Origin of the sequence: Alistipes sp. (assembly GCF_048465635.1) — a bacterium.
GTDB lineage: Bacteria > Bacteroidota > Bacteroidia > Bacteroidales > Rikenellaceae > Alistipes.
Map to the genome: position 1 here is coordinate 1 of NZ_DBFWLF010000009.1, position 56,334 is coordinate 56,334.

The following is a 56,334-nucleotide window of genomic DNA, read 5'->3' on the forward strand; positions in this document are numbered from 1 at the left end:
CCTGCTTAATTTTGGAGCCAGGAGCTTCAACCACCTTGTGGTTGGCTTTCACTGCGTTTCTAATTCTGGTCAGAAAGTCCGCAATAGGATCAGTCATAACGAATAGAAGTTAAAATTAAATGATTGAATTTGTTGTTCCTAAGCAGGCTGCATCATCGTAAGCATGTTTCCCGCACCGGATTGTTTTCTTTGTTTTCGCTTTTGTCACCCCTGCCGCACCGTTTCGGCTGTCACCGGGCCTTGTCCGTGCGAAGCGTCTCCGCCCGTCCGGCCTCAGCGGCCCCTGCCACTACCGGAGCGCAGCCTGTCGCTTGGCACGGGGTATAAAAGCGCGCAAATATACGCATTATTTCCCAATATACCAAGGTAAGACCTTATTTTTCAATTTTTTCGGCCCTGCCCCGGAACACGAACCATGTTAGCTCCTTCAGGCAGCTAACACGTATCCGTACTGAATTTCCCTTGCCCGCTTGCTCACCGAACAGCCCTTGCAACGCCATCCCGGGGCGTTAAAGGTCTTTCCCCGGTCGCCTTTCAGGTTCCCCCGGGATCGCGTTCCGCTCGTTCCCGGAGCTACCTACGAAGTCGTCCGCCAAATGCAGCGGAACAGCGTCCGGATCAGCTTCAGTCCCCCTCGGGTCGCTTCCATATGCTGGACAGCATCGGACCTCTTCAGCCCTCTCCGATGAGACGGACACAAAAAAATCCGACCCTCGCAGGCGGTCCCTCGCGGGACCCGTTCAGGAAATTCGTAACCAAATGCCGAATCTTTCGATCCGCCCCACATGCCGGGAAGTTACCGCTTGCGGCGGCACTTTCCCCGGCACTGTGACGTATCTACGCGGGTTCGACACCCTTATCGGCTTCACTTCCTTCCGACGCCGGAGGCGGGAGAACTCTTCGCCATGCGCTTCGTGACACCTTCGCATCGCTCCGCACGCTTTCTCCCCGCTCTTCGCGTCCGCAGGCTCGCACCTTCCGGAAGCTGAAACCTCTGTGCACGACCGCGGCGTCCTTCCCCTTGGAGGGAGGGACGCCGGGACGGTTTACCAACTGGCCTTCGTAACGCCCGGGATCAGCCCCTTGGAGGCCATCTCGCGGAACTGGATACGACTGATACCGAACAGGCGGATATAGCCCTTCGGACGGCCCGTGATCTTGCAGCGGTTGTGCTGGCGGATGGGGTTGGAGTTGCGGGGCAGCTTCGAAAGCGCCTGCCATGCCTCCTCGTGGTCCATCTCACCGCTCTTCACCTTGGCAGCGATCTCTTCGCGTTTGTGCGCGTAACGGTTTGCGAGTTTCACACGTTTGACCTCGCGGGCCTTCATCGACTCTTTTGCCATAGCTTATTGGTTCTTTTTAGCGTTCTTGAAAGGAAGGCCGAATTCGCGGAGCAGGGCGTACGCCTCCTCGTCGGTCGCGGCCGAAGTTACGAAGGTGATCTCCATGCCGAAGATCTTGGTGATCTTGTCGATGTCGATCTCCGGGAAGATGATCTGCTCGGTGATGCCGAGGGTGTAGTTGCCCTGGCCGTCGAACTTCTCGTTGATCCCTTTGAAGTCGCGGATACGGGGCAGCGCCACGGCGATCAGACGCTCCAGGAACTCGTACATCTTCGTGTCGCGCAGCGTCACGCGCACGCCGATAGGCATGCCCTTACGCAGCTTGAAGTTCGAAATGTCCTTGCGCGAACGGGTCTGAACGGCTTTCTGACCGGTGATCTGCGTCAGCTCGGCCTCGGCCACGTCGATGAGCTTCTTGTCCGAAACGGCATCGCCCATACCCTGGTTGATGACGATCTTCTGCAACTTGGGGCACTGCATGATGCTCGAGTACCCGAACTCCTTCATGAGGGCGGGAGCGATCTGCTCCTTGTACTGTGTCTTGAGTGTGGGAACGTATGCCATTATTTGATCTCCTCCCCTGATTTTTTAGCGTAACGTACTAATTTGCCGTCGGAGCCGACCTTGCGGCCTACCTTGGTGGGTTTGCCGCTCTTGGGATCCAGCACCTGCATGTTGGAGATGTGGATCGGGGCCTCCTTTTCGATGATGCCCCCCTGGGGGTTCTGGGCATTGGGTTTGGTAGCCTTCTTGGTGAGGTTGACACCCTCGACGATGGCGCGCTGCGCGTCGACATCGACCTTCAGGACCTTGCCCTGCTTGCCCTTGTTGTCGCCGGCGATGACCTGCACCATGTCCCCTTTCTTGATATGTAATTTCATAGACATTGCGATTTATAATTACAATACTTCGGGTGCGAGGGAGATGATCTTCATATACTGGTCGCGCAGCTCGCGGGCTACGGGGCCGAAGATACGGGTTCCGCGAATTTCACCCTGGTTGTTCAGCAGCACGACGGCGTTGTCGTCGAAGCGAATGTACGAACCGTTGGCGCGCCGGATCTCCTTGGTCGTGCGGACGACCACGGCTTTCGACACCGAGCCCTTCTTGACATCGCCCGAGGGAGTGGCGCTCTTGACCGATACCACGATCTTGTCGCCGATGGATGCGTAGCGGCGCTTCGTGCCGCCGAGCACGCGGATGCAAAGTACCTCCTTCGCACCGCTGTTATCAGCTACTACGAGTCTACTTTCCTGTTGTATCATAATTACTTAGCTCTTTCAATGATTTGTACTAATCTCCAACGCTTCGTCTTGCTCAGCGGGCGGGTCTCCATGATGCGGACCGTATCGCCCTCCTTGCACGTCTCGTCGAGCGACTCGGCGACGAACTTGGTCGTCTTGTTGACGAATTTGCCGTAGATCGGGTGCTTCACCTTACGCGCCACCGCAACCACAATGGTCTTCTCCATCTTGTTGCTGACAACCACTCCGATACGCTCTTTTCTCAGATTTCTTTCCATAGGTCGTAATTATTTAGCGTTTCTCTGACGCAGAATTGTCAGCATGCGGGCTATGTCTCTGCGGTTTTTCTTAATGATCGACGGGTTTTCGACGGGGGACACCGCGTGCTGCACCTTCAGCTTGGCAAGCTGCGCCTTCTCGGTCTCGATGCGCTCCTGGAGGTCCTTGATCGAAATATCCTTGATTTCTGCACTTTTCATCTTCGTGTTCCCTTAAATAGTGGTTTCGACGTAGTCACGCCGTACGATAAATTTGGTGGTGATGGGCAGTTTCTGAGCACCCAGGCGCAGCGCTTCCTGCGCTACTGCCAGGGGCACACCTTCCGCCTCGAAGAGAATACGTCCGGGCGTTACGGGCGCCACGAAGCCTTCGGGATTACCCTTACCCTTACCCATACGTACCTCGGCGGGCTTCTTGGTGATGGGTTTGTCGGGGAAGATGCGGATCCAGAGCTGACCTTCACGCTTCATGTAACGGGTGATGGCCTGACGGGCCGCCTCTATCTGACGACCCGTGATCCAGGTCGATTCAAGTGCCTTGATTGCGAACGATCCGTATGCAAGCTGGTTACCTCTTTGAGCGATACCTTTCATACGGCCTTTCTGCATTCTTCTAAATTTGGTCTTTTTCGGCTGTAACATGTTAGTTCTGCTTTAAAAAGGTCCTTACTTACTGATTGTTGTTGCGACGGTCGCCACCGCGATCGTTGCGGCGTCCGCCGCGACGGTCGCCGCCGCGACGCTCCCCGCGATCGCCGCGCGGACCGCGACGGTCGCCGCGCTCGCCGCGGTCGCCCGAGGGAGCCTGTGCCGAAGCGCCGGCGATTTCGAAGATGTCGCGCTTGCCGTAGACCGTGCCCTGGCAGATCCACACCTTCACGCCCAGGATACCCACCTTGGTGAGCGCCTCCGTGAGGCAGTAGTCGATGTCGGCACGGAACGTATGCAGCGGAATGCGGCCCTCCTTGATGGTCTCGGTACGCGCCATCTCGGCGCCGCCGACACGGCCTGCCACCTGAATCTTGATGCCCTCGGCGCCCATGCGCATGGTCGAAGCCACGGCCATCTTCACGGCGCGGCGGAACGATACGCGGCCCTCGAGCTGGCGGGCGATGTTCTGGCCCACGATGACGGCATCCACCTCGGGACGCTTCACCTCGAAGATGTTGATCTGAATCTCCTTGCCGGTGAGCTTCTTCAGCTCCTCCTTGAGCTTGTCGACCTCCTGGCCGCCCTTGCCGATGATGATGCCCGGACGTGCGGTGGAGATGGTCACCGTGACCAGCTTGAGCGTGCGCTCGATGATGATCTTGGAGATGCTGGCCTTCTGAAGACGGACGTTCAGATATTTGCGAATCTTGGCGTCCTCGACGAGCTTGTCGGAGAAGTCCTTGCCCCCGAACCAGTTGGAATCCCAGCCGCGGATGATGCCAAGACGATTTGCTATCGGATTAACTTTCTGTCCCATCTTGCTTTACTTGTTTTCTACGGTTACCATTTTGTCCACCACGATCGTCACGTGGTTCGAACGCTTGCGAATGCGGTGTGCACGGCCCTGCGGCGCTGCCTGAATGCGCTTCAGCATGCGGCCGCCGTCGACGAACACCTCCTTGACGCAGAGCGTGGCGTCTTCCAGACGCTCGCCCTCGTTCTTGGCCTCCCAGTTGGCGATGGCCGATTTGAGGAGTTTTTCCATGCGGATCGAGGCCTCCTTCTTCGAAAAACGGAGGATGCCCAGCGCCTTGTTGATCTCCACGCCGCGGATGATGTCGGCCACCAGGCGCATCTTACGGGGCGAGGTCGGGCAATCACGCATGATTGCGATCGCCTTCTGCTTCTTCTCAGCCTTCAGTTTCTCGGCTCTTATTGCTTTTCTTGCACCCATTTTCTACTATTTTTTGCGATTACCTGCATGGCCGCGGAAGTTGCGCGTCGGAGCGAACTCACCGAGTTTGTGCCCCACCATATTCTCAGTTACGTAGACCGGAATGAACTTGTTTCCGTTGTGGACAGCCACGGTCTGACCCACGAAGTCGGGCGAAATCATACTTGCCCGCGACCAGGTTTTGATGACCGTTTTCTTGTTGCCTTCGGCCTGAGCGACGACTTTCGCCTCGAGCTTGGGGTCGATGTACGGTCCTTTTTTTAATGAACGGCTCATTGAGTACTCTTATTTAATTATTTTTTCTTCTTGGAAATAATGAACTTCGAGGTCGTCTTCTTGGGATTACGCGTCTTGTAACCCTTCGCCAGCAGACCCTTGCGCGAACGGGGATGACCTCCCGACGCACGGCCTTCGCCACCACCCATCGGGTGATCGACGGGGTTCATCACCACGCCGCGGTTGCGCGGGCGGCGACCCAGCCAACGTTCACGACCCGCCTTGCCCGAGCTTTCGAGGCTGTGGTCGATATTCGACACGACGCCTACCGTTGCGCGGCAAGTTACGAGTACCATACGAGTCTCGCCCGAAGGCAGCTTGATGACGGCGAATTTGCCCTCACGTGCCAACAGTTGAGCATACGAGCCGGCCGAACGCGCCATCGCGGCGCCCTGGCCCGGGTAGAGTTCGATATTGTGGATGACCGTACCGAGCGGAATTTCGCTCAGGAAGAGCGTGTTGCCCACCTCGGGAGCGACGCCTGCGCCGCTCATCACCTTTTGGCCCACCTGCAGGCCGTTCGGAGCGATGATGTAGCTCTTCTGGCCGTCGGCATAGACCAGCAGCGCGATGCGCGCCGTGCGGTTGGGGTCGTACTCGATCGATTTGACAGTCGCGGCCACGCCGTCTTTCGTGCGCTTGAAGTCGACGTTACGATACATCTGCTTGTGACCGCCGCCGATGTAGCGAACCGTCATCTTGCCGTCGTTGTTACGTCCACCCGAGCTCTTCTTGGGGCTGAGCAGCGATTTCTCCGGCTTGTTCGTCGTGATCTCGTCGAACGTGCCGATAATCTTATGTCGCGTACCTGCGGTAACAGGCTTGAATTTTCTTACTGCCATCTTCCTTAGATATTACTGTAAAAATCGATCTTGTCTCCGTCCTTCAAGGTCACGATAGCCTTCTTGAAGTTGTTCGCGCGGCCCTCCAGAAGACCCGCCTTGGTGTAGCGGCTCTTGAGTTTGCCCATGTAGTTCACGGTGTTCACGTCCGTCACGACGACGTTGTACATCTGCTCCACAGCATTGCGGATCTGCAGCTTGTTAGCCCTCACGTCAACGATAAAACCGTAGCGATTCAACTTTTCGCCCTGAATCGTCATTTTCTCGGTCAAAACCGGCTTAATAATAATTTCCATCTGTGTCTTGCGTTTTTAAGCTAACATCGTATTCAAAACATGCTCCGCGCCCTCCACCAGTACGATGGCCGATGCGTTCATCACGTCATAGGTGCAGACGTTCTGAGCCAGCACGGGCTTCACGTAGGGCAGGTTGCGGCAGGAGAGCTGCAAGTTGACGTTCGACTCGGGAAGCACCAGCAGCACCTTCTTGTCGGCTACCTTCAGCGCCTCGGCCAGCGCCGCGACGCTGCGCGTCTTGGGGGCCTCGTAGCTGATCGGCTCCACCACGCTGATCGCACCGGCCTGGGCCTTGTACGTGAGCGCGCTGCGACGGGCCAGCTGCTTGAGCTTCTTGTTGAGCTTGAAGCTGTAATCGCGGGGCACGGGACCGAATACACGGCCGCCGCCCGGGAAGAGGGGCGAGAGGATGCTGCCCGCACGGGCGCCTCCGGTTCCCTTCTGACGCTTGAGCTTGCGGGTCGAACCGGCAACCTCGTTGCGCTGCTTCGACTTGTGCGTGCCCTGACGCTGGTCGGCCAGATACTGCTTCACGTCGAGATAGATAGCGTGGTCATTAGCCTCCACGCCGAAAACGGCATCCGAAAGGACTACCTTACGACCCGTTTCATTTCCTTGGGTGTTCAAAACAGCTAATTCCATACTACTTCTCAATGGTTAAATAAGCACCTTTCGCTCCCGGAATCGAACCCTTCACCAGGATCAGATTGCTCTCGGGAATCACTTTCAGAACACGCAGGTTCAACACCTTGACCTGCTCGCCGCCCATCTGGCCGGGCAGACGTTTGCCCTTGAAGACACGGGAAGGATAGGACGACGCACCCAGCGAACCGGGCTTGCGCTGCCGGTTGTGCTGGCCGTGGGTCTGACCGCCCACACCGCCGAAGCCGTGACGCTTCACGACGCCCTGGAAGCCTTTGCCTTTCGAAATCCCGGTCACGTCGACCCAGTCCTCTTCCGAGAAGAGATCTACGGTGAGCGTGTCGCCGAGAGCCACTTCGGGCATACCCTTGAACTCGGCCATCTTGCGACGGGGGGTAGTGCCGGCTTTCTTGAAGTGACCTAACAAACTGCTGCTGGTGTGCTTTTCACTCTTTTCGTCATAGGCAACCTGAACCGCTTCGTAGGCATCCTTCTCCACGGTCTTGATTTGCGTAACTACACACGGACCAGCCTCAATGACAGTGCATGGTATGTTCTTACCCTCGGCACTGTAAACGGAAGTCATTCCGATTTTCTTTCCAATAAGTCCTGACATTTGTTGTCGAATTACGTTTGTTATAGTTTGTAGTGAATCTCTTAGCTATGCTGCACGCACGGCGGATCACACTTTGATCTCGACCTCGACGCCCGAGGGGAGTTCCAGTTTCATCAGCGCGTCGATCGTCTTGGGCGTCGACGAGTAGATGTCCAGGATGCGCTTGAACGTGCAGAGCTGGAACTGCTCGCGGGCCTTCTTGTTGACGAAAGTCGAGCGGTTCACCGTAAAAATCTGCTTGTGCGTGGGAAGGGGCACGGGACCGCTCACCACGGCGCCCGTACTCTTCACGGTCTTCACAATCTTCTCGGCCGACTTGTCCACGAGATTGTGATCGAATGACTTTAACTTGATTCTGATTTTCTGGTTCATATGATTGCTTATTCTATATCCTTACGTTTACCGCTCGCCTTCTCGATGATCTCCTTGGCCAAGTTGGCGGGAACCTCCTCGAAGTGCGAGAACTCCATCGACGACGTGGCGCGGCCCGACGAAATCGTACGCAACACGGTCACATAGCCGAACATCTCCGACAGGGGAACCTTGGCCTTGACCACGCGGGCCGTACCCTTCGATTCCATGCCGGTGATCTGTCCGCGGCGCTTGTTCAGGTCGCCGATGATGTCGCCCATGTTCTCCTCGGGGGTCACGACCTCCACGGACATGATCGGCTCCATGATCACCGAGCCGGCCTTGGGAGCCGCGGCGCGGTAACCGTTGCGGGCCGCGATCTCGAACGACAGCTGGTCGGAGTCGACCGGGTGGAACGAACCGTCGAGCAGCGTGACCTTCATCGAATCCATCGTGTAGCCGGCCAGCGCTCCGTTGGCCATGGCGGCCTCGAAGCCCTTCTGCACCGAGGGGATGAACTCCTTGGGAATGTTGCCGCCCTTGACCTGGTCGACGAACGTAAGGCCCATCTTGCCCTCTTCGGCGGGTCCGATCTCGAAGATGATGTCGGCGAACTTACCGCGGCCGCCGGTCTGCTTCTTGAAGACCTCGCGGTGCTGAACGGTCTTGGTGAGCGCCTCCTTGTAGTTCACCTGCGGAGCACCCTGGTTGATCTCCACGCCGAACTCGCGGCGCAGACGGTCGACGATGATGTCCAGGTGCAGCTCGCCCATACCGCTGATGACGGTCTGGCCCGAATCCTCGTCGGTGTGCACCGTAAAGGTGGGGTCCTCCTCGGAGAGTTTCGCCAGCGCGATGCCCAGCTTGTCGAGGTCCTTCTGCGTCTTGGGCTCCACGGCCAGGCCGATCACCGGCTCGGGGAAGGTCATCTGCTCCAGTACGATGGGGGCATTCTCGGCGCAGAGCGTGTCGCCCGTGCGGATCTCCTTGAAGCCCACCGCAGCGCAGATGTCGCCCGCACCGACGGTCTCCATCGGGTTCTGCTTGTTGGCGTGCATCTGGTAGATGCGGCTGATGCGCTCGCGCTTGCCGCTGCGGGTGTTCAGCACGTAGGAACCGGCGTCGAGCTTGCCCGAGTAGATGCGCACGAAGGCCAGACGGCCTACGAAGGGGTCGGTGGCGATCTTGAACGCCAGGCCGCAGAACGGATCGTCCTCCGAGGCGTTGCGGACCTCCTCCTTCTCGGTCTTGGGGTTGATACCCGTCACGGCCGGAACGTCCAGCGGCGAGGGCAGGAACGCCATCACGTAGTCGAGCAGCTTCTGCACGCCCTTGTTGTGGAACGACGAGCCGCAGAGCATCGGCACGATCTGCATCGAGATGGTGGCCTTGCGGATGGCGACGAGCAGTTCGTCGGGAGTGATCGAATCGGGGTCCTCGAAGAACTTCTCCATCAGCGCATCGTCGGTCGAAGCGACCTCCTCGATGAGTTTGGCGCGCCACTCGGCGGCCTCCTCCTTCATCGAGTCGGGAATCTCCTTCAGCTCGAAGTTGTCGCGGACGGTCTTGTCGTCGTAGTAGTAGATCGCATTATTATATATAAGGTCTACCAGTCCCTCGAACTTGTCCTCCGCACCGATGGGCAGCACGACCGGCAGGGCCGTCGTTCCGAAGTGCTTCTTGATCTGGTTGCACACGGCCATGAAGTCGGCGCCCGTGCGGTCCATCTTGTTGACGTAACCGATGCGGGGAACGTTGTACTTGTCGGCCTGACGCCATACGGTCTCCGACTGAGGCTCCACGCCGCCCACGGCGCAGAAGGTGGCGATAGCGCCGTCCAGCACGCGCAGCGAACGCTCCACCTCGACAGTGAAGTCGACGTGTCCCGGGGTGTCGATCAGGTTGATCTGGTACTGGTTGCCCATGTAGTTCCAGAACGCGGTCGTTGCAGCCGAGGTGATGGTGATGCCGCGCTCCTGCTCCTGGACCATCCAGTCCATCACGGCAGCACCCTCGTGCGTCTCGCCGATCTTGTGGGTTTTGCCCGTGTAGAAGAGAATGCGCTCCGACGTGGTGGTCTTACCGGCATCGATGTGCGCCATGATACCGATGTTGCGCGTATAATGTAAATCTCTGGTTGCCATCTGTTCGGTTTCGATTAGAATCTGAAGTGTGCGAACGCCTTGTTGGCCTCGGCCATGCGGTGCATCTCCTCCTTGCGCTTGAAGGCTGCGCCCTGCTGGTTGTAGGCGTCCATGATCTCAGCCGAGAGCTTGTCTGCCATGGTCTTTCCGGCGCGCTTGCGGGAGTAGAGGACAAGGTTTTTCATGGAAATAGAAATCTTGCGCTCCGGACGAACCTCCATAGGAACCTGGAAGGTCGCGCCACCGATACGCTTCGACTTGACTTCGACTTGGGGCGTGATGTTCTCGAGGGCCTGTTTCCAGATTTCCAGCGGAGATTTATCAGCATCCTTCATCTTCTTGCCCACCACGTCCAACGCATCGTAGAAAATGGTGTAGGCAATACTCTTCTTACCATCCAGCATGAGGTTGTTCACGAAACGGGTCACGGCCACGTCTCCGAACTTCGGATCCGGAAGTAGAATTCGCTTTTTTGGCTTAGCTTTTCTCATTGCTATAAATAAATGTTGAATTGTTTCTTGTTTTCCGCGCCCGGTCCCGGGGACCGCCGGCGTGAATGCGCTTGTTAATCGTTTGTCAGACTACTTGCCTGCCTTGGGTCGTTTGGCTCCGTACTTCGAGCGACGCTGACGGCGTCCGTCCACACCGGCCGAGTCGAGTGCACCGCGCACCAGGTGATAACGTACACCGGGGAGGTCCTTCACACGGCCGCCGCGGACCAGCACGATCGAGTGCTCCTGCAGGTTGTGGCCCTCGCCGGGGATGTAGGCGTTGACCTCCTTGCCGTTGGTCAGACGAACACGTGCTACCTTACGCATGGCCGAGTTAGGCTTCTTCGGGGTCGTGGTGTACACGCGGGTACATACGCCTCGGCGCTGGGGACACGCGGCCAGCGCGGGAGACTTCGACTTGTCCTCGAGCGTCACGCGGCCGTTTCTCACTAACTGTTGAATAGTTGGCATTGCTAAAACTGTCCTTTAAGTTGTTAAAAATTCTATCTCCATTGTCCAAAATGGACTGCAAAGGTACGCAAATTTTCGGAATTACACTATATATGCGCATCTTTTTTCGCCATTTTACGGAGTTTTGACACGCTTGTCAATTCTTTTTATTTATAATTTTGTAAATATCATAGCATTCGTTTATCAACAAAAGCAAAACCCGTTTATCCGCAGCCCCTTACGCATGCCCCACACTCCCGCGAAGCGCTCCGATCACAGGGGAACGTCGTTCGAGCGGATACCCCTTTTTTCTGCATAACGTGCGGAAAGTGACCGCTTTTTCGTATATTTGCATGTCGCAACCTGCAAGGGTTGCCTCCATACGACGGAACAATGCGTTCGCTTGGACTTTTGTTTTTCGAAATCGCCAATTCAGTAAAAGCACTCGAAAGTCAGGTTGAATGCTCGTGCATAGTGCGCGAGCTTAATCTTGATTGAGTGCCGGGTGTTTGGCGATACCTGAAAAACGATCGGGATTTTGCTCGCTTTTTTTTGCCTATAATCTCCAAACACTATGCTTTATGATTAGAAAACTCTTTTTTACCGGACTGCTCGCCCATCTGCTCTTCCTGCAGACGGGTTGCAGCGACTCCTACGACGACAGTCGCCTCAACCAACGCGTCGACGGACTCGAGCAGCGCATTGCGGCGCTCGAAGAGCTTTGCCGGAAGATGAACACCAACATCGCCTCGCTGCAGACGCTCGTCTCGGCCCTCGAAAGCAACGATTGCATCACGGCCGTAGTACCCATCGACCGCGATGGAAAAACAGTCGGCTACACGATCTCGTTCAAGTACGCACCGAGCATCACCATCTACCACGGAACCGACGGCAGCGACGGCGAGGACGGTCACACGCCCGTCATCGGCGTCGCTCCGTGGGAGGGGTCCTACTACTGGACAATCGACGGAGCGTGGCTCACCGGCCCGGACGGGGAGAAGATCCGCGCCCAGGCCATGGACGGCAAGCCAGGCCAGGACGGCAAGGATGGCACGACGCCCGCTCTGAAGATCGACGGAGGATTCTGGTATCTCTCGACCGACGGAGGGCTTACCTGGGAGAAGCTGGGCCAGGCGACCGGGGACAAGGGCGAACCGGGCGCCGATGCCGAGAACCCGATCTTCCGCGAGGTGACGCAGGACGAGCAGCAGGTGGTCTTCACCCTTTGGGACGGCACGGTCATCACCCTGCCCAAGATCGTCGAACCGGCGCCGCTGGGCATCGCATTCTCCGAGACCGACCCGGAAATCCTGCCGGGCAAAACCTACGAGATCGGCTATACGCTCAGCGGAGCCGACGAAAAGACCACCGTGGACGTTATCGCCCAGAACGGCTACAAGGCCTCCGTGGCGGAGAAGAGCTACGACGCGGGCCTGATCGTCATCACCTCGCCCGATCCGGCCTACGACGAGAAAATCATCGTACTGGTCAGCGACGGCGCTCAGCGGACCATCGTGCGCTACATCCACATCGTCAAGAGCGTCCTGGTGGTCGCGGACGACAGCTTCACCATCGAACAGCAGGGCGGCCTGCAGCCGGTGACCGTTCGGACCAACATCCGCTATACGGTCGAAATTGCGGAGGCCGACCGGTCGTGGGTGTCGCTCGTCGAAACGCGCGCCCCCACACGCGAGGAGACCCTGACGTTCTCGTTCCAGCCAAACCCCGAAACCTCCATGCGCACCGCCGTGGTCGAACTGCGCGATACGAAAGGTAAGGTCGGGCAGCGCCTCCTGTTCACCCAAAAACCGTGGGGCTACAAAACCGTGCATGTCGAAAAACCCGCCTCGCTCGAGAGCCTGATTCCGGACGACGAAAAGGATCGCCTGCTGGGATTGATTCTCACCGGAGCGCCCGATTCGCTGGACCTGGTGTTCATGCGCTCGATGCCGGCGCTGATTTCGGTCGATCTGCGGAAGACCGATCTGACGACGCTGCCGAAGGAGTGTTTCAAGGATTCGCCCCTACAGACTGTCCTCCTTCCCGAAAAACTGGTCGAGGTTCCCGACTGGGCATTCTATTCGAGCGCCATCACGGCCGTCGACCTGCCGGCATCGGTCACACGGATCGGCCGATTGGCATACGGGAACTGCCTCGCGCTCCAAGGCGACCTGATCCTGCCCGAAAACCTGCGCAGCATCGGAAATTCCGCCTTTACGCAATGCCGCTACTTATCCGGCACGCTGACCATCCCCGACAGCGTCACGGAGATCGGAACCTATGCCTTTCTGGCTTGCCAAGGATTTAGCGGTCTAACCCTGGGCCGCAGCCTTACGGTTTTTCCGACCGGCTGCTTCCAACAATGCTCGGGCATGCGGGGCGATTTGATCCTGCCCGAAGATGCTACGACCATCGAGCAGAGCGCTTTCGAGGATACGGGATTCAACGGTCAACTCGTTATCGGCAGCAAGATGAAAACCATCGGTATCCTGGCGTTCTGCACGTTCAACAACGATAATCTCAATTTCTACCAGGTCGTCTGCCATGCCGTCACCCCACCCAAATGCGAGTACTCCTCCTGGGGAACGGGATACTACCGCCTGCTGGTTCCTTCCTATGCAAGCGTTGAGGCCTATCAGGCCGTCTACGAGTGGAAAAGCAGTTTTACGCACATCGAAACCATGTGACCGATCGAAAAAAGAGACGCCCCTTGGGGAGCGTCTCTTTTTGATCGATAGCGGGTCGCAACTTATTTCCCGCACTCGTTCTGCGCGCTGGCGGTCAGCATCCAGACCGTCTTCTCCTGTTCGCGCAGGTAGTCGCTCATCAGCGCCACGGTAGCCTCGTCGCCCGCCTCGGAGGCCGCGGCGAGCAGCTTGCGCTCTTCGCCGATCAGATGCGCATAGCTCTCCAGCACCAGCGCGACCGCCTCGCGGGGAGTCGATATGCCGGCCGCTTCGGCCAGGCGCGCCTGCCGGAGGTACTCGCTGAAACGGTTCTCGGGTACGCCGCCCAGCGTCAGGATCCGCTCGGCCAGTTCGTCGGCCTTTTGCGCGGCGTCGTTGTAAAGCTCCTCGAACTTGGCGTGCAGCACGAAGAAGGCGTGTCCCTGGATATTCCAGTGAAGCCCGCGCAGGTTGGTGTAAAACACCTGATAGTCGGCCAGCAGCAGCTTGAGCGAGGAGACGATCCCCTCCACCTGGGAGGCATCGAGATGCAGATAATTCAACGTTTTCATAATCAATCGGTTTTTATTTGTTAATAATTATTTTTTATGTTTTATTGTTTTCCATAGGCAAAAGTAATATCTATTTTGCGCATTTGCAAATCATATTTACTGATAGGCCGATAGAGGCAGGCTATACGGCGGGGGCATCCGACCGTGCGTTTGCCCGCGCAAACGAAAATGTCGGCCCCGGAACGAACTATTCCGAAAAGTTTTCGTTATTTTTGCCGGAAAATCGGCAATAAACAAACACGATATGGAGTACAATTTCAAGCAGATCGAATCCCGCTGGCAGCAGCGCTGGCGCGAGCTGAAGACCTATCACGTGGAGGTAGACCCTTCGCGGCCCAAGTTCTACGTGCTGGACATGTTCCCCTACCCCTCGGGCGCGGGGCTGCATGTGGGCCATCCGCTGGGCTACATCGCTTCGGACATCTACTCGCGCTACAAGCGGCTCAAGGGCTTCAACGTTCTGCACCCGATGGGCTACGACGCGTTCGGCCTTCCGGCCGAGCAGTACGCCATCCAGACGGGACAGCATCCGGCCGTCACCACCGAGCGCAACATCGCCCGCTACCGCGAGCAGCTCGACAAGATCGGATTTTCGTTCGACTGGGACCGCGAGGTGCGCACGTGCGATCCGGACTACTACAAGTGGACGCAGTGGGCCTTCCTGAAGATGTACGGCCACTATTACTGCAACCGGCGGCAGCAGGCGCGGCCCGTCGGTGAGCTTATCGCCGCGTTCGAAAAGAACGGCACGGAGGGTGTCGACGCCGCCTGCACGCGGGAGTTGCACTTTACGGCCGCCGAGTGGAACGGCTGGGACGAAGCCAAGCGGGAACAGGTGCTCCAGAACTACCGGCTGGCGTTCCGTGCCGACACGCAGGTCAACTGGTGTCCCCAGCTGGGCACGGTGCTGGCCAACGACGAGGTGCGCGACGGGCTGTCGGTGCGCGGCGGCTACCCCGTCGAACAGAAACGCATGAAGCAGTGGCTGCTGCGCGTGACGGCCTACGCCCAGCGTATGCTCGACGGACTGGAGAGGCTCGCCTGGAGCGACTCTCTAAAGGAGATTCAGCGCAACTGGATCGGCCGCTCGGTGGGTGCGCAGGTCTTCTTCGACATCACGGGTTCGGAGCGCAAACTGGAGATTTTCACCACGCGCCCCGATACGATCTTCGGCGTGACGTTCATGGTCATCGCCCCCGAACACGCGTGGGTCGGCGAGCTGACCACCCCGGAAAACCGGGCCGCCGTCGAGGAGTACGTCCGCCAGGCCGGGAAGCGTTCCGAGCGGGAGCGCATCGCCGAGACGCGGCGCGTAAGCGGTGTTGCGACCGGCTCTTACGCCGTCAACCCCTTCACCGGCAAGGCGATTCCGATCTACATCTCCGACTATGTGTTGGCCGGCTACGGCACGGGAGCCATCATGGCCGTTCCGGCCCACGACTCGCGCGACTGGGCCTTTGCGCGCCACTTCGGCCTCGACATCGTTCCGGTGGTCGCGGGCGGCGACGTCGAGCGGGAGTCGTACGACGCCAAGGAGGGCAAACTGATCAACTCGGATTTCCTCGACGGCATGGATGTAAAGGAGGCGATCGGGGTGATGTTCGACGAGATCGAGCGGCGCGGACTGGGCCGCAGGCTCGTCAACTACCGCCTGCGCGACGCCATCTTCTCGCGCCAGCGCTACTGGGGCGAACCCTTCCCGATCTACTACAAGAACGACACGGCCTATCCGCTCGCGGAGGACGAACTGCCGCTCCGCCTGCCGCCGGTCGATGACTTCGGTCCTACGGCCGAGGGCGAACCGCCGCTGGCCCGCGTCGCGGATTGGGCGACGCCGGAGGGCTATCCCTACGAGCTGTCGACCATGCCCGGATTCGCCGGGTCGTCGGCCTACTACCTGCGCTACATGGACCCGCACAACGATCGGGCGCTGGTCGGCCGGGAGGCCGACGAGTACTGGCGGTCGGTGGACCTCTACGTCGGCGGCATCGAGCATGCCACGGGCCACCTGATGTACTCGCGTTTCTGGAACATGTTCCTCTACGACCTGGGCTATGTCTGCGAAGAGGAGCCGTTCCGCAAGCTGGTCAATCAGGGCATGATTCAGGGCCGTTCGAACTTCGTCTACCGCGTGGTGGGGACCAACCGATTCGTGTCGCTCGGGCTGAAAGACCGATACCAGACGCAGGAGATTCACGTCGACGTGAATATCGTCCGCAACGATATACTCGATCTGGAGGCGTTCCGCCGCTGGATGCCCGACTTCGCCGATGCGGAGTTCATCCTCGAAGACGGCAAGTACGTTTGCGGCTGGGCCATCGAGAAGATGTCCAAATCGATGTACAATGTGGTCAACCCCGACTACATCGTCGACAATTACGGCGCCGACACGCTGCGCATGTACGAAATGTTCCTCGGGCCTTTGGAGCAGTCCAAGCCGTGGGACACGAACGGCATCGACGGCGTGCACAAGTTCCTGCGCCGCTTCTGGCGGCTGTTCTTCGACCGCGACGGGCAGTTCGCCGTCACGGACGATGCGGCGGGCGAAAAGGAGCTGCGCACGCTGCACAAGACGATCAAAAAGGTGACCGAGGACATCGAAAACTTCTCGTTCAACACCTCCGTCGCGGCCTTCATGATCTGCCTGAACGAGCTGGGCGAATGCAACAAACGTGCGGTTCTCGAACCGCTCGTGGTGCTGCTGGCCCCCTTTGCGCCCCATATCGCCGAGGAGCTGTGGGCGCAACTGGGGCACACGACCTCGGTGTGCGATGCGGCCTATCCGGTATACGACGAAAAGTACCTTGCGCAGAGCGCGTTCGAATACCCCGTATCGGTCAACGGAAAGCTCCGTTTCAAGAAGGAGTACGCCGCATCCCTCACTCCGGCCGAGATTCAGGCCGCGGTGGTCGCCGAGCCGGAAGCGCAAAAGTGGCTCGACGGCAAAGCGCCGAAAAAGGTGATCGTCGTGCCGGGAAAGATTATAAATATCGTCGTATAGCGGTCATAGTTTCATATTTTAAGACTGCATTGCAATTCCGACCGCTGAATCCTCGCGGCGTACCGCCGCGTTTGCAAATCTGACCCCGCCCCAGCCCTCCCTCAGGGAGGGAGATGGCGTACCATCCGGACGGCAGAAGAAGGATGTTTTACGGTTCATAGAGCCTCACCCCGGAAAGAGAAAATATAAATTCCTTGTTTCCGAGGCTTCTAAGCCATACTGGCCACCGTCCTTGTTTTCGACCTTTAGGTCGGCGGGCCGCAGCCTCCGGCAGCGGAGGCCCGCTCATCGCGTCCCACCGCAGACTGCGGCCCTCCAAAACAAAACTTCAAATAATAATAACATGAAACGAACCATCGGCTTTATCGCAGCTTTGATCTTTCTGACAACCGCCGTCCCGGCCCAGAATTACGGCCAGGCGGCGACGATCCCCCTCTGGAACAACGCCTCGGCTCCGCACACGAACGGGATCACGACGCCCGAAACCGAGACCGAGCCTAACCGCATCGGCAACACCTCCGAAGCGGTGCTCTATCTCTTCCCCGCCGAGACATCGAAAGCCACCGGGCAGGCCGTGGTGATCTGCCCGGGCGGCGGTTATTCGCGCCTCTGCATGGACAAGGAGGGGTATCAGATGGCCCGCTGGTTCGCGGCGAACGGCATCACGGCCGCCGTGCTGAAATACCGCATGCCCAACTCCCATCCCGAAGTGCCGTTGGAGGACGCCGAGCGGGCCGTGCGCATCCTTGCGGGGCTTGAAGCCGGGGCCACCGGGTTCACGGCCGACCGGGTGGGCATCGTCGGCTGTTCGGCGGGCGGCCATCTGGCGGCCATGACCTCGACGATGGCCGCGACCCGGCCCGCCTTCGCCATCCTCTTCTATCCGGTCATTACGGGCGAGCGGGGCAAGTGCCACAAAGGGTCGTTCGACCGCCTGCTCGGCCCCGGGCGCACCGATTCGCTGACGGCGTATTATTCGCTCCAAAACCGCGTCACGCCCCGGACGCCCCCGACCCTGCTGCTGCTCTCGGACGACGACCGCTCCGTGCCGCCGGTCAACAGCACCGCCTATTACAACGCGCTCAAAGAAAATGGCATCGCCGCCTCGATGCACATCTATCCCGCAGGCGGCCACGGCTGGGGCATGCGCGACGATTTCGCCTGCCGCGCAGCCTGGCAGCAGGCGGTGCTGGAGTGGCTCGGCAGCCTCAGATAAAGGCATCGTCCCGAATTTTAATTCTTAATTTTTAATTCTTAATTTTTAATTCTTAATTTATGTGTCGTATCTTTGCGTCAAAGCAAAGATACGATCTATTTATGGCAGACAACACCATCCTGACCCGCCTCGACGGGCTGAAGCTCAAATACGAGGAGACGGGACAGAAACTCACCGATCCCGAGGTCATCGCCGACGTCAAGCAGTTCGTCGCGCTCAACAAGGAGTACCGGGAGCTTGAACCGATCATCGAGACATCGGAACGTTACCGCACGGCGCTGGCCAACCTCTCGGAGGCGAAGGACACGCTCGCCAACGACAAGGACGAGGAGATGCGCGAAATGGCCCGCGAAATGGTCGCGGAACTCGAACCGGAGATCGCCCGCCTGGAGGAGGAGATCAAACTGCTGCTCATCCCTAAGGACCCGCAGGATTCGAAGAACGCCATCGTGGAGATCCGCGGCGGCACGGGCGGCGACGAGGCGGCGATCTTCGCCGGCGACCTGCTGCGCATGTACACCAAGTACATCGAATCGAAGGGGTGGCGGTGCGAAATCACGTCGTCGTCCGAAGGGGCGGTCGGCGGCTTCAAGGAGGTCGTGCTGAAGGTCACGGGGCAGAACGTCTACGGCACGCTTAAATACGAATCGGGCGTGCACCGCGTCCAGCGCGTGCCCCAGACCGAGACGCAGGGCCGCGTGCACACTTCGGCGGCCTCGGTGGCCGTGCTGCCCGAGGCGGAGGAGTTCGACGTCGAAATCTCGATGAACGACATCCGCAAGGACATCTTCTGCGCCTCGGGTCCCGGCGGCCAGTCGGTCAATACGACCTATTCGGCCATCCGCCTGACGCACATTCCCACGGGCATCGTCGTGCAGTGTCAGGACCAGAAATCGCAGCTCAAGAACTTCGACAAGGCGTTCGAGGAGCTGCGCACGCGCGTATTCAACCTCGAATATTCGAAATACCTCGACCAGATCGCCTCCAAGCGCAAGACGATGGTCTCGACGGGCGACCGCTCGGCCAAAATCCGCACCTATAACTATCCGCAGGGGCGCATCACCGACCACCGCATCAACTACACGATCTACAACCTCTCGGCCTTCATGGACGGCGACATTCAGGACTGCATCGACCACCTGATCGTGGCCGAGAACGCCGAGCGCCTCAAGGAGAGCGAACTCTGAGGATGGCCCTGCCCGCCGATTTCGCCGAAGAGGTCCGCTCCGTCGTGGCCCAGATTCCCCGAGGACGGGTTGCCACCTACGGCGGAATCGCCCGTTTGGCCGGCATGCCGGGCTATGCGCGGCACGTCGGACACGTCCTCGCGGAGGCTCCCGTCACGCTGCCCTGCCACCGGGTGGTCAACGCCGCCGGGCGCACGGTTCCCGGCTGGGCGGAACAGCGATCGCTGCTCGAAAACGAAGGAATTCGCTTCAAGGCCAACGGCTGCGTCGATCTGGCCCGCTGCGCCTGGGAGGCGATGATACTTACCTGAGCGAACGAAGCGACCCGCCAGGCCCCCGTAAGCAATAATCCCCGCCGGGAAACCGTTTCACCGGAAAACGACCCGCATGAAAAGAACCATCATAGTGACCGCTCTTCTGCTCTCCGCGCTGCTTCCGGCCGCAGCCCAGCACCCGTTATGCCTGGTCAACGGCACGCCGACCGAGAACATCGACGCCATCCCGCCCGAGGACATCGAGCAGGTCGAGATGCTTCCGGCCGACGAGCAGACCATCGCCCGCTACGGCGAGGAGGCTTCCGAGGGGGTGCTGCTCATCACCCTGCGTTACGACCGGCCTGCGGCCTTCGCCGCCGACACTACGTTCGGCAGCTACATCGCCCGGCAGGTCCGCTGGGACGACGACGAACCCGCCGCGCGGGTCATCCTGCGCTACAAGGTGACTCCGGACGGGCGCACCGTCGTGGTGCAGGAGCTGGAATCGACCGACAACCGCCTCAAACGGCGCGTGCTGAAAGCCGTGGAGGAGGCTCCCAACTGGCAGCCCGCCCAAAAGAACGGCGTACCGGTCGAGAGCGAGGGCGTGCTCAGCATCCAGCTGCCCGAGGGCAAGGCGCTGCCCCGCCCCGTCGAACTGGTCTACCGTTAACCCAAACTTTCAGAATAACGTGAAAACCAACTCCCTGTCCGCCTGGATACTGGCCGTGCGGCCTTACAGCCTCGGCGCGGGTATCATCCCGGTCGCCGTCGCCTCGGCGCTGGCCTTCACCGACGGCGGATTCCGCCCCGCGGCGGCCCTGCTGTGCTTCGCATTCGCCCTGCTGATGCAGTGTACGGCCAACCTGGTGAACGACCTTTGGGACTTCCTCAAAGGGGCCGACCAACCCGATCGGCTGGGTCCCGACCGCGCCTTCGCCAAGGGCTACATCACCCCCGGAGCCATGAAAGCGGGCATCGCGGTCTTCACCCTCGCAGCCGCGGCCGTCGGCTGCGGACTGCTCTGGTGGGCCGCGGCGCACGGCACGCTGCGCTACGGCGGCTGGGAGCTGATCGCCGCGGGCGCGGCGTGCATCGTCTTCGCCTACTTTTACACCGCCGGTCCCTGGCCGCTGGCTTACCACGGATTGGGCGATGCGGCCGTCATCCTCTTCTTCGGGCTGATCCCCGTCTGCCTGACCTACTACATCCAGACCGGAACCTGCACGGCAGAGGCGGTCGTGGCGGCGCTGGCCTGCGGACTGGTGATCGACACGATGCTGATGGTCAACAATTTCCGCGACCGCGAGGAGGACGCCCGCTGCGGCAAGCGCACGATCGTCGTCTGCCTGGGCGCCGGCGTGGGCCGCTGGGGCTACTTCGCGCTCGGAACCGTCGCCGTGGCGCTCTGCCTGTCGCTGCTTGCCGCTGGACGCATGTGGGCCGCACTGCTGCCGCTGCTCTACTGGGCGGTGTTCCTGGCCACGTGGCGCAAGATGGTGCGCATAGACCACGGCGACGCGCTGAACGTCTGTCTGGGCGAGACGGCACGCAACATGCTCCTGTTCGGGGTGCTGCTGACGGTCGGAATTTTGTTGGGATAATGGCGCAAACCGAGTATATCACCCTTCGGGAGCTGCAGCGGATGGTGCGGCTGACCCTCGACGAGCGGTTCGCGCTGCCCGTGTGGGTGAGTGCCGAGATTTCGGAACTGAAGGTCAACTACTCGGGTCACTGCTACCTCGAGCTGGTCGAGAAAGGGGGCGACAACGGCGTTCCCACAGCACAGGCGCGCGCGGTGATCTGGCGCAGCCACTTCGCCCGCATCGCGGGTTATTTCGAGGCGCAGACCGGCGAGCCGCTCGCGCCGGGCATCCGCATCCTGGCCAAAGTACACGTCACCTACCACGAACTCTACGGCTTCTCGCTCCAGATCACCGACATCGACCCCGCCTTTACGCTGGGCGACATGGAGCTGCAGCGGCAGCAGACCATCGCCCGGCTGCAGGAGGAGGGGGTGTGGGAGATGAACCGCGAAACGCCCCTGCCGCAGGTGGTGCAGCGCATCGCGGTGGTTTCGAGCGCCCATGCCGCGGGGTATCAGGATTTCTGCAAGGAGTTGGAGCGAAGCCCCTACCGCTTCACCGTCCGCCTCTTCGACGCCTTCATGCAGGGCGAGGCCGCCGAAGCGTCGGTCGTCGACGCCCTGTGCCGCGTGGCGGCCCGCCCGGAGCAGTTCGACGCCGTGGTGCTCATCCGCGGCGGCGGTTCGCGCAGCGACCTCAACTGCTTCAACGCCTACCGCCTCTGCGCCCACGTGGCGCAGCTGCCGCTGCCGGTCATCACGGGCATCGGTCACGACAAGGACACCAGCGTGGCGGACCTGGTGGCCCATACGGCGCTCAAAACCCCGACGGCGGTGGCCGGGTGGCTCGTGGAGCGGATGGCGCAGGCGGAAGGGTGGCTCGACGGCGCGGCACTCGGACTGCACGAGGCCGCGGCGGGGATGCTCCGCGCCTCGGAAGTGCGGCTCGAACGCCTCTCGGGCGAGGTCGGCCGGCTGAGCGCCGACCTGCTCACCCGGCAGCGCCTGCGGCTGGAACACCTGGCCGAGCGGCTGCCCGAAGCTGCGAACAGATTGCTGGAAAACCATCGGAAACGGCTGGAACACGCCGCCGAACTCGTCGCCGGGCGTGCGCCCGAATCGATCCTCCGGCTGGGTTTCGCCATCGTCCGCACCCCGGACGGGACGCTCGCCACGGCGGCCGGCGTCGAAGCGGGCCAACATATCGGCATCGAAGTCGCCGACGGGCAGATTCGTGCAACGGTAAACGAAAAGAAGATATGGCAAAGAAAGAGATGACCTACGCCGCGGCGATGGCCGAGATCGAACGGACCCTCGCCCGCCTGCGCAGCGAGGAGATGGACGTGGATACGCTCTCCGCGGAGGTCGAACGGGCCACCGAGCTGCTTGCCCGCTGCAAGGCGAAGCTGCGCAAGACCGAGGAGGAGGTAAGCCGCATCCTGGAACGGCCCGAAGAACGGCAGTAACCGGGAAGCAGGACGCCCTTTATAAACAGACATCACGATGAAGCGACTGATCCGATTCTGCCTCAACCACATTCCGCGGCCCCTGCTGCAGCGCGTCGCAGGGTGGGCCGTGCCCGTCGCGGGCTGGTTCTACAAGGGACACGGGGTCGAATGTCCCGTCTGCGGGGCCCGCTACCGCCGCTTCCTGCCCTACGGCTACGTCCGTTCGCGGCCCAATGCACTGTGCCCCAACTGTCTATCGCTCGAACGCCACCGCCTGCTGTGGCTCTACCTCACGCGCGAGACCGACCTGATGCAGCGCTTCCCGCGCACGCTCCACATCGCTCCCGAGGTCTGCATCATGCGCCACCTCCGGCCCCACTTCGCCGCGCATCCGGGGCAATATATTACGGCCGATCTGGAAAGCCCGCTGGCCGACCTGCACTTCGACGTGCAGCAGATTCCGCTCGCCGACGCCTCCGTGGAGGTCATCCTGTGCAACCACCTGCTCGAACACGTCGCCGACGACCGGCAGGCATTGCGCGAACTCTACCGCATACTCAAACCCGGCGGCTGGGGCATCCTACTCTCCCCCGTGGAGCGGGACTACGAACAGACCTTCGAGGACGATACGATCACCGACCCCGACGAGCGCACGCGCATCTTCGGACAGTACGACCACCGGCGCATCTACGGCGCGGATTACACGCAGCGGCTGAGCGAAGCGGGGTTCGAGGCGGTCGACATCGACTTCGCCGCCTCGCTCGACGAGGCCGAGCGCAGGCGCTACGCCCTGCCCGATGACCACATCTACGTGGTTTACAAGCACTAAAGATAGAAGACGATCCCGACGAAGTGGGCCGCCACGGCCAGGTCGATCAACAGATGCCACACCAGGTGGTGGTAGCGGAAGCCCTTGCGGGCATAGACCCACGCTCCGGCCGTGTAGAGCACCCCGCCCAGCGCGATCAGTCCCAGCAGGGGCGCGGAGGCGTTGCGAATGAAGAGCGGCAGGAAAAAGACGATCGACCACCCCATCACCAGGTAGATCGTCAGGCTAACGGCCGGGATCGAGCGCTTCGAGAGCGACTTGTAGAAGACCCCGAAGAGGACCATCGCCCACTGCAAAACCGTGATGAAAATCCCCTGCCAGCCCCCGATCACCGCCAGCGCGACGGGCGTATAGCTTCCTGCGATGGCGATATAGATGCAGATATGGTCCAGCACGTGCAGCACCGCCTTTTCGCGCGATGCGGGGCTTGCCGCATGGTAGAGCGTCGAGCAGAGGAACATCAGAAAGACCGAGATCACGAAAACACTTACCGCTACGGCCGCCGTCGCGGCGTCGGCGGCATGCGTATAGGCCCATACGGCCGCAAAGGGGAGGGCGCAGAGCATCACGAGCGCCATCGCTCCGTGGGAGACCGCGTTGGCCCTCTCTTCGGCAGCGGTGGGCACGTAAACCGTTTTTTTCGCTTTCATGGCATCGGGGATCGGGGTATACGCTTCAAATTTATAAAAAATTTTCTTATCTTTGTCGCTTAGGTATCCGGTTAGGTTAAAATGGACTTTTTACGTTACGAAAAACTCCGCTCGTTGGTGCGTGCATCGTGCTCGGAGCAGACCCAGCGTCTGGTCGACGAAGCATTGGCGTATGCCGACGAGAAGCTCGGGGGGCTTACCCGTTACGACGGCGGCCCCCTGCTGGACCATGCCGCCGCCGTAGCCGCGATCGTCCTTTCGGAGATCGGGCTGGGCCGCAACTCCACCGTGGCCTCGATCCTGCACGACGTGGTGCGGCTGGCCCACAAGCAGCTGCCGGCCGAAGAGCTGCTCGCCCTTACGACCGACATCCGCGCCCGTTTCGGCGAGGAGGTCGTCGGCATCACCGTCTCGCTGGCCAACATTTCGCAACTCAGGCTCAAGGTCTCGACCGAACAGGCCGACAACTTCCGCGACCTGATCGTCAGCTACTCCGAGGACCCGCGCGTGATCCTCATCAAGCTGGCCGACCGCCTGGAGGTGATGCGCTCGCTGGAGATGTTCCCGCGCGAAAAGTGGCGTAAGAAGAGCTGGGAGGCGATGAACCTCTACGCCCAGATCGCCCACAAGCTGGGTCTCTACAACGTCAAGAGCGAATTGGAGGACATCGCCCTCAAATACCTCGAACCGAAGGATTACGAACATATCGTGGCCAAACTGGAGGAGAGCGCCGACGAGCGCCGCGCCTTCATCGCCCGCTTTCTGGTCCCCATCGAGGAGCGGTTGGCCCGGCTGGGCATCCGCTACCACATCAAGAGCCGCACCAAGTCGATCTTCTCGATCTGGACCAAGATGCACAAGCAGCACGTCCCGTTCGAGGGGGTCTACGACATTTTCGCCATCCGCATCATCATCGACTGTCCGCCGGAGCAGGAGAAGCCGCTCTGCTGGACCGCCTACTCGGTGGTCACCGACTTCTATACGCCCAACCCCAAGCGCATGCGCGACTGGATTTCGATCCCCAAGTCCAACGGCTACGAGTCGCTGCACACGACCGTCTCGGCCGAGGGGCGCTGGGTCGAAGTGCAGATCCGCACCGAGCGCATGGACGCCGTGGCCGAGCGCGGTATCGCGGCCCACTGGCGCTACAAGGGCGTCGGTCAGGGCGCGCAGACCAGCGAACAGTGGCTCAGCCGCCTGCGCGAACTGTTGGAAGATACCACTCAGTCGCTGGCGCAGCGTTTCGACGCCAAACCCGCCTCGGGCGAAATCTTCGTCTTCACGCCCAACGGCGACCTGCGGAAGCTGCCCGAGGGGGCCTCGCTGCTCGATTTCGCGTTCGACATCCACACCTCGCTCGGCTCGACCTGCGTCGGCGGCAGGGTCAACAACCGCGCAGCCTCGATCCGCGAAGTGCTGCACAACGGCGACATCGTGGAGATTCAGACGCAGAAGAACCAGACCCCCAAGTCGGACTGGCTCTCGTTCGTCACCACCTCGAAAGCGCGCAACAAGATCAAGTCCTTCCTGCGCGAAGAGCAGGCCAAGCATACGCGCATGGGGCGCGAGGAGCTCGAACGCAAGCTGCGCAACTGGAAACTCGCCCTGACGATGGACGAGGCGGTGGCCTATCTGGTCAAATACTTCAAGCTGCGGCTGGGCACGGAGGTCTACGCGCTGATCGCCACGCAGAAGGTCGATCTGGGAACCATCAAGGAGATTCTCTCCCGCCACCTCTCGGGGGAGGCCGAGGAGGAGCGCCGTGCGGCGGTCGCCGAAGCCGAGGCCGAACGGCAGAAGCAGCGCAGCGCCCGCGAAAGCGCATCGCCGCAGGACGCGCTGGTGATTGACGACGACCTGACGAAGATTCAGTACAAGCTGGCCCGGTGCTGCAACCCGATCAAGGGGGACGAGGTGTTCGGCTTCGTGACCATCAACGCGGGCATCACCATCCACCGCACGGACTGTCCCAACGCCCGGCGCATGCGCGAGCAGTACCCCTACCGCATCGTCGACGCCCGCTGGCGCGCGACGGCCGAGGGGGCGTTCCGCGTCACGATCCGCATCGTCGCGGCCGACATCCCGGGCATGGCCAACCACATCACCGAGGTCATCAGCCGCGACCTGCAGCTCAACATCCGCTCGCTGGCGTTCGGAGCCGCGTCGGGCGGCTGCGTCTCCGGCACGGTCTCGGTCGAAGTGCCCGGCGCGGCGGTCGTCGACACGCTCATCCACTCGATCACCCGCATCAAGGGCGTGCAGCGCGCCTGGCGCATCAACTGATCGTTTTTCCGACCTGTCTTTTTACCCACTTGCAAGATAAATGAATAACAACTCCATCAGCGTCGTTTTTGCCGACTCCTCGCATGCGCACTACGCCCAGCGTATCTGCGACATGATCTACGAGTCGGCCCTGCAGCGCGGCACGGGCATCGCCAAACGGTCGCCCGAGTACATCGCGGCGAAAATGACCGGCGGCAAAGCCGTCGTGGCGCTGGACGGTGACAAGCTCATCGGATTCAGCTACATCGAGTGTTGGGGGCACGGCGATTTCGTCGCCACCTCCGGACTGATCGTCGATCCCGAGTACCGGCACATGGGACTCGCAGAGCGGATCAAACGACGAACCTTCGAGCTGGCCCGACGACGATTCCCCTATGCCAAGTTGTTCAGCATCACCACCTCGCTGCCCGTCATGAAGCTCAATTCGCGCATGGGCTACACCCCCGTGACCTTCTCGGAACTGACCGAGGACGAGGAGTTCTGGCAGGGCTGCCAGGGGTGCTGCAACTACGACATCCTCCAGCGCAACAACCGCCGCATGTGCCTCTGTACGGGCATGCTCTACGACCCCTCGAAGGAGCAGCAGCGGCAGTCGCGCATGGCGCCCTATGTCATGTTCCTGAAAAATAAAATCAAGAAGGTGTTTCACCTCAAATAATCTGTTTGCCGCATCTGCTCTCTGCGGGATGTAATTCCTCGCCGCCTGTGGCGGCGAGCATATCCGGCAGGAACGAAACCCGGTAAAATAACAAACCACATCAAGCTATGAAAAAGAAAAAAGTCCTGCTCGCTTTCAGCGGCGGTCTGGATACCTCGTTTTGCGTAAAATACCTCTCCGCGGAGAAGGGTTACGACGTCTATACGGCCATCGCCAACACGGGGGGCTTCTCACCGACCGAACTCGAGCGCATCGAGCAGCGCGCTCTCGAACTGGGAGCCGTCTCCCACGCCACGCTCGACATCGAGCAGGAGTATTACGAAAAGAGCATCCGCTACATGGTCTTCGGCAACGTTCTGCGCAACGGGACCTACCCGATCTCGGTCAGCTCCGAGCGCATCTTTCAGGCGATCGCCATCATCGAGTACGCCAAGCAAATCGGAGCCGACGCCGTGGCCCACGGCTCGACCGGCGCGGGCAACGACCAGGTGCGTTTCGATATGACGTTCCAGATTCTCGCGCCCGAGATCGAGATCATCACCCCGACGCGCGACATGACCCTCACGCGCGAATACGAGATCGACTACCTGCAAAAACACGGCATCACGGCCGACTACAAAAAGCTGGAGTACTCGATCAACAAGGGTCTCTGGGGTACGTCGATCGGCGGCAGGGAGACCCTGCACTCGGAACAGACGCTCCCCGAGGAGGCCTACCCGAGCCAAATCACCGCCGAGGGCGAAGAGCGGCTCAGACTGGGCTTCGTCGAGGGCGAACTCGCCTCGGTCAACGGGAAGACGTACACGGACAAGGTCGAGGCTATCCGCGCCGTGGAGGCCGTCGGATCGAAATTCGGCATCGGCCGCGACATGCACGTGGGAGACACGATCATCGGCATCAAGGGGCGCGTGGGCTTCGAGGCGGCCGGCCCGATGCTCATCATCGCCGCACACAAACTGCTCGAAAAACACACGCTGACCAAGTGGCAGCTCTACTGGAAGGAGCAGGTCGCCACGTGGTACGGCATGTTCCTCCACGAGGCGCAGTACCTCGAACCGGTCATGCGCGACATCGAGGCGATGCTCCGCTCGTCGCAGCGCAACGTTACGGGCGAGGTGGAGCTGATCCTGCGGCCCCGCAACTATACACTGGTAGGCGTCGAGTCGACGTACGACCTGATGAAGACCGATTTCGGCGAATACGGCGAGGTGAACAAGGCGTGGACGGCCGACGATGTGAAGGGCTTTACGAAGATTCTGGGCAACCAGATCAAAATCTACCACAACGTTCAGAAGCGCAACGGCAAATGATCCGTATCGGCATCATCGGAGGGGCCGGGTACACCGCCGGCGAACTGCTGCGGCTGCTGGTGAACCATCCGCAGGTTCAGATCGCGTTCGTGCACAGCACCTCGCACGCGGGCGACCGCCTCGCGCAGGTGCACGCCGGGCTGGAGGGGGATACGGAGCTGCGCTTCTGCGACACGTACGACCTCGGGGCGATCGACGCGCTTTTCCTCTGCTCGGCGCACGGCGAGAGCCGCAGGTGGCTGGAGGCGAACGAGGTTCCGGCCGACGTGAAGCTGATCGACCTGGCGCAGGACTTCCGCGACGAGTCGTGCGGCTTCGTCTACGGGCTTCCCGAACTCCAGCGCGACCGCATCCGCACGGCGGCGCGCGTGGCCAACCCCGGCTGCTTCGCCACGGCGATCCAGCTCGCACTGCTGCCGGCGGCCGCCGCCGGGCTGCTGCGCGACGAGGTGCACGTCACGGCCGTCACGGGTTCGACCGGAGCGGGCGTCAAGCCCTCCGCCACGACCCACTTCAGCTGGCGGGCGTCGAACCTCTCGGTCTACAAGGCGTTCACCCACCAGCACCTCGCGGAGATCGGACGCAACCTGCGCCGGCTGCAACCGGCGTTTGAGCAGGCGGTGAACTTCGTGCCGATGCGCGGCGACTTCACGCGGGGCATTCTGGCCAGCGTCTACACCGCGTGCGAATTGGACGAGACGGCGGCACGCAGGCTCTACGACGATTTCTACCGCACGGCGGCCTTCACGCACGTGGTCGACAGCGTAAATCTGAAACAGGTCGTCAACACGAACAAGGCGCTGCTGAGCGTGGGCGTCCATGCGGGCAAACTGCACGTGGTATCGGCAATCGACAATCTGCTGAAAGGCGCTTCGGGGCAGGCCGTACAGAATATGAATCTGATGTTTCATTTAACGGAAACAGAAGGTTTACATTTGAAAGCGTCGGCTTTCTAAGGTCTGCGGCTCTTTGAGCCGCGCGGGCCGCAGCCTCCGGCAGCGGAGGCCCGCTCGACGCGAGCCACCGCAGGCTGCGGCAAGAAGAGTAAACCAACAAGGTCTATTGGTCGCGCCGCGACAAGCCCCTCTCTCGGGGAGGGAGATGGCATACGATCCGGACGGGCGAGGAAGATTTGGTTTTGCGGTCTTTGAGCCGCGCGGGCCGCAGCCTCCGGCAGCGGAGACCCGCTCAACGCGTCCCTCCGCAGGCTGCGACCGCACAATATAAATTATAAGACATGCAACTATTCAACGTATATTCCCTTTACCCCGTCGAGCCGGTCCGCGGTTCGGGCAACTACGTCTACGACGCAGCGGGCACGGAGTACCTCGACCTCTACGGCGGTCACGCCGTCATCTCGATCGGCCATGCGCACCCGACCTACGTCGAGGCCATCCGCGAGCAGGTCGGCCGGCTGGGCTTCTACTCCAATTCGGTCGAAAATTCGCTCCAGACCGAACTGGCGGAACGGCTCGGCCGCGCTTCGGGCTACGACGACTACCGCCTTTTCCTCTGCAACTCGGGGGCCGAGGCCAACGAGAACGCGCTGAAGCTCGCCTCGTTCCACACCGGACGCAGCAAGGTGTTGGCCTTCTCGAAAGCGTTCCACGGCCGCACATCGGGGGCCGTCGCCGCGACAGACAACCCCGCGATCGCCGCCCCGTTCAACCGCACGCCCAACGTGGAGTTCGTCCCGCTGAACGACATCGAGGCGGTCCGCGCCAAACTTGCAACGCGCGAGTTCGCCGCCGCCGTCGTCGAGGGCATCCAGGGCGTGGCGGGCATCCACTGCCCGAAGGACGAATTCCTGCGCGGGCTGCGCGCCGCGGCGACCGAAACTGGCACGCAGCTGATTCTCGACGAAATCCAGTCGGGCTACGGCCGCACGGGCCGCTTCTTCGCCCATCAGGCGGCGGGCATCCGGCCCGACCTGATCACCGTGGCCAAAGGCATGGGCAACGGCTTCCCGATCGGCGGGGTGCTGATCGCGCCCCACTTCGAAGCCCGGCCGGGACTGCTCGGGACCACTTTCGGCGGCAACCACCTCGCCTGCGCGGCGGCGATCGCCGTGCTGAAAGTGATCGAGCAGGAGCGTCTCATCGAGAACGCCGCCGCGGTGGGCGGTTACCTGATCGGCGAACTAAGGAAGATGCCCGCGCTCCAACAGGTGCGGGGCCGCGGACTGATGATCGGCATCGAGATCGACGGCTCCGGGGCGGAGTTCCGCCGCCGGCTGCTCTTCGACCGCCGCGTCTTCACGGGCGGCGCAGGAGCTTCGACCGTCCGCCTGCTGCCGGCCCTGAGCCTCCGTAAACGGCAGGCCGACGACTTTCTGGAGCGTTTCGAAGCGACGCTCCGACAGCAACCCCGAAATTAACCCCAAGCATGAAACGATTTACCTCCGTACACGATATCGGCGACCTGAAACAAGCGGTCGCCGAAGCGCTCGAAATCAAGCGCGACCGCTTCCAATACACCGGACTGGGCCGCAACCGCACGCTGCTGATGATCTTTTTCAATTCGAGCCTTCGCACACGCCTTTCGACCGAAAAGGCGGCCCTGAACCTGGGCATGAACGTCATGGTGTTGGACGTCAACCAGGGCGCGTGGAAGCTGGAGACCGAGCGCGGCGTGGTGATGGACGGCGACAAGGCGGAGCACCTGCTCGAAGCGATCCCCGTAATGGGTTGCTACTGCGACGTGATCGGCGTGCGCTCGTTCGCGCGTCTAAGCGACAAGGCCGTGGACTACGAGGAGCGTATCCTGGAACAGTTCATCCGCCACTCGGGACGCCCCGTCTTCTCGATGGAGGCCGCCACGCGCCATCCGCTCCAGTCGTTCGCCGACCTGATCACCATCGAGGAACACAAGCGCGTCGCGCGGCCCAAGGTGGTGCTGACCTGGGCGCCGCACCCCAACGCCCTGCCGCAGGCCGTACCCAACTCGTTCGCCGAGTGGATGAACGCCGCGGATTACGACCTGGTCATCACCCACCCCGTGGGCTACGAACTCGATCCGCGGTTCGTCGGGAACGCCCGCGTGGAGTACGACCAGCGCAAGGCGTTCGCGGGGGCAGACTTCATCTACGCCAAGAACTGGTCGGCCTATGCCGATCCCCACTACGGGGAGGTGCTCTCGCGCGACCGCGCGTGGACAGTCGACCGGGAGAAGATGGCCTTGACCAACGACGCCTTTTTCATGCACTGCCTGCCCGTGAGGCGCAACATGATCGTCACGGACGAGGTGATCGAATCGCCTCGCTCGCTGGTGATCCCGGAGGCTGCGAACCGCGAGATTGCGGCTCAGGTAGTACTCAAACGGCTGTTGGAAGCGCTATGACGGAGCAGATTACCGTAGTGAAGATCGGCGGCAACGTCCTCGACGACGCGGGGGCGCTCGCCCGCTTCGTCGCCGCATTCGCCGCACTGCCGGGCCGGAAAATCCTCATCCACGGCGGCGGCAAGCTGGCCACGCGGCTGGCGGGGCGGCTGGAGCTGGAGACCAAGATGGTCGACGGCCGCCGCATCACCGACAAGGGGACCCTGGATGTCGTGACGATGGTCTACGCCGGGCTGGTCAACAAACAGTTGGTCGCCGCCTTGCAGGCCGCGGGCTGCAACGCGCTGGGGCTCTCGGGCGCCGACGGCAACGTCGTCCGGGCCAGCCGCCGGAAGGCGGAACCAGTCGATTACGGCTTCGTGGGCGACATCCAAGCGGTCGATGACGGGCTGCTCCGAAAATTGCTGGAAGCGGGCATCGTCCCCGTCTTCTGCGCCATCCTACACGACGGGAAGGGTTCGCTGCTGAACTGCAACGCCGACAGCGTGGCTTCGGCCGTGGCGCTGGCCGCGGCGCGGATCGCACCGACCGACCTCGTATACTGCTTCGAGAAGCGCGGCGTACTGCGCGACCCGGCGGACGAGGGGTCGGTCATTGCTGCCATCACCACCGAATCGTTCGTGACGCTGCGCACGGAAGGGGTGGTCAGCAAAGGGATGCTCCCCAAGATCGAGACCGCCCTGCGCGCCGTGGCCGAAGGGGTGCGGAGCGTGAGGATCAAGCACGCGGACGACCTTTTGAACGATCACGGAACGATCATCCGGCCATGAACCCGAAGCACGCCGAAGCCCTCGCGCTGCTCCAGGCGCTGATCGCCACCCCCTCGCCCTCGCGCGAGGAGGGACGGACGGCGGAGCTGCTTTATACCTTCCTCGCGGAGCGGGGTGCTGCGCCCGAGCGGCTCCACAACAACGTCTGGGCACGCTCCCGACGGTTCGACCCCGCGCGGCCGACGCTGCTGCTCAATTCGCACCACGACACGGTGCGGCCGGCGGCTGGTTACACGCGCGATCCGTTCACGCCCGTCATCGAGGGCGGCCGGCTCTACGGACTGGGCAGCAACGACGCCGGAGCCTCGGTAGCTTGCCTGACCGAGACGTTCCTCGCACTGCGCGACCGGCCGCTGCCGTTCAACCTCTTGCTGGCGCTCTCGGCCGAGGAGGAGTGCTCCGGAGAGAGGGGCATGCGTGCCCTGCTGCCCGCGCTGGGGCGGATCGACATGGGGCTGGTGGGCGAACCCACCTCGATGCGGGCCGCCGTGGGGGAACGGGGATTAGTTGTGATGGACTGCACGGCGCACGGCCGGAGCGGCCATGCGGCGCGCGGCGAGGGGGTCAACGCCCTCTACATCGCACTCGACGACATCGCGCGGCTGCGGGCCTACCGCTTCGAACGCGAATCGGCGCTGCTGGGCCCCGTCGGCATCGCCGTGACGCAGATCGAGGCGGGCACGCAGCACAACGTCGTACCCGACACCTGCCACTTCGTGGCGGACATCCGCACCACGGACGCCTACACGAACGAAGAGACCGTCGCCCTGCTGCGCGCGGCGATGCGCTCCGAAGCCGTGCCGCGCTCGACGCATATCCGCGCCTCGGCGCTCGACGGGGCGCATCAGCTCGCGCAGGCCGCCCGGGCGGCAGGACGCGAAGCGTTCGTCTCGCCCACCACCTCGGACCGGGCGCTGATGCCCTTCCCGACGCTCAAGATGGGACCCGGCGATTCGGCCCGCTCGCACACGGCGGACGAATACATCCTGCTCGCGGAGATCGGCGAGGGGATCGACGGATACATGGATTTTATCGAAAAAATGGCGGAACAATATGACGAACAAACTTTGGGATAAGGGCTTCCAGCCCGATCGGATGATCGAAGAGTACACGGTGGGCGACGACCGCCAACTGGACCTGCGGCTGGCGCGCTACGACGTGGAGGGGTCGCTGGCCCACATCGCCATGCTCGAAAAGATCGGCCTGCTGACGGCCGAAGAGCTGGAGATGCTCAGCGCGGGTTTGCGGCAGATCGCGGCCGAGATCGACGAAGGGCGCTTCGAGATCGAACCCGGCACGGAGGACGTCCACTCCCAGGTCGAGCTGCTGCTCACGCGGCGGCTGGGCGATGCGGGCAAGAAGATTCACGCGGGCCGCTCGCGCAACGATCAGGTGCTGGTCGATCTGAAGCTCCTGCTGCGCGACGAGCTGCACCGGATCGCGCAGGAGGTCCGCACGCTTTTCGACCGGCTGCAGGAGTTGAGCGAACGGCACAAGGGGGTGCTGATGCCCGGGTATACGCATCTTCAGATCGCCATGCCCTCCTCGTTCGGGCTTTGGTTCGGCGCCTACGCCGAGACGCTGATCGACGATCAGCGGCTGGTGGCCGCGGCATGGCACATCGCCAACCAGAATCCGCTGGGTTCGGCCGCGGGTTACGGCTCGTCGTTCCCGCTCGATAGGGAGATGACCACGCGTCTTATGGGCTTCGAGGAGCTGCACTACAACGTCGTGGCGGCGCAGATGAGCCGCGGCAAGAGCGAACGGGCGGCGGCAGCAGCCATCGCGGCGGTGGCCGCCACGGTGGGCCGACTGGCGATGGACGTCTGCCTGATGATGAGCCAGAATTTCGGCTTCGTGACGCTGCCCGACGAGCTCACCACCGGATCGAGCATCATGCCCCACAAGAAGAACCCCGACGTATTCGAGATCATGCGGGGCCGCTGCAACCGCCTGCAAGCGCTGCCCAACGAGATCGCCCTGCTGACGACCAACCTGCCCGTCGGCTATCACCGCGACCTGCAGCTGCTCAAGGACATCCTCTTCCCGGCGCTGGACGAAATGCACCGCACGCTGGCGATGGCCGACTTCATGCTCGCGCACCTGCGGGTGAACGAACATATCCTCGACGACCCCAAGTACGACTACCTCTTCACGGTGGAGGACGTCAACCGCCTCACGCTCGCGGGCGTGCCGTTCCGCGAAGCCTACCGCCGGGTGGGCCGTGCCGTGCAGGCGGGCGAATACCGCCCCACGCGCGAGGTGCGTCACACCCACGCGGGCAGCATCGGCAACCTTTGTACCGAGCAGATCCGTCGCAAGATGGAGCGGGTGATGGAGGAGTTCGAATAGACGGCTCCGGCGGAAAAAGAGGGACGGGACCAGCCTTGCGGCTGGTCCCGTCCGTTGCGTTTGGCGGCGTGCGGACTATTTGATGCGCTCGTAATACTCGCGCGTGCGGGTGTCGACACGGATCTTGTCGCCCGTGTTGATGAACAGCGGCACGCGAACCGTAGCTCCGGTGTTGACCGTGGCGGGTTTCAACGAGTTGGTCGAAGCCGTGTCGCCCTTGACGCCCGGCTCGGTGTAGGTCACCTCCATGTCCACGATCGGGGGAAGCTCGGCGGAAAGCACTGTCTCCTTTTCGGTGTGGAACATCACCTCGACGATCTGGCCGTCGGCCATCAGGTCGTAGTTGTTGATCAGGCTCTTGTCGATGTTGATCTCCTCGAAGGTCTCCGTGTGCATGAAGTGCGCACCCAGATCGTCCTCGTAGGTGAACTGGTAGGGACGGCGCTCGACGCGCACCTGCTCGATCTTCTGGCTCACGGACGAGAAGGTGTTCTCCAGCACGCGGCCGTTTTCGAGGTTCTTGAGCTTCGAACGGACGAAGGCAGGGCCTTTGCCCGGTTTGCAGTGCTGAAAATCGACGACCAGAAAGGTCTTGCCGTCCATCTCGATGCACATGCCGATCTTGATATCGGCGGCTGTAATGGTCATAGGATGATTATTTTACGTTTAGTTAAGTATACTTGGGTGTACCGATGTTCCGTTTCCAGCGACCGACGGCTGCCATTCGCGGCCTGAGGCCACGTGTTCAAATCTGACCCTCCCCTGAATCCCCTCCACGGAGGGGAGTTGAGACGCGCTGCCCGGCAACAGCGAAAATTGCGACCGTCGGTGCGATGAAATCCCGTCGTACGTGGGCGCAAAGTTACGAAAAATCCACGGAAAATCAAAATACCGCGTCCGACGCCCCTCAGAACTCGATCGCCTTGCACTGCAGGCCCATCTGCCGGATCTTCTCCAGCGTGCGGGGCAGCGCATAGCGCATGTTGCGGAAAGCCTTTTCGCTGTCGTGGAAAACCACGATCGCACCCGGCGCGAGGTACTTGGTCACGTTTTTCAGGCAGGTGCGCGGCGAGAGCTGGCGGTTGTAGTCGCGCGAGATGATGTCCCACATCACCAATTTGTAGCGCTGCCCCAGGAAGCGCGCCTGCGCCGGGGTGATGCGCGCATAGGGGGGCCGGAACAGCTCGCTGTGGATCAGATCGTTGGCAAAGTCGACATCCTCCGTATAGCGCTCCAGGCTCATGCCCCACCCCTTCTGGTGGGAGTAGGTGTGGTTGCCCACGCGGTGACCCGCGTCGACGATGCGGCGGTAGAGGTCGGGGTACATTTCGACGTTCTTGCCCAGCACGAAAAAGGTCGCCTTGGCATCGTACTTGTCCAGCGTAGCGAGTATCCACTCCGTGATGCCGGGCGTGGGACCGTCGTCGAAGGTGAGGAATACCCCCTCCCGGTCGTCAATCTCCCAGATCAGGTCCGGCATCAGTCGCCGGATTATTTTCGGTGGTTTTAAACGCATGATTCGCTGACGGCAAAATTAGTGAAAATCCGTGCGATTCCGAAAAATATCCGTATATTTGTAAGAAGAACAAATTGCAACCGGTTATGAAAACGCTTCCACGCATCGCCCTGGCCCTGCTGATCCTCGCAACCGCAGTCGGCTGCGACGCCTTCCACTCGCTGACCCGCTCGAAGCTCAAAAGCGCGCAGGGACGGCCCTACGAACTGATCGTGGTCTGTCCCCAGCAGGAGTGGACGGGCGAGGTGGGCGACACGCTGCGGGCCATCTTCACCGCCCCGGTCCCCTACCTCAACCAGCGCGAACCGCTGTTCGACGTGCTGCGGGTCACCGAGCGCGGATTCACGGGCATGGTCGCCGACCACCGCAACGTCCTCAAGGTGCTGGTCGACCCCGCGGTGGAGCAGACCTCGGTGGCGGTGCAGTACGACGTGACGGCCGAGCCGCAGATCGTCCTGACGCTCCAGGGTCCCAGCGACCGGGCGCTCACGGACTACCTCTCGGAGCACCGCGCCAGTCTGGTGCAGGCGCTCGAACAGGCCGAGCGCGACCGCGCCATCCGCTACAACACCTCCTACGGGCAGCCCGACGTAGAGGCGGCCATCCGCAAAACGTTCGGCATCGAGATGAACGTGCCGAAGGGTTACGTGCTGGCGGCCGACGAGAAGGACTTCCTCTGGGCACGCTTCGAATACCCCAAGGCCAGTCAGGGATTCTTCCTCTACGCATACCCCTACACGGGTCCCGAATCGCTCTCGCCCGGCGCGCTGCTCGCCGCCCGCAACAAGTTCGCGGCGCGCATCCCCGGCCCCGCCGACGGCTCGTACATGACCACTTCGGAGGCGATCGAGCCGGATTACCGCATGTTCCGCCTGGAAGGGCGGCTCTGGTGCGAGCTGCGCGGCTTCTGGGACGTGGAGGGCGACTTCATGGGCGGACCGTTCGTAAGCTACTCGACGGTCGACGAGGCGACCCAACGCGTGCTGACGCTCGACTGCTACGTCTATTCACCCGACCTGCACAAACGCAACTTCGTGCGCGGCGTCGAACACCTCTTCTACACGCTCCGATTCCCCGAGCCGGACAAACCGTAATCCGCCGCTGCGCGCCGGACAAGAAGAAACCTCCTCCATGCAGCAGATTCTGACATACCTCTTCCTCGGAATCTATACGCTCACGATCCTCGGCGTGATTCTGGTGGTCATCACCGACAACCGGAATCCGCTCAAGACCGTGCCGTGGGTGGTCGTGCTGTTGCTGGCTCCGGTCGTGGGGCTGGTTTTCTACTTCTTTTTCGGGCAGAACCTCTCCAAGCAGCGCATCATCTCGCGCCGCACGCGCAAACGGATCACCATGCAGCTCGAAGAGATCGAGCAGGGTTCCGGGCCAGGCGTACCCGAAGCGCACCGCGCGCTGGCAGAGCTGCTCGCCAACACGATCCACGCCGTACCGCTCTACGGCAGCCGCATCACCCCCTACACCGACGGGCGGGCGAAGATGGAAGCGCTGCTGGGGGAGATCGCCCGGGCACGCCGCCACATCCACATCCAATACTACATCCTCTGCGACGACGAAACGGGCTGCCGCCTGCGCGATGCGCTGGTCGCCAAGGTGCGCGAGGGGGTCGAGGTGCGCATCCTCTACGACGACGTGGGGTGCAGCGGCGTGAGGAAGTCGTTCTTCGAGGGGATGCGCCGCGAGGGTATCCAGGTTTACGCCTTCCTGCACGTCAAATTTCCGCTCTTCACCAGCAAGGTCAACTACCGCAACCACCGCAAGATCGCCGTCATCGACGGCCGCGTGGGCTTCATCGGGGGGATGAACATCGCCGACCGCTACGTGCGCGGCACGGGGTGGGGCACGTGGCGCGACACCCACTTCCGGATCGAGGGGCGCGGAGCGGCGGGGCTGCAGGCGTCGTTCCTGAGCGACTGGTCGGCGACGACCAAGCAGCAGCTCGACGGGCCGGAGTACTATCCGCCTGCCGAGACCTACACCGACTCCGTGCTGCAGATCGTCCCCAGCGGCCCTTTCGGCAAGTGGCGGGCCTTGCTGCAGGCCGACAGCTACGCCATCGCCCGGGCGCAGCGGAGGGTGTGGATCCAAACCCCCTACTACCTGCCGTCCGACGTGCTGAACACCGCCCTGCAGGAGGCCGCACTGGCGGGGATCGACGTAAGGCTGATGCTGCCCGCACGCTCCGACTCGAAAGCCGTCGACCTGGCGTCGCACTCGTTTCTGGGCGACATGCTCCAGGCGGGGGTGCACATCTGGTTCTACACACCCGGATTTCTCCACTCCAAACTCCTGATCATCGACGACGATCTGACGATCATCGGCTCGGCCAACATGGATTTCCGCAGCTTCGAACACAACTTCGAGGTCAACGCCTTCGTCTACGACCGCGATTTCACGGCGCGCATGGCGGGCGTGTTTTGCGACGACGAGAGCCGCTGCCGCCCCCTCACCTTCGGCGAGTGGTTCCGCCGCCCCCGCTCGCGCCGGCTGGCCGAATCGTTTATGCGCGTCTTCTCGCCGCTGCTGTAGGGGGGGGGCTTTTCAGGTCAATTCGTTCGGTCTTGCGGTCCGAAGAGCGGCGGGCCGCTTTACGGGTTGTTTTTTCGGCTCGAAGACCCGGCAGACCGGAGCCTCCCGGCGCGGAGACCCCGGAGGATAGCCGTCCGGATGGTCATCGGTGCATGGCCGCAAGACGGTTTGTCTGGTTGCGGCTCGAAGAGCCGGCGGGCCGCAGCCTCCGGCAGCGGAGGCCCGCGTGGCGTTCCTCCGCAGGCTGCGTCAGAGAACTATCCGCAACCGCCTCACTACATATCATCTTTAATAACCTCGCGGCGCATCGCGCCGCACCTGCTCGCGCACTTCTGGAAACGGCGGGAATTGCGGCCGTCCGACGACGAGCGCCCGGAACGGGTGTGCGATATGTTTTAGCTTTCGTGCCCGTTCAACGAGGAGGAGGACGGACGACCGCCGTTTTCTGCGTGCGCCTCTCTTTCGCCCTTTCTTGTGAAGAAAGGGCAGGAATGTCCGGCTCAAAGAGCCGGCGGGTCGCAGCCTCCGGGTGCGGAGACCCGGAAGTTTCGGAAATACGAACAGTCTCACGTTCCGACAACGCAGGTCCGCTCCTGACCGTTGAATCCTCGCGGCCAGGGCCGCGTTTGCAAGTCTGACCCTCCCCTAAATCCCCTCCTCGGAGGGGACTTATATCCGCCTGCGGCGGAAAGGGTGCGGTCAAGGTCTTCTTGCGAATCGATTCTGCGGTTCTGTTCTACCGGCTGCAACTTTTTTCGACCTTAAGGTCAGCGGGCCGCAGCCTCCGGACGCGGAGGCCCGCTTGTCGCGTCCCTCCGCAGGCTGCTGCCCGAGAACTTTCCGCATACATCTACGCGGAACAGCGACACCAGCTTAAGCGCGTGCCCTCCGCAGGCTGCGCCCGATTACTTTTCGCAAGCGTAATAACCGCAGGCGGTCGCCCAAATATCAATACTTGCAAAGCAGCGTGCCGCACCTGCTCGCGCACTACTGAAAACGGCGGGAATTGCGGCCGACCCGCAGCCGGCGGGCCGCACCGGGCATGTTAATTTAACGTTAATAATGATCTCGGGGTCAGCCGCATCGAAAAAAAAGGCGTAAATTTGTTGACAATTTGCACTGAAAATCCCACATGAGCGAAATCTACACCGTCATTGTCGGCATCTTAGGCATTCTCGCAATTTCAGGACTTTTCGTCGGCGTCACCAACGACGCGGTCAACTTTCTCAACTCGGCCATAGGCTCCAAAGCCGCCACGATGCGCACCATCCTCACGGTGGCCTCCGTGGGCATCATCCTCGGCGTGGTCACCTCGAGCGGTATGATGGAGGTGGCCCGCAGCGGCATGTTCAACCCCGGCATGTTCACCTTCCACGAGGTGATGATGCTCTACCTGGGCGTCATGTTCGCCAACATCATCCTGCTGGACCTCTACAACTCGTGGGGGCTGCCGACCTCGACCACCGTATCGCTGATCTTCTGTCTCTTGGGCGCGGCGATCGCCGTGTCGGTCTACAAGATTTCGAAGGATCCGTCGCTGAGCGTCGCATCGCTGGGCGAATTCATCAACACCTCGCGGGCGATGGGTATCGTCTCGGCCATCCTGCTGTCGGTGGTCATCGCTTTCACCTGCGGCACGATCGTCATGTATGTCTCGCGCGTGATCTTCTCGTTCCGCTACACGGCCATGTTCCGCCGCTTCGGTTCGCTCTGGTGCGGCGCATCGCTCACGGCCATCGTCTATTTCGCCGTCTTCAAAGGGCTGAAGTCGATCCTCGCGGGCCACGCTTTCGTCGACTTCGTAGATGCCCACCTGCTGCTCTCGCTGGCGATCTGCTGGGTCGTCTGCTCGCTGCTGCTCTTCTTCATCCAGCGCTTCAAGGTCAACATTCTGCGCATCACGATCCTCTCGGGGACCTTCGCGCTGGCTTTGGCCTTCGCCGGCAACGACCTGGTGAACTTCATCGGCGTACCCGTCGCCAGCTTCGACGCCTACTCCATCGCGCGGCATGCGGGCGACACGCAGATGCTCATGGGGGCGCTCAACGAGAACGTCCCGGCCAACTTCCTGGTTCTGCTCGGCGCAGGTCTGGTGATGATCTTCACGCTGTGGACCTCCAAGAAGGCGATGCACGTCTCGAAGACCGAGCTTTCGCTCTCGGCGCAGGACGAAGCCGAGGGCGAGCAGTACGGCTCGTCGCTCTTCTCGCGCACGATCGTCCGTGCGGCGCTCAACATCAACACGGGCATCGAGCGGGCCATCCCGCCCCGCGTCCGGGCCGCCATCTCGCGGCGCTTCGAATACGAGGACATCGAGCACAGCGGCGCACCCTACGACATGATCCGCGCCACGGTCAACCTGACCACCTCGGCGCTGCTGATCTCGCTGGCCACCTCGTTCAAACTGCCGCTCTCGACCACCTATGTCTGCTTCATGGTGGCGATGGGTTCGTCGCTGGCCGACCGCGCCTGGGGCCGCGAAAGCGCCGTCTACCGCATTTCGGGCGTGATGACCGTCGTGGCCGGGTGGTTCATCACGGCGCTGGGCGGCTTCCTGATCGCCTTTGTCGTGGGACTGATACTGATTTACGGCGGCACGGCGGCTTTCGTCGTGGTGACCGTTCTCTGCGGCTGGATGCTCATTCACAGCAACTTCTCCAAAAAGAAGAAGGGCACGGCGGCGGCCGCACACACCACTCCGGAGCTGCACTCGACCGAAGAGATCATCTCCAGCCTGCGCGACGAGGTGTGCCTGACGATGGAGAGCGCCACGAAGATCTACGACCGCACGCTGATCGCCGTGATGCAGGAGAACCGCAAGGTGCTGCGCGACATGGTCAAGGAGTCGAACGACCTCTTCTACCAGTCGCGCGAACGCAAATACACGCTGCTGCCGACGCTCCGGCGGCTGCAGTCGGGCGACGTGAATACGGCCCACTACTACGTGCAGGTGGTCGACTACCTCAACGAAATGACCAAGGCGCTGATGCACATTACGCGTCCGGCTTTCGAGCATATCGACAACAGCCACGAGGGCCTTTCGAAAGAGCAGGCGCACGACCTGATGTCGATCAACGACGACGTGGAGGTGATCTACCGCCGCATCAACGTCATGCTGCGCGACGGCGACTTTTCGGACATTGAACTGGTGCTCTCGCTGCGCGACCAATTGTTCGAATCGATCGCCGAGGCGATAAAGTCGGAGCTGGCGCGCATCAACGAAGCCCGTTCGAACACCAAGGCATCGATGTTGTATCTGACGATCCTCAACGAGACGAAGAACATGGTGCTTCAGTCGCGCAACCTGTTGAAATCGCAGCAGTACTTCCTCAAGCACCGTTCGAACGCGCCCAAAACGTGGATCAAAAACTGACGGGATGGATATCGCACGCAACAAACGGCGGGAGAACGTCGCCGAATACATTCTCTACCTCTGGCAGCTGGAGGACCTGCTGCGGGCGCTGCAGTTCAGCCCCGAGGCGGTCTACACGACGCTCGTCGCCCCGCGCAAGGAGCTGAGCGAGGAGCAGAAGTCGGCCTTTCTGATGTGGTACATGGACCTGGCCAACCTGCTGCACGAGGAGGGCAAGGACGAAAAGGGCCACCTGGAGCACACGCTGCACCTGATCGCCGACCTGCACAACCTCCACCTGCAGCTGTTGAAACTCCCCGCGGGCGAACACTACCGCCAGACCTATGCGCGCCTCGAAGCGGAGCTGCCGCACCTGCGCGCCGTGCTGGGCAACCCGGGCATGAGCGACACGGAGCTTTGCTTCCGCGCCCTCTACGCCGCGATGCTCTACCGCATCAAGGGCGAGGGCGACAAGTCGGCCGTGACCGACACGCTGGAGGTCATTTCGCCCGTGATCGCCGAGCTGGCCGACCTCTACCGCAAGGTCGAGTGCGGCGAAACGGACCTCTACAAAGGGGCGGAGTAGGACGCGGCCCGGCCGGGCTGCCGCGGGTTAGGCCCGCAAAGCAGCCCTCCTAAGCCCAGGCCAGCGATCCGGCTGCGCCTCCCGGGTCGCGGCATCCAACCTGAGAGGAGCAGCTCAGGGCTGCCGTACACTGCATAATATCTCCATCCAAAACAAAACACACGGTGCTTCCAGGAGCACCGTGTGTTTTTCTACCGTCCCGGACAGCCCGGAAACGGCGGCCGGTTACCGGCGGCTCGAACCCTTGGTGTACTGGTTGTGCCCTTCGGGATTGTTCACGTGGCCCTTCATGGCCTCGCTGCGCGTTTCCGAGCTTTCGGTCGTGTTGCCACGGCGGCTCGAATTCTCACCACGGCTCGACGAACCCTCGCTGCGGCTCGAGGAACCCTGACCACGGCTCGACGAACTTTCACCACGGCTCGAGGAACCCTGGCTGCGGCTGGACGAACCTTCGCTGCGGCTCGAGGAGTTGTTCTCGGTGAACTGATTGTGGCCCTCGGGATTGTTCACGTGGCCCTTCATGCCCTCGCTGCGCGATTCGCTCTTGCGGTCGTTGGACTCTTTCATAACATTATTGCATTAATTAAACATAACGGTAGACCTCGGAAATCGGACGGCTCACACCCCCGCATTTCGTTCGGTTTATCCCGGAAAAAGCAAGAAGTATGCCATAAGGACGCGACAGCGGCAAAAACGGCCGGTGCGCCGTTCGCGTCCTGAAAAGGGCGATTCGCGGGACGAATTCTTGTTTTTTCCGATTTTTTCGTATATTTATAGTCGCCTTAAAAGCAACAACCTTAAAACAGATACGGGATATGAAAAACTATTCAGCCAAAGAGATCAAGAACATCGTTCTGCTGGGTGCGCCCGGCACGGGAAAAACTACCCTTGCCGAAGCGATGGCCTTCGAGGGTAAGGTCATCGACCGCAGGGGTAGTATCGAGACGAACAACACGCTCTCGGACAACACGGATATCGAGCACGAGTACAAGCGCTCGATCTATTCGACGATCCTCTTCACCGAATTCATGGAGCGCAAGCTCAACATCATCGACTGCCCCGGGTCGGACGACTTCTGCGGCAGCCTCTTTTCGGCTTTCAAGGTGGCCGACGTGGGCATCTTCCTTTACAGTGCCGTCAACGGCTGGGAGGTCGGCAGCGAGATTCAGGCCCGCTACGCCCGCCTGCTGAACAAACCCGTCATCGGCGTGATCAACCAGCTCGACGCCGACAAGGCCAACTTCGAAGCGGCCTACGAGTCGATCCGCGCCGCCTCGCGCGTGAAACCCGTCCTGGTGCAGTATCCCGTCAATCAGGGACCCGGCTTCAACGCTTTCATCGACGTGCTGCTGATGAAGATGTACCGCTTCAAGGACAACGACGGCCACCGCGAGGAGCTGGACATCCCCGCCGAGGAACTGGAACGCGCCCAGGAGCTGAACCGCGAGCTGGTCGAGATGGCCGCCGAGCACGACGAGGCGCTCATGGAACTCTACTTCGACAAGGGGACGCTCACGCAGGACGACATCCGTCAGGGCCTCAAGATCGGGCTTTCGAAGCGCGAAGTGATGCCCGTCTTCTGCGCCTCGGGCAAGCGCGACATCGGAACCAAGCGCCTGATGGAGTTCATCATCAACGTGGCCCCCGGCCCCATGAAGGCGCCCGCATTCCTCTCCACCGAGGGCGAGGAGCTTTTGGCCGACGAGACGGCCCCCGCCGTGGCGTTCGTCTTCAAGAGCCAGATCGAGCAGCACATCGGCGAGATCACCTACTTCCGCGTCGTCCGCGGCCGGATTGCCGAGGGTACGGAGCTGGTGAACACCCGCACGGGCAACAAGGAGAAACTGTCGCAGTTGTTCGCCGTGGCGGGCAAAAACCGCATCAAGGTGACCGAACTGATGGCCGGCGACATCGGCTGCACGGTCAAGCTGAAGGGCACGCGCGCCAACGACACGCTCGCCGCGCCGTCGGCTCCGGTCAGCGTCGAGCCGATCGTCTTCCCCGAACCGCGCTACCGCGCCGCCGTGAAGGCCAAGGAGCAAAACGACGAGGAGAAGCTGGGCAAGGTGCTCTCCGAGGCCCGCTATGAGGACCCGACCATCCTGGTCGAATACTCCAAGGAGCTGAAGCAGACCATTATCCAGGGACAGGGCGAACACCACCTGAACATCCTGCGCACGCGCATCCAGAACGAAAACAAGCTCCAGTACGACTATCTGGCCCCGAAGATCCCCTACCGCGAGACCATCACCCGCGTGGCGCAGGCCGACTACCGCCACAAGAAACAGTCGGGCGGCGCAGGTCAGTTCGGCGAGGTGCACATGGTCGTCGAGCCGTATTACGAGGGGATGCCCGAACCGAAGAACTACAAGATTCCCGGCAAGGGCGATCTGGTGGTGAACCCAAAGACCAAAGAGGAGTACGACCTGCCGTGGGGCGGCAAGCTGCAGTTCTATTCGGCCATCGTGGGCGGCGCGATCGACGCACGCTTCATGCCCGCCATCCTGAAGGGTATCATGGAGAAGATGGACGAGGGTCCGCTCACCGGTTCGTACGCCCGCGACATCCGCGTGGTGGTCTACGACGGCAAGATGCACCCGGTGGATTCGAACGAAATCTCGTTCAAGCTGGCGGCCCGCAACGCCTTCAAGGAGGCGTTCCGCAACGCCGGACCCAAGATCATGGAACCGATCTATCAGGTCGAGATTCTCGTGCCGTCGGACTACATGGGCGCCGTGATGTCCGACCTCCAGAACCGCCGCGCGATGATCGCCGGCATGGAGTCGGACAAGGGCTTCGACCGTCTGAACGCCACCGTGCCGCTGGCCGAGCTGTACCGCTATTCGACCACCCTCTCGTCGCTCACCTCCGGGTCGGCGACCTACACGATGAAATTCTCCTCCTACGAGCAGGTTCCCGCCGACGTGCAGGACAAGCTGCTCAAAGCCTACACGGACACCGACGAGGAGTAGCATTTCTTGCATACGGGCGGCGGAACCGCCCGCTGAACACCCGGACCGGAGAGCCATCTCCGGTCCGGGTGCTTTTTGCCCGGACGAAAGGCGTTTCTTCGCCTGCCCGAAAAAGAAGCGGTAACCGCAGGGTCGCCCCCCCGGTTACCGCGCTGCGGTCTTTTTGGCTCCTGCCGCTATTTCTGCGCCTCGGTGAAGCCGCGGACGGTCTGCTCCTCGCGGCTGCCGCGGCGTGCGCCGAAGCGGCCCAGCAGCCAGCCCACGCCGAAGACGATCAGGTAGATCAGCAGATCGACGAGAATGTTCTCGAACCAGTTCCAGATATTCTTCGAGAAGATGACCACCAGCAGCACGGCGATCAGCGCCAGCGCGCCGTAGACGATCCATTTGGTTTTGTTACTCATGGCTTCTATTTTGGGTTAGAATCATTGCGAGTGGGTCGCTATTTGCCTACGACGGCCTCCAGCTCCTCGACGGTGATGGGGATCTTCCTATCGCCCAGCATACGGCAGCCGGTCTGGGTCACCAGCAGGTCGTCCTCGATGCGGATGCCGCCGAAATCGCGGTAGGCGTCCAGCGCATCGTAGTCGACGATCCCCTGGTAAAGCCCCTCGGCGCGGCACTTGTCGATCAGTGCCGGGATGAAGTAGAGACCCGGTTCGTCGGTGAGCACCGTTCCCGGCTCGAGGCGCCAGGCGGCGCGGTAGATGCACGTGGCGGAGCGGGCAGCCCGGGAGGCGATCGTCGAGAAGTCGAACGACCGTTCGCCCATCGCTTCGCAGTCGTGCACGTCCATACCCAGCCCGTGACCCAGCCCGTGGGGCATGAAGAGGGTCATGGCCCCGGCCTCCACGGCCTCGGCGGCCGTACCGCGAAGCAGTCCCAGGCCGATCAGCCCCTCGGCCAGCACCCGGTAGGCGGCGTTGTGGACCTCGGTGTACATCATGTGCGGTTTGACAATGCGGGCCACCTCGTCGTGGGCCGCCAGCACGATATTGTAAACGTCCTTCTGCCGCTCGGTGAAGCGTCCGCTGACGGGATAGGTGCGCGTATGGTCCGAACAGTAGTTGTCTACGGTCTCGCCGCCTGCGTCGCACAGGAGCAGACGCCCCGCTTCGAGCACCCCGTCGGCATTGAGGTTGTGGAGCGTCTCGCCGTGCTGGGAAACGATCGAGGGGAACGACACGCCCGAACCCATCGATTTGGCGATACCCTCGATGGCTCCGGCGATCTCGCGCTCGACCACGCCCGGACGACACATCTGCATGGCGGCGGTGTGCATCCGGTAACCGATCCGGAACGCACGCTCCATCGCTTCGATCTCCTCGTCGCTCTTCTTCTCGCGCATTTCGGCCACGGCGAACATCAGATCGACCGACTTGTAGGCGTGCAGCATGGGGGGCTTGATGCCCAACAGGGCCGAGAGCTGGAGTTTGGTCTCGCCGCGGTAGGGCGGCAGGTAGTGGATGCGGCGGCCCAGCGCGACCGCCTTGCGCAGACGCGCCTCCAACTCCCCGGTCGGGAAGGTCGCCGCGATGCCGACCTCGGCGCCCAGCTCGCGCAGCGTGGGCTGCGGACCGGTCCAGATGATGTCTTCGACCGTGAAGTCGTCGCCGTAGAGCGCCTCCTCGCCCGAGTCGCAGTCGATCACCCCGACCAGCGACGGGATGTTCAACCCGAAGTAGTAGAGGAACGACGAGTCCTGCCGGAAGTAGTAGGCGTTGTTGGGATAATTGTTCGGAGCGGGCTGGTTTCCCGGCAGCAGGATGATCCCCGATCCGATCTTGGTGCGCAGCATCTGACGGCGCGCGCTGTAAGTCTTGGCTGAAAACATAATGTCGAGTGTTTCTACAAAAATAGGGAAAAAAGCGATGCCCGATGCGTAAACGGCGATTTTTCTTCAACGCAGCCCCTCGGGCAGCGGCAGCCGGACACGGGAGAGGCTGATGACCGCGCCCAGCAGGGCGAAGCAGGCCGAGAGCAGAAGCGCCGCATGGGTGCTGTTGCCGGGTACGAGTTCGAACAGAAGCGCCATCAGCCCCGCGCCCGTGGTCTGCCCCACCAGCCGGGCCGTGGCGAGCATGCCGCTGGCCGAACCGCTTCGCTCGGCAGGGGCCGAGGCGATCAGGATGCTGTTGTTGGGCGACTGGAACAGGCCGAATCCCGCACCGCAGAGCACCAGCCGCCAAACGATATTCGCGGCCGACGGTTCGGCGGGGAGCGCCGCGAGCAGGAACAGCCCTACGGACATGAGCGTCAGACCGCCGCCCCCGAGCCATCCGGCGTGCACGCGGCCCACCAGCACCCCCGCCACCGGAGCGACGACCATGATGACCGCAGGCCAGGCCGTGAGCAGCAGTCCGGTCTGCACCTCGTCGTAGCCGCACGTCTGCTGTAGGTAGAACGGCAGGGCCACCATCGCCAGCATCTGCCCCACGAACGAACAGATCGACGTGAGGACCGACACCGAGAAGATCGGGATGCGCAGCAGGTCAAGCGGCAGGATGGGGTAGTCTTCGTGCAGCTGGCGGCGGATGAACAGAAAGCCCACGATGAGCAGCAGCGCGATCCCCGCACAGAGAAGCTGCGGGTCCAGCCCGTGGGAGAAGCCCTCGACCGAGGCCATCAGAAGGCCGAACGTCAGCGCGTTCATCACCGCATCGCGCCAGTCGAAGCGGTGGCCGCGCACCCGCACGGGATTCGCCGGCAGGAAGCGGCGGCTGAGCACCAGGGCAACGAAGCCGACCGGAATGTTGACTGCGAAGAGCCACGGCCAGTCGGCCACCGAGAGGATGCCGGCAGCCAGCGTGGGACCCGCCACCGACGAGACGGCGACCACCGTGGCGTTGATCCCCAGCCCGCGGCCCAGCTGGGCGCGGGGGTAGATGATGCGGATGAGCGTGGTGTTGACCGACGTGACGGCCGCCGCGCCGAAGCCCTGCATGACGCGCGAAAGCACGAGCGTCTGTAGCGAACCCGACAGGGCACAGCCGACCGAGGCGACGGTGAAGAGCATCAGGCCGCCGATGTAGACCTTGCGGTAACCGGCCAGCTCGCCCAGCGCCGAGAACGACAGCAGCGAGACCATGATGGCGATCTGGTAGGCGTTGACGATCCAGATCGAATCCGAGGAGGAGATGCCCAGTTCGCGCCCGATGGTGGGCAGGGCGACGTTGGCGATGGCGCTGTCGATGACCGAAAGCCCGACGCCGAACGCCACGGCGAGAATCGCTCCCAACCGGTAGGGCATCGGAAGACCGTCGGCAGGGAGCGGTACGCGGGGTATTTCGTGATGCGGTCGCACGGTTGACAAAGATAGTGCAAGCCGAGTGCAAAACCAAGCGCCTGCTTGAGTTTTGCCGAGGCGCAGCCTATCTGAGCCGCAGGCAAAGTAGTGCAAGCCGAGGGCAAAACCAAATTTATTTGGGTATGCCGAGGCGCAGCCTATCTAAGCGGGGATTCATCCCCCGCAAAGTAGTGCAAGCCGAGGGCAGAAGCAAATTTATTTGGTTATGCCGAGGCGCAGCCTATCTAAGCGGGAGTTTATCTCCCGCAAAGTATGCAAGCCGAGGGCAAAAGCACACCATGCCGGGGCGAACACGGGGCCGGTTACGGTCGGCGGGCAGGAGATGCCGCGGCATCCGCCTTAGCCGGGCGCTTCTAAGAACTCCTGCGCGCCGCTCTCTCTTCGGGCGGCACATCGTCCCACCAGTCCCGGAGGGCTTGTTTGCATCGGTTGGAGTAGACTTTCCGCCTCCCCCACCGGTATTCGACCCCGCGCCGCGCCGCTTCGGAGAGTTTGCCCGAGCGCACGTAGCGGCAGCCCTTGCGGAACTTGGGGATGCGGTAAATCGCCAGCGCCAGAAAGAACGGCCAGGCGAAAAGGAACACCGACGCAAGGCTTGCGGCTGTCGAAAGGACCAGCGTCACCACCCACCCGTGGTTGTCGCAGGCCCATCCGATGCGGCGCTCGGTGTTGCGGAACCACCGCGTGAAGAGGTGCGGGATGCTCACCTTGCGCTCGATCTCCACGCAGATCAAAACGCTGCCGATGTTGTCCTGGAACCAGACGCTCCGCATCTCGGGGTGATCGGTCACGCAGGTCCGGATCGCTTCCCGGGAATAGAGGAGCGAATCGTTGCGCCCCGATTCATGGATTCCGAGAAAGTCCAGATTCTGTTCGCGTGCCTCGACCGGCGAGGCCGGCAGCGGGCGGAGATGCTTCGGATCGTCCGGAAGGTCCGGGTTGAGACGCGCGATGACCGAATCCGAAAGGTAGATATCGTTGACCGTCAGGAACAGCTCCCCGTCCTTGCGGATGCGGATAAAACGCCCGGCATCGGTCTGACCGATCTGGTGGATATCCCCCTTGCGGGGTTTCATCACGCAGTTCTCCTCGCTCACCTGCCAGAGGATCGAGCCGAAAGCCGGTCGGCGCTCGCGGAATTCCTGCCGCCGCCACGGCTGGAGCCAAGCCGAACGGGGCACGTCGTTCGCGGCGTTGTAGATGCAGTTTTCCACCCCCTCGGAACTGGCATTGCGGGCGTTGAAGTAGTAGGGGTATTTGAGACGGTCGTTCTGGCGTGCCTTGAGGTAGATGTCCGCCACGTCGCTGTGGAAGCCGCCCGAGTGGGAGATGCGGATGCGGTCGCCCCGCTGGAGCTGCACGCCCGTACCGGCCCACAGATCGGCCGAATTGAAGTGAAAGAGCACCTGTTCGCGGTTGCACGAGCGCTGGGGAACGATCGCGCCCGTCTCGGTGACGATCGGCTTCTCGTCGAAGAGCAGGATGTCCTTGATGAAGAACGTTGCGGCGTAGATGATGAAGGTCAGCGCACCGAACAGCGTGCAGACCAGCAGTCCGAACCAGCACACGCGCCGGCCCGCGTCGCCAGGCCGCGGCCGCCCGTCCTTTCCCACGCCGCTGACCAGACTGAGGAAGAAATTGCCGTCGTCGATGCGGATCGAGCGGTGTCCCCGCTGCAAGAGTGCCTCCTTGATCAGGTCGGAGATGGACTTTTTCATCGGGAACTGTTTTTCCGGCGCTCCACCACGATCAGGAACGAGCCGACGTTATCCTCGTACCAGGCATCGAAGTAGTGGGTTTCGCGGTAGTAGGTCATTTCGTTGTAGAACGGGTAGACGGAACTGCGCACCTCTTCGGGATTTGCCGCGAGCGCCGAAAGGGCCGTCGCGCTGTCGTCGATTCCACTGATCAACCGGACGGGGTGCGGCCCGAAGTAAAGCCCGTCCTCGTTCGTATTCCGCCACTTTTCGCAGAGCGGCCCGACCTTGGCGACCGACTCTTCCAACTCCTCTTGCAGTTCGTAGTAAAGCTTCCGGCAGATTTCTTTAAACTTTTGCAGCCGTTCCGGCCGTTCGAAGAGCCACCTGGCATCCTTCGATGCGTAGGCCGTGTCGATCCGGGCAATAGTTCGGCTGTGTTTCGAGAGATAGGTCCCGAACTGTCGATAGAGGGGGTCGTTTCTATCGATTTGATTACGCACGCGGATCGCATGGTAGAACGTTCGGAGCGTATCGCACTGCTTGCGCAGGTTGTAGAGATCGGTTCCGATTTCCCAGTATTGGGAGGTGTCGGCAAGGCTCGGAAGCAGGTCCCGGCACTCCCTGTCGGACGCCTCCAGCCATTTGGTCAGGGTTGCCTGCTCGACGGCGCCGCTTCCGTCCCCTTTCCAAACCGTAGCGGACCAGGCTTTTTTCTCTTGCAGCAGGGTGGAGGTATACCTCGCAAGAAACTCGTTGCGAAAAATCCGCTCCAGCGCCACGGTGTCGTGTCGCAGCAGCAGCAGTCGGATATACTCCTTCTCTCCGTACCTGTCCCGGAACAGCAGATCGTTGTGCCGCATCATCGAATCGATGCACCGGTCGGTGAGCACGATGTCGTTCACCGCGAAACGGAGCGTTCCCGACTGGTTGATGATCAGGTTGGTGCGCTCCTTACCGATGTAGTAGAAGCGGTCGTACGGGTCCTTCTCCCCCTCGATCGGAGGGACCAGATCGGGGCGCAGATACGCCTCCGGAAGCTCGTCGCTGTTGTCCTCGGGAACGACCTGCATGATCAGTGCGTCGGGGTCGCGTTTCTCGTAGATGCGGTAGGCCGTGCGCGTGTTGGCCGGACGGGGTTCCCCTTCGGTTCCGACCCAGCGGTAGCGCGGCCGGGAGTTGAAGTAGGCGTTGTCGACCAGATGGTGGATCGAGGTGTTGGACTTGCCCGAAGCGCGGATGGTCAGCTGGTCGCCGCGCTCGACCCTTATGCCGGAATTGCCCCACAGATCGGCCGTATTGAAGAGCCAGTAGGTCAGCTCGACCTCCTCGTTCTGCATGGTAGTCGCACCGAACATATTGGTTTTGATCTCGTTGTAGGGGTAGAAGCGCTTGATGGCAATGGTCGTGAAAGCCAGCGCCATGAAGATCGCCAGCGCCAGGACGACGATGGCGGCGATGACTTTGAGCGCTTTCTTGGGTTTGTCGAGAATATCCAGCAGGGTCTGATACTGCCGGATTTCGACTTGCAGGTCGGGTTCCCTGCCATGCGGAGGCTCCATGGGAGCGGAGCGTTCCGCTTCGGGCCGGTCTTGGGGTTTCATGCGGGTCGTTTTGATGGTTAGCGTATCCCAAATATACAAAAACAAACATAAAATAGTACCGATCCGGCCGGAATCTTTCTTCCCGGCAACGAAAAACGAAGGCCCGGATACACTCCGGACCTTCGTCGCACAACTATTTGAAACTTTCGGGTCGGCGGGGGATAGGGTTTCCGCCGGCCTTTTTCGATCGGGCCACGGTCAGCGCCGGCACTCCTCGGGAACGATTCCGCCCTCGGGTTCGATCCCCTTGAGGTGCTTGGCGAAGAACTTCTCCATCGCCCGGTAGAAGTCGAAGCGGTTCTCCTCGTTGTGGAAGCCGTGGCCCTCGTTGTCCTTGACCATGTAATCGACCACCACGCCGCGCTTGCGCAGCGCCTCGACCATCTGGTTGCTCTCGTTGATGTTCACGCGCGGGTCGTTGGCGCCCTGCACCACCAGCAGCGGGGTCTTGATCCTGTCGGCATTGAGTGCCGGGGAGTTCTCGCGCAGCATTTCGGCCTGAGTTTCGGGGTTGCCGACCATCTCGTACATCTGGTCGAGCATCGGTTTCCAGTAAGGCGGAATGGTCTGGAGGAACGAGAAGAGGTTCGAGACACCCACATAGTCGATGGCGCAGGCGTAGAGGTCGGGGTCCTTCGTAATGCCCTGCAAGGTCGCATAGCCCCCGTACGAGCCGCCGTAGATGGCGATCCGTTCGGGGTCGGCGATCCCCTGACCGACGAGCCAGTTCACTCCGTCCGTAATGTCGTCCTGCATCTGCTGCCCCCACTTGCCGTAGGATATTTCGGTGAAGCGGCGGCCGAAGCCCGTCGAGCCGCGGTAGTTCATCTGCAATACGGCATATCCGCGGTTGGCCAGGAACTGCACCTCGGGGTTGAAGCCCCACGAGTCGCGGGCCCACGGACCGCCGTGCGGGTTGACCACCAGCGGGAGGTTCTCGGCCGTTTTCATCGTATAGCCCACCGGCAGGGTGAGGTATGCTTCGATGCGCTCGCCGTCGCGCGAGGTGTACTCCACGGGGAGCATTTCGGCCATCTCGTCCTCCACAATCCAAGGGCACGTGTCGGCCAGCTTGGTCATCTTGTCCGCCTTGACATCGTAGAAGTAGTAAGCGCCCATCGTGCGGTCGCCGCCGGCATAGACGATGTATTTATCCTCGGCCTTGTTCGAGCCGGCGATGCCGATCTCGTAACCGCTCAGGTGCTTCTGCATGCGGTCGAACATCTTTTCGGCCTCCGGATCGAAGAAGTGGCGCGTAGTGCCCTTGTGGCCTTCATACGATACGCCCAGGAGTTTCTTCTGCGCCTCGCTGTACCAGACCCCGCCCAGGTCGTAGCGGTCGTCCATGTAGAGCACCTCTTTCTCCTGGCACGTCGCGGGGTCCATCCGCACCAGCGCGGCCTTGTCGCGGCCGAGGTTCGACACGGCCCACACCTCTTTATTGTCCGGGGTGAAGACGGCGAAGTAGACCGACTCCTTGAAATTGGTCGTCAGCACGGGGCGGAACTCCTCCTGCTCGGTGTCGCGGTAACGGATCTGCGTGTTCACGCCGTCGACGATGGCGTAAGCCACGCGCAGTTTGCCGTCGTGGTCGGTCTGCCAGCCCTGCACGTCGCCCGGATTTTCGCACAAAAGCGTCATTTCGCCCGTATTGAGGTTCAGGCGGTAGGGGTCGAAGATCATCGGATTGCGCTGGTTCGTGCCGATGATCATCAGCGAGTCGATCTCTTCGAGCGGGTCGATGATCTGGGTCCTTACGCCCGGGATGGCCGTATAGGCGCGCAGGTTCTTCCCGTCGATGTCCACGCCGTAGAGCTGGTAGTTCTCGTCGCCGCCCGTGTCCTTGAGGTAGAGGATGCGGTGGTCGTTGGCCCAGAAGTAGCCGGCCAGATCGCGCTCGGTCTCCGAAGTGATGCGGATGGCGGAATCGGCTCCGACGGGCTGGACGTAGATGTTGCGGCGGCTCTCCCACGGAGCCGTGTAGGAGAAGCAGCTGCCGTCGGGCGAGATCTGGTAGCCCGACTTCTCCGAGTTGCGGAAGAAGGTCTCCATCGGCAGCTCGGGAGCCGTCTTCGGAGCGCAGGCGACGGCCGTTGCGGCCATCGCGGCGATGATGAACAGTTTTTTCATGGTTGATGAGGGGATTATCGGTTTGAGTTATCTTCCTTTTCGGTGGTTTTGCCGGTTTCGCGCAAGAGGTTGGCCATACAGAGCAGCAGCACGATCGAAATCGGCAGACCGAACGCATGGGTCGATTCGGGAAACAGGATTCTGGAGGCGACATGCAGGGCAAAGGCCGCCAGCAGCAGGAACAGGGAGACGATGCGGATGACTTTTTCGATTTCCATAAGGGGTGTCTTCGGTTGTACGACACGGCAAATGTACGAAGATATTTTTGAAAAACAAATAAATTTTATTGTTTTTCGATAAATTATTTTCGAAATAGGGCAAACGGGGAGGTAGGGAGGAACTGCAAAGAGATCGAACCGAGTACTGCCGGACCGGGTCACTGCATGAATCTCGTGCCCGTTCCGCCCTCGCGTTGTCCGGCTGCGGGGGTCGCGCCATCCGGCGCGAGCCGGACAACGCGGCAATGCCTCCGGCATTGCAGGTTGTGTATTCCTTAAGTGGGAGACTGACGAAGTTGGACAACGCGAATATTTACTCAAGCCAAGAGGAGGAGACCGGTTCGAAACCGGTACAAACGCCCACCGACCGGACAGCGCGTATTTATTCAAACCGACGGAAGAGACACGGGGTCCGAGATCCGGTACGAACTCCCGACCTCCTCGCAAAAATTAAGGTGTCGGAACCGACACCTTATTACGAAATATCCAACCCCATGATATAGTCGTTCATGTAGTAGCCGCCGCCGATGGGGAAGTCCCCCTCGCGCAGGCGGCGCATGCCCATTCGAAAGTAGAAGCCCAGCGCGCGGTTGCGGCGGTTGACGTTCAGCTCCATGCGGCAGGGTCCGGAATGCACCGAGCGGATATACTCCACGGCGCAGCGGAAAAGGAACGCCCCCGCGCCGCAGCCCTGAAAGCGGGGCAGCACGTAGATTTTCTGGAGATGGAACAGCGCCGACTCCTGCCGCTCGACGGAGAGGTAGCCGCACGGCTCCCCGTCCGCCGAAGCGATGAACCAGGCGAACCCCTCGTCCAGCTCGCGCCGCAGCACCTCGGGCGCATACATCCACGCCATCATATAGTCCAGCTGTTCGGGCGTGAGCAGTTCGCGGTAGGTGGCCGGGAACGCCTCCCGGGCCAGACGGCGGATCAGGTCGATGTCTTCTTGGGTTGCGCGGCGGATGGCAAACATGGCTGATGATCGATTATCCGGGCAGACCCGCCCGGAACGGAAACAAGAAAGCCGGCCCTTTCGGAGCCGGCTTCAGTCTTTCGAGGAGTGCCTATGCGTACTTGAACGTCGACTCGCACGATACGGTCAGCTTCTTGCGACCTTTGGCGCGGCGCGAAGCCAGCACCTTGCGGCCTTCGGCCGTAGCCATACGCTGACGGAATCCGTGCTTGTTGATCCTCTTCCGGCGCGAGGGCTGGTAAGTTCTCTTCATTGCCATAGCTGTATACTTTTTATTGTTATAGACATTTTTACGGATTGCAAAAGTACAACAAAAATATTATCCGCAAAAATTTTTCCGGAAAATATTTCGGAAAGGCGGGAAAAAAGCCCGAAATGTTTTTAACTTTGTCTTCCGGCCCTCTGCGGCCCCCACACTTAAAAAGGCGATAACATGGCTATTTTCAAGGTCGAA

Annotated in this window: 58 protein-coding genes (1 of these 58 only partly in view); 25 read left to right on the forward strand and 33 right to left on the reverse strand. The window is 61.5% G+C overall.

The annotated features are described in order from the left end of the window. The 19 genes from rpsH to rpsL form a co-directional block, all read right to left on the reverse strand. The coding region (gene rpsH / locus ACMO9O_RS03400; RefSeq protein ID WP_418982439.1) for a 30S ribosomal protein S8 at window positions 1–97 on the reverse strand (97 nt) is incomplete at its 3' end. A 949-nt stretch (window positions 98–1,046) separates the two neighbouring features. Continuing rightward, window positions 1,047–1,343 (reverse strand): 30S ribosomal protein S14, encoded by a 297-nt coding sequence (rpsN, locus tag ACMO9O_RS03405; protein ID WP_418982217.1) that lies wholly within the window; start codon window positions 1,341–1,343, stop codon window positions 1,047–1,049. A gap of 3 nt (window positions 1,344–1,346) precedes the next feature. Further along, window positions 1,347–1,907, reverse strand: a complete 561-nt coding sequence (rplE, locus tag ACMO9O_RS03410) for a 50S ribosomal protein L5 (RefSeq protein WP_418982218.1) — start codon at window positions 1,905–1,907, stop codon at window positions 1,347–1,349. Further along, entirely contained in the window at window positions 1,907–2,230 is a 324-nt protein-coding gene (gene rplX / locus ACMO9O_RS03415) for a 50S ribosomal protein L24 (protein ID WP_418982219.1), read from the reverse strand. Before rplX ends, rplE begins: the two co-directional genes overlap by 1 nt. A gap of 12 nt (window positions 2,231–2,242) precedes the next feature. Further along, entirely contained in the window at window positions 2,243–2,608 is a 366-nt protein-coding gene (gene rplN / locus ACMO9O_RS03420; protein ID WP_418982220.1) for a 50S ribosomal protein L14, read from the reverse strand. A 2-nt stretch (window positions 2,609–2,610) separates the two neighbouring features. Further along, entirely contained in the window at window positions 2,611–2,865 is a 255-nt protein-coding gene (rpsQ, locus tag ACMO9O_RS03425; protein WP_009597655.1) for a 30S ribosomal protein S17, read from the reverse strand. A gap of 9 nt (window positions 2,866–2,874) precedes the next feature. After that, entirely contained in the window at window positions 2,875–3,066 is a 192-nt protein-coding gene (gene rpmC / locus ACMO9O_RS03430; protein WP_418982221.1) for a 50S ribosomal protein L29, read from the reverse strand. A 12-nt stretch (window positions 3,067–3,078) separates the two neighbouring features. After that, a complete protein-coding gene (gene rplP, locus ACMO9O_RS03435; protein WP_015547053.1) occupies window positions 3,079–3,507 on the reverse strand; it encodes a 50S ribosomal protein L16 in 429 nt (142 codons plus the stop codon). 28 nt (window positions 3,508–3,535) lie between these two features. Beyond that, entirely contained in the window at window positions 3,536–4,333 is a 798-nt protein-coding gene (gene rpsC / locus ACMO9O_RS03440) for a 30S ribosomal protein S3 (RefSeq protein ID WP_418982222.1), read from the reverse strand. A gap of 6 nt (window positions 4,334–4,339) precedes the next feature. Next, window positions 4,340–4,750 carry a 50S ribosomal protein L22 gene (rplV, locus tag ACMO9O_RS03445; RefSeq protein ID WP_418982223.1) on the reverse strand — a complete coding sequence of 137 codons (411 nt, stop codon included), beginning with the start codon at window positions 4,748–4,750 and terminating at the stop codon, window positions 4,340–4,342. Between the two features lie 6 nt (window positions 4,751–4,756). Then, window positions 4,757–5,026, reverse strand: a complete 270-nt coding sequence (gene rpsS, locus ACMO9O_RS03450; protein ID WP_418982224.1) for a 30S ribosomal protein S19 — start codon at window positions 5,024–5,026, stop codon at window positions 4,757–4,759. 17 nt (window positions 5,027–5,043) lie between these two features. Beyond that, entirely contained in the window at window positions 5,044–5,868 is an 825-nt protein-coding gene (gene rplB, locus ACMO9O_RS03455; protein ID WP_418982225.1) for a 50S ribosomal protein L2, read from the reverse strand. Window positions 5,869–5,873: 5 nt separating this feature from the next. Beyond that, complete coding sequence (gene rplW, locus ACMO9O_RS03460; RefSeq protein ID WP_018696467.1) at window positions 5,874–6,164, reverse strand: 50S ribosomal protein L23; 291 nt, start codon at window positions 6,162–6,164, stop codon at window positions 5,874–5,876. Between the two features lie 15 nt (window positions 6,165–6,179). Continuing rightward, window positions 6,180–6,806: a 50S ribosomal protein L4 gene (gene rplD / locus ACMO9O_RS03465; protein WP_418982226.1), complete on the reverse strand. Its 627-nt coding sequence runs from the start codon at window positions 6,804–6,806 to the stop codon at window positions 6,180–6,182. A 1-nt stretch (window position 6,807) separates the two neighbouring features. Further along, window positions 6,808–7,422, reverse strand: a complete 615-nt coding sequence (rplC, locus tag ACMO9O_RS03470) for a 50S ribosomal protein L3 (protein ID WP_418982227.1) — start codon at window positions 7,420–7,422, stop codon at window positions 6,808–6,810. Window positions 7,423–7,488: 66 nt separating this feature from the next. Further along, window positions 7,489–7,794, reverse strand: a complete 306-nt coding sequence (gene rpsJ, locus ACMO9O_RS03475) for a 30S ribosomal protein S10 (RefSeq protein WP_004329464.1) — start codon at window positions 7,792–7,794, stop codon at window positions 7,489–7,491. A gap of 8 nt (window positions 7,795–7,802) precedes the next feature. After that, window positions 7,803–9,917: an elongation factor G gene (fusA, locus tag ACMO9O_RS03480; protein WP_418982228.1), complete on the reverse strand. Its 2,115-nt coding sequence runs from the start codon at window positions 9,915–9,917 to the stop codon at window positions 7,803–7,805. A 14-nt stretch (window positions 9,918–9,931) separates the two neighbouring features. Next, on the reverse strand, window positions 9,932–10,408 hold the full coding sequence (gene rpsG / locus ACMO9O_RS03485) for a 30S ribosomal protein S7 (RefSeq protein WP_418982229.1): 477 nt from the start codon (window positions 10,406–10,408) through the stop codon (window positions 9,932–9,934). A 90-nt stretch (window positions 10,409–10,498) separates the two neighbouring features. Then, window positions 10,499–10,879, reverse strand: coding sequence for a 30S ribosomal protein S12 (rpsL, locus tag ACMO9O_RS03490; RefSeq protein ID WP_019152124.1), 381 nt, complete (start codon window positions 10,877–10,879; stop codon window positions 10,499–10,501). A gap of 560 nt (window positions 10,880–11,439) precedes the next feature. Between rpsL and ACMO9O_RS03495 the strand changes: the two genes are divergently transcribed. Continuing rightward, window positions 11,440–13,545 (forward strand): PL29 family lyase N-terminal domain-containing protein, encoded by a 2,106-nt coding sequence (locus ACMO9O_RS03495; RefSeq protein WP_418982230.1) that lies wholly within the window; start codon window positions 11,440–11,442, stop codon window positions 13,543–13,545. A 62-nt stretch (window positions 13,546–13,607) separates the two neighbouring features. Here the strand turns inward: ACMO9O_RS03495 and ACMO9O_RS03500 are convergent, their stop codons facing one another. Then, window positions 13,608–14,096, reverse strand: coding sequence for a Dps family protein (locus ACMO9O_RS03500; RefSeq protein WP_418982231.1), 489 nt, complete (start codon window positions 14,094–14,096; stop codon window positions 13,608–13,610). Window positions 14,097–14,340: 244 nt separating this feature from the next. Between ACMO9O_RS03500 and leuS the strand changes: the two genes are divergently transcribed. The 9 genes from leuS to ACMO9O_RS03545 all read left to right on the forward strand — a co-directional run bounded on the left by leuS (window position 14,341) and on the right by ACMO9O_RS03545 (window position 23,616). After that, entirely contained in the window at window positions 14,341–17,097 is a 2,757-nt protein-coding gene (gene leuS, locus ACMO9O_RS03505; RefSeq protein WP_418982232.1) for a leucine--tRNA ligase, read from the forward strand. 343 nt (window positions 17,098–17,440) lie between these two features. Further along, entirely contained in the window at window positions 17,441–18,313 is an 873-nt protein-coding gene (locus tag ACMO9O_RS03510) for an alpha/beta hydrolase (RefSeq protein ID WP_418982233.1), read from the forward strand. A 101-nt stretch (window positions 18,314–18,414) separates the two neighbouring features. Beyond that, window positions 18,415–19,500, forward strand: a complete 1,086-nt coding sequence (gene prfA, locus ACMO9O_RS03515) for a peptide chain release factor 1 (RefSeq protein WP_418982234.1) — start codon at window positions 18,415–18,417, stop codon at window positions 19,498–19,500. 2 nt (window positions 19,501–19,502) lie between these two features. After that, entirely contained in the window at window positions 19,503–19,811 is a 309-nt protein-coding gene (locus ACMO9O_RS03520; RefSeq protein WP_418982235.1) for an MGMT family protein, read from the forward strand. Window positions 19,812–19,887: 76 nt separating this feature from the next. Further along, window positions 19,888–20,427, forward strand: a complete 540-nt coding sequence (locus ACMO9O_RS03525; protein WP_418982236.1) for an energy transducer TonB — start codon at window positions 19,888–19,890, stop codon at window positions 20,425–20,427. Window positions 20,428–20,446: 19 nt separating this feature from the next. Continuing rightward, window positions 20,447–21,358 (forward strand): 1,4-dihydroxy-2-naphthoate octaprenyltransferase, encoded by a 912-nt coding sequence (gene menA, locus ACMO9O_RS03530; protein WP_418982237.1) that lies wholly within the window; start codon window positions 20,447–20,449, stop codon window positions 21,356–21,358. Beyond that, on the forward strand, window positions 21,358–22,617 hold the full coding sequence (gene xseA, locus ACMO9O_RS03535) for an exodeoxyribonuclease VII large subunit (RefSeq protein ID WP_418982238.1): 1,260 nt from the start codon (window positions 21,358–21,360) through the stop codon (window positions 22,615–22,617). The genes menA and xseA overlap by 1 nt, the downstream gene beginning before the upstream one ends. Next, window positions 22,599–22,805 (forward strand): exodeoxyribonuclease VII small subunit, encoded by a 207-nt coding sequence (gene xseB / locus ACMO9O_RS03540; RefSeq protein WP_418982239.1) that lies wholly within the window; start codon window positions 22,599–22,601, stop codon window positions 22,803–22,805. Before xseA ends, xseB begins: the two co-directional genes overlap by 19 nt. A gap of 37 nt (window positions 22,806–22,842) precedes the next feature. Further along, the gene (locus ACMO9O_RS03545) at window positions 22,843–23,616 is read left to right on the forward strand and encodes a class I SAM-dependent methyltransferase (RefSeq protein ID WP_418982240.1); all 774 of its coding nucleotides are present in this window, start codon (window positions 22,843–22,845) and stop codon (window positions 23,614–23,616) included. Here the strand turns inward: ACMO9O_RS03545 and trhA are convergent. After that, window positions 23,613–24,266, reverse strand: coding sequence for a PAQR family membrane homeostasis protein TrhA (gene trhA, locus ACMO9O_RS03550; RefSeq protein ID WP_418982241.1), 654 nt, complete (start codon window positions 24,264–24,266; stop codon window positions 23,613–23,615). The two genes, ACMO9O_RS03545 and trhA, sit on opposite strands and share 4 nt — an antisense overlap. An 81-nt stretch (window positions 24,267–24,347) precedes the next feature. Between trhA and ACMO9O_RS03555 the strand changes: the two genes are divergently transcribed. The 9 genes from ACMO9O_RS03555 to argH all read left to right on the forward strand — a co-directional run bounded on the left by ACMO9O_RS03555 (window position 24,348) and on the right by argH (window position 34,978). Further along, window positions 24,348–26,549 (forward strand): RelA/SpoT family protein, encoded by a 2,202-nt coding sequence (locus ACMO9O_RS03555; protein ID WP_418982242.1) that lies wholly within the window; start codon window positions 24,348–24,350, stop codon window positions 26,547–26,549. A 40-nt stretch (window positions 26,550–26,589) separates the two neighbouring features. After that, a complete protein-coding gene (locus ACMO9O_RS03560; protein WP_418982243.1) occupies window positions 26,590–27,207 on the forward strand; it encodes a GNAT family N-acetyltransferase in 618 nt (205 codons plus the stop codon). A gap of 107 nt (window positions 27,208–27,314) precedes the next feature. After that, on the forward strand, window positions 27,315–28,517 hold the full coding sequence (locus tag ACMO9O_RS03565; protein ID WP_418982244.1) for an argininosuccinate synthase: 1,203 nt from the start codon (window positions 27,315–27,317) through the stop codon (window positions 28,515–28,517). Further along, complete coding sequence (argC, locus tag ACMO9O_RS03570; RefSeq protein ID WP_418982245.1) at window positions 28,514–29,473, forward strand: N-acetyl-gamma-glutamyl-phosphate reductase; 960 nt, start codon at window positions 28,514–28,516, stop codon at window positions 29,471–29,473. The genes ACMO9O_RS03565 and argC overlap by 4 nt, the downstream gene beginning before the upstream one ends. 281 nt (window positions 29,474–29,754) lie before the next feature. Then, window positions 29,755–30,894 (forward strand): aspartate aminotransferase family protein, encoded by a 1,140-nt coding sequence (locus tag ACMO9O_RS03575; RefSeq protein ID WP_418982246.1) that lies wholly within the window; start codon window positions 29,755–29,757, stop codon window positions 30,892–30,894. Window positions 30,895–30,902: 8 nt separating this feature from the next. Next, window positions 30,903–31,856, forward strand: a complete 954-nt coding sequence (locus ACMO9O_RS03580; protein WP_418982247.1) for an acetylornithine carbamoyltransferase — start codon at window positions 30,903–30,905, stop codon at window positions 31,854–31,856. Beyond that, the gene (gene argB, locus ACMO9O_RS03585) at window positions 31,853–32,626 is read left to right on the forward strand and encodes an acetylglutamate kinase (protein WP_418982248.1); all 774 of its coding nucleotides are present in this window, start codon (window positions 31,853–31,855) and stop codon (window positions 32,624–32,626) included. The genes ACMO9O_RS03580 and argB overlap by 4 nt, the downstream gene beginning before the upstream one ends. Beyond that, window positions 32,623–33,702, forward strand: a complete 1,080-nt coding sequence (locus ACMO9O_RS03590) for a M20 family metallo-hydrolase (RefSeq protein ID WP_418982249.1) — start codon at window positions 32,623–32,625, stop codon at window positions 33,700–33,702. Before argB ends, ACMO9O_RS03590 begins: the two co-directional genes overlap by 4 nt. Continuing rightward, the gene (argH, locus tag ACMO9O_RS03595; RefSeq protein WP_418982250.1) at window positions 33,680–34,978 is read left to right on the forward strand and encodes an argininosuccinate lyase; all 1,299 of its coding nucleotides are present in this window, start codon (window positions 33,680–33,682) and stop codon (window positions 34,976–34,978) included. The genes ACMO9O_RS03590 and argH overlap by 23 nt, the downstream gene beginning before the upstream one ends. A 75-nt stretch (window positions 34,979–35,053) precedes the next feature. On the opposite strand, the gene efp is transcribed toward argH, so the two are convergent. Both efp and ACMO9O_RS03605 read right to left on the reverse strand, forming a co-directional pair. Then, the gene (gene efp / locus ACMO9O_RS03600; RefSeq protein ID WP_418982251.1) at window positions 35,054–35,626 is read right to left on the reverse strand and encodes an elongation factor P; all 573 of its coding nucleotides are present in this window, start codon (window positions 35,624–35,626) and stop codon (window positions 35,054–35,056) included. Between the two features lie 259 nt (window positions 35,627–35,885). Continuing rightward, window positions 35,886–36,458, reverse strand: coding sequence for a polysaccharide deacetylase family protein (locus ACMO9O_RS03605; RefSeq protein ID WP_418982252.1), 573 nt, complete (start codon window positions 36,456–36,458; stop codon window positions 35,886–35,888). 122 nt (window positions 36,459–36,580) lie between these two features. Between ACMO9O_RS03605 and ACMO9O_RS03610 the strand changes: the two genes are divergently transcribed. The 4 genes from ACMO9O_RS03610 (at window position 36,581) to ACMO9O_RS03625 (ending at window position 42,979) form a co-directional block, all read left to right on the forward strand. Next, a complete protein-coding gene (locus tag ACMO9O_RS03610) occupies window positions 36,581–37,588 on the forward strand; it encodes a DUF4837 family protein (RefSeq protein ID WP_418982253.1) in 1,008 nt (335 codons plus the stop codon). Between the two features lie 37 nt (window positions 37,589–37,625). Continuing rightward, a complete protein-coding gene (gene cls / locus ACMO9O_RS03615) occupies window positions 37,626–39,041 on the forward strand; it encodes a cardiolipin synthase (RefSeq protein ID WP_418982254.1) in 1,416 nt (471 codons plus the stop codon). A 1,132-nt stretch (window positions 39,042–40,173) separates the two neighbouring features. Continuing rightward, complete coding sequence (locus tag ACMO9O_RS03620) at window positions 40,174–42,414, forward strand: inorganic phosphate transporter (RefSeq protein ID WP_418982255.1); 2,241 nt, start codon at window positions 40,174–40,176, stop codon at window positions 42,412–42,414. Between the two features lie 4 nt (window positions 42,415–42,418). Continuing rightward, window positions 42,419–42,979 carry a DUF4924 family protein gene (locus ACMO9O_RS03625; protein ID WP_418982256.1) on the forward strand — a complete coding sequence of 187 codons (561 nt, stop codon included), beginning with the start codon at window positions 42,419–42,421 and terminating at the stop codon, window positions 42,977–42,979. A gap of 225 nt (window positions 42,980–43,204) precedes the next feature. On the opposite strand, the gene ACMO9O_RS03630 is transcribed toward ACMO9O_RS03625, so the two are convergent. Next, entirely contained in the window at window positions 43,205–43,546 is a 342-nt protein-coding gene (locus ACMO9O_RS03630; RefSeq protein ID WP_418982257.1) for a hypothetical protein, read from the reverse strand. 248 nt (window positions 43,547–43,794) lie between these two features. On the opposite strand from ACMO9O_RS03630, the gene ACMO9O_RS03635 reads away from it, so the two are divergent. After that, window positions 43,795–45,951, forward strand: a complete 2,157-nt coding sequence (locus tag ACMO9O_RS03635) for an elongation factor G (protein WP_418982258.1) — start codon at window positions 43,795–43,797, stop codon at window positions 45,949–45,951. A 176-nt stretch (window positions 45,952–46,127) separates the two neighbouring features. Here ACMO9O_RS03635 and ACMO9O_RS03640 read toward each other — a convergent pair whose 3' ends face one another. From ACMO9O_RS03640 to rpmH, 9 genes are all read right to left on the reverse strand, one after another. Then, window positions 46,128–46,355 carry a hypothetical protein gene (locus ACMO9O_RS03640; protein ID WP_418982259.1) on the reverse strand — a complete coding sequence of 76 codons (228 nt, stop codon included), beginning with the start codon at window positions 46,353–46,355 and terminating at the stop codon, window positions 46,128–46,130. A gap of 38 nt (window positions 46,356–46,393) precedes the next feature. After that, complete coding sequence (locus ACMO9O_RS03645; protein WP_418982260.1) at window positions 46,394–47,785, reverse strand: aminopeptidase P family protein; 1,392 nt, start codon at window positions 47,783–47,785, stop codon at window positions 46,394–46,396. A gap of 66 nt (window positions 47,786–47,851) precedes the next feature. Continuing rightward, the gene (locus ACMO9O_RS03650) at window positions 47,852–49,201 is read right to left on the reverse strand and encodes an MFS transporter (RefSeq protein ID WP_418982440.1); all 1,350 of its coding nucleotides are present in this window, start codon (window positions 49,199–49,201) and stop codon (window positions 47,852–47,854) included. Between the two features lie 410 nt (window positions 49,202–49,611). Then, window positions 49,612–50,976 (reverse strand): hypothetical protein, encoded by a 1,365-nt coding sequence (locus ACMO9O_RS03655; RefSeq protein ID WP_418982261.1) that lies wholly within the window; start codon window positions 50,974–50,976, stop codon window positions 49,612–49,614. Further along, window positions 50,973–52,559 (reverse strand): hypothetical protein, encoded by a 1,587-nt coding sequence (locus tag ACMO9O_RS03660; RefSeq protein ID WP_418982262.1) that lies wholly within the window; start codon window positions 52,557–52,559, stop codon window positions 50,973–50,975. Before ACMO9O_RS03660 ends, ACMO9O_RS03655 begins: the two co-directional genes overlap by 4 nt. 198 nt (window positions 52,560–52,757) lie before the next feature. Further along, complete coding sequence (locus ACMO9O_RS03665) at window positions 52,758–54,662, reverse strand: alpha/beta fold hydrolase (protein WP_418982442.1); 1,905 nt, start codon at window positions 54,660–54,662, stop codon at window positions 52,758–52,760. A 41-nt stretch (window positions 54,663–54,703) separates the two neighbouring features. After that, window positions 54,704–54,907: a hypothetical protein gene (locus ACMO9O_RS03670; RefSeq protein ID WP_418982263.1), complete on the reverse strand. Its 204-nt coding sequence runs from the start codon at window positions 54,905–54,907 to the stop codon at window positions 54,704–54,706. A 475-nt stretch (window positions 54,908–55,382) separates the two neighbouring features. Then, window positions 55,383–55,880: an N-acetyltransferase family protein gene (locus ACMO9O_RS03675; RefSeq protein ID WP_418982264.1), complete on the reverse strand. Its 498-nt coding sequence runs from the start codon at window positions 55,878–55,880 to the stop codon at window positions 55,383–55,385. 91 nt (window positions 55,881–55,971) lie between these two features. Beyond that, window positions 55,972–56,133 carry a 50S ribosomal protein L34 gene (gene rpmH, locus ACMO9O_RS03680; RefSeq protein WP_418982444.1) on the reverse strand — a complete coding sequence of 54 codons (162 nt, stop codon included), beginning with the start codon at window positions 56,131–56,133 and terminating at the stop codon, window positions 55,972–55,974. A 180-nt stretch (window positions 56,134–56,313) separates the two neighbouring features. On the opposite strand from rpmH, the gene murA reads away from it, so the two are divergent. Continuing rightward, a protein-coding gene (murA, locus tag ACMO9O_RS03685) for a UDP-N-acetylglucosamine 1-carboxyvinyltransferase (RefSeq protein ID WP_418982265.1) crosses the window boundary here: on the forward strand, window positions 56,314–56,334 show its 5' end (the start). Its footprint extends 1,296 nt past the window's final position; the window shows 21 of its 1,317 coding nt (coding positions 1–21); its start codon is at window positions 56,314–56,316; its stop codon lies off the right edge, out of view.

Coding starts and splice junctions, on each gene's coding strand:
- ACMO9O_RS03520 (WP_418982235.1), top strand. CDS start 19,503: ATGGCCCTGCCCGCCGATTTCGCCGAAGAGGTCCGCTCCGTCGTGGCC.
- ACMO9O_RS03645 (WP_418982260.1), bottom strand. CDS start 47,785: ATGTTTTCAGCCAAGACTTACAGCGCGCGCCGTCAGATGCTGCGCACC.
- rplX (WP_418982219.1), bottom strand. CDS start 2,230: ATGTCTATGAAATTACATATCAAGAAAGGGGACATGGTGCAGGTCATC.
- rpsL (WP_019152124.1), bottom strand. CDS start 10,879: ATGCCAACTATTCAACAGTTAGTGAGAAACGGCCGCGTGACGCTCGAG.
- ACMO9O_RS03630 (WP_418982257.1), bottom strand. CDS start 43,546: ATGAAAGAGTCCAACGACCGCAAGAGCGAATCGCGCAGCGAGGGCATG.
- argB (WP_418982248.1), top strand. CDS start 31,853: ATGACGGAGCAGATTACCGTAGTGAAGATCGGCGGCAACGTCCTCGAC.
- xseA (WP_418982238.1), top strand. CDS start 21,358: ATGGCGCAAACCGAGTATATCACCCTTCGGGAGCTGCAGCGGATGGTG.
- ACMO9O_RS03590 (WP_418982249.1), top strand. CDS start 32,623: ATGAACCCGAAGCACGCCGAAGCCCTCGCGCTGCTCCAGGCGCTGATC.
- rpsG (WP_418982229.1), bottom strand. CDS start 10,408: ATGAGAAAAGCTAAGCCAAAAAAGCGAATTCTACTTCCGGATCCGAAG.
- rpmH (WP_418982444.1), bottom strand. CDS start 56,133: ATGAAGAGAACTTACCAGCCCTCGCGCCGGAAGAGGATCAACAAGCAC.
- efp (WP_418982251.1), bottom strand. CDS start 35,626: ATGACCATTACAGCCGCCGATATCAAGATCGGCATGTGCATCGAGATG.
- ACMO9O_RS03655 (WP_418982261.1), bottom strand. CDS start 50,976: ATGAAAAAGTCCATCTCCGACCTGATCAAGGAGGCACTCTTGCAGCGG.
- ACMO9O_RS03675 (WP_418982264.1), bottom strand. CDS start 55,880: ATGTTTGCCATCCGCCGCGCAACCCAAGAAGACATCGACCTGATCCGC.
- argH (WP_418982250.1), top strand. CDS start 33,680: ATGACGAACAAACTTTGGGATAAGGGCTTCCAGCCCGATCGGATGATC.
- rplB (WP_418982225.1), bottom strand. CDS start 5,868: ATGGCAGTAAGAAAATTCAAGCCTGTTACCGCAGGTACGCGACATAAG.
- ACMO9O_RS03670 (WP_418982263.1), bottom strand. CDS start 54,907: ATGGAAATCGAAAAAGTCATCCGCATCGTCTCCCTGTTCCTGCTGCTG.
- rplW (WP_018696467.1), bottom strand. CDS start 6,164: ATGGAAATTATTATTAAGCCGGTTTTGACCGAGAAAATGACGATTCAG.
- ACMO9O_RS03580 (WP_418982247.1), top strand. CDS start 30,903: ATGAAACGATTTACCTCCGTACACGATATCGGCGACCTGAAACAAGCG.
- ACMO9O_RS03660 (WP_418982262.1), bottom strand. CDS start 52,559: ATGAAACCCCAAGACCGGCCCGAAGCGGAACGCTCCGCTCCCATGGAG.
- ACMO9O_RS03610 (WP_418982253.1), top strand. CDS start 36,581: ATGAAAACGCTTCCACGCATCGCCCTGGCCCTGCTGATCCTCGCAACC.
- rplC (WP_418982227.1), bottom strand. CDS start 7,422: ATGTCAGGACTTATTGGAAAGAAAATCGGAATGACTTCCGTTTACAGT.
- rplV (WP_418982223.1), bottom strand. CDS start 4,750: ATGGGTGCAAGAAAAGCAATAAGAGCCGAGAAACTGAAGGCTGAGAAG.
- rpsN (WP_418982217.1), bottom strand. CDS start 1,343: ATGGCAAAAGAGTCGATGAAGGCCCGCGAGGTCAAACGTGTGAAACTC.
- ACMO9O_RS03640 (WP_418982259.1), bottom strand. CDS start 46,355: ATGAGTAACAAAACCAAATGGATCGTCTACGGCGCGCTGGCGCTGATC.
- trhA (WP_418982241.1), bottom strand. CDS start 24,266: ATGAAAGCGAAAAAAACGGTTTACGTGCCCACCGCTGCCGAAGAGAGG.
- leuS (WP_418982232.1), top strand. CDS start 14,341: ATGGAGTACAATTTCAAGCAGATCGAATCCCGCTGGCAGCAGCGCTGG.
- ACMO9O_RS03625 (WP_418982256.1), top strand. CDS start 42,419: ATGGATATCGCACGCAACAAACGGCGGGAGAACGTCGCCGAATACATT.
- ACMO9O_RS03555 (WP_418982242.1), top strand. CDS start 24,348: ATGGACTTTTTACGTTACGAAAAACTCCGCTCGTTGGTGCGTGCATCG.
- rplD (WP_418982226.1), bottom strand. CDS start 6,806: ATGGAATTAGCTGTTTTGAACACCCAAGGAAATGAAACGGGTCGTAAG.
- ACMO9O_RS03605 (WP_418982252.1), bottom strand. CDS start 36,458: ATGCCGGACCTGATCTGGGAGATTGACGACCGGGAGGGGGTATTCCTC.
- prfA (WP_418982234.1), top strand. CDS start 18,415: ATGGCAGACAACACCATCCTGACCCGCCTCGACGGGCTGAAGCTCAAA.
- ACMO9O_RS03560 (WP_418982243.1), top strand. CDS start 26,590: ATGAATAACAACTCCATCAGCGTCGTTTTTGCCGACTCCTCGCATGCG.
- xseB (WP_418982239.1), top strand. CDS start 22,599: ATGGCAAAGAAAGAGATGACCTACGCCGCGGCGATGGCCGAGATCGAA.
- ACMO9O_RS03510 (WP_418982233.1), top strand. CDS start 17,441: ATGAAACGAACCATCGGCTTTATCGCAGCTTTGATCTTTCTGACAACC.
- rpsQ (WP_009597655.1), bottom strand. CDS start 2,865: ATGGAAAGAAATCTGAGAAAAGAGCGTATCGGAGTGGTTGTCAGCAAC.
- ACMO9O_RS03495 (WP_418982230.1), top strand. CDS start 11,440: ATGATTAGAAAACTCTTTTTTACCGGACTGCTCGCCCATCTGCTCTTC.
- rpsJ (WP_004329464.1), bottom strand. CDS start 7,794: ATGAACCAGAAAATCAGAATCAAGTTAAAGTCATTCGATCACAATCTC.
- ACMO9O_RS03525 (WP_418982236.1), top strand. CDS start 19,888: ATGAAAAGAACCATCATAGTGACCGCTCTTCTGCTCTCCGCGCTGCTT.
- ACMO9O_RS03635 (WP_418982258.1), top strand. CDS start 43,795: ATGAAAAACTATTCAGCCAAAGAGATCAAGAACATCGTTCTGCTGGGT.
- ACMO9O_RS03575 (WP_418982246.1), top strand. CDS start 29,755: ATGCAACTATTCAACGTATATTCCCTTTACCCCGTCGAGCCGGTCCGC.
- rpsC (WP_418982222.1), bottom strand. CDS start 4,333: ATGGGACAGAAAGTTAATCCGATAGCAAATCGTCTTGGCATCATCCGC.
- ACMO9O_RS03565 (WP_418982244.1), top strand. CDS start 27,315: ATGAAAAAGAAAAAAGTCCTGCTCGCTTTCAGCGGCGGTCTGGATACC.
- rpmC (WP_418982221.1), bottom strand. CDS start 3,066: ATGAAAAGTGCAGAAATCAAGGATATTTCGATCAAGGACCTCCAGGAG.
- ACMO9O_RS03620 (WP_418982255.1), top strand. CDS start 40,174: ATGAGCGAAATCTACACCGTCATTGTCGGCATCTTAGGCATTCTCGCA.
- rpsS (WP_418982224.1), bottom strand. CDS start 5,026: ATGAGCCGTTCATTAAAAAAAGGACCGTACATCGACCCCAAGCTCGAG.
- ACMO9O_RS03665 (WP_418982442.1), bottom strand. CDS start 54,662: ATGGCCGCAACGGCCGTCGCCTGCGCTCCGAAGACGGCTCCCGAGCTG.
- ACMO9O_RS03650 (WP_418982440.1), bottom strand. CDS start 49,201: ATGCCCTACCGGTTGGGAGCGATTCTCGCCGTGGCGTTCGGCGTCGGG.
- rplE (WP_418982218.1), bottom strand. CDS start 1,907: ATGGCATACGTTCCCACACTCAAGACACAGTACAAGGAGCAGATCGCT.
- cls (WP_418982254.1), top strand. CDS start 37,626: ATGCAGCAGATTCTGACATACCTCTTCCTCGGAATCTATACGCTCACG.
- ACMO9O_RS03500 (WP_418982231.1), bottom strand. CDS start 14,096: ATGAAAACGTTGAATTATCTGCATCTCGATGCCTCCCAGGTGGAGGGG.
- argC (WP_418982245.1), top strand. CDS start 28,514: ATGATCCGTATCGGCATCATCGGAGGGGCCGGGTACACCGCCGGCGAA.
- rplP (WP_015547053.1), bottom strand. CDS start 3,507: ATGTTACAGCCGAAAAAGACCAAATTTAGAAGAATGCAGAAAGGCCGT.
- ACMO9O_RS03545 (WP_418982240.1), top strand. CDS start 22,843: ATGAAGCGACTGATCCGATTCTGCCTCAACCACATTCCGCGGCCCCTG.
- rplN (WP_418982220.1), bottom strand. CDS start 2,608: ATGATACAACAGGAAAGTAGACTCGTAGTAGCTGATAACAGCGGTGCG.
- fusA (WP_418982228.1), bottom strand. CDS start 9,917: ATGGCAACCAGAGATTTACATTATACGCGCAACATCGGTATCATGGCG.